The following is a 57,671-nucleotide window of genomic DNA, read 5'->3' as shown; positions in this document are numbered from 1 at the left end:
TATCTTATAACGCTTCTCACCACGCCAATGAATGGATTACTAGCTTAGTACTCATGAAGTTTGTCGAGGACTTTGCTAAAGCCTATTCTGTAGGCGGAAGTATTCGAGGATATAGCATTCCAAGAATATGGGACTATAGCAGTATCTATATCGTTCCGATGGTGAATCCGGACGGAGTCAACCTCGTGGTAAAAGGCATACAACCGGGTAATCCCTATTATGAGCAGGTGGCACAGCTAAATGGGACAGGGCAACCTTTAGAGCGTGTATGGAAAGCCAACATCCGGGGAGTCGATTTGAACCTCAATTATCCTGCCGGATGGGAGGAAGAAAAACAAATTGAACTCTCTTTAGGAATTACCGGTCCTGCTCCGAGCGATTATGCCGGTCCATCACCGTTGTCAGAGCCTGAAACCGTCGCCATGGTTAACTTTACGACGCAGAATAACTTCCGGCTAGTCCTAGCATATCACTCCCAAGGTGAAGTGATTTACTATCAATATGCGGACTTAGCTCCCCCCGAGGCTTTGCAGATCGCTCAGCTATTCTCTCAGGTCAGTGGATATGCGATATCCGAAAATCCTGAGGAAGCCTCTTATGCCGGTTATAAGGATTGGTTTATCCAGGAGTACCGGAGACCGGGGTATACGATTGAAGTCGGCAGAGGTGAAAACCCCTTACCCCTGTATCAATTTCCTGAAATTTATGAGGCCAATGTAGAGATGCTGTTGTTAGCGGCCTTAGTTTGATCTGCCGCTTAGTCTGAGGGGTCCCATGGTTCAGCAGGTACGAGTATAAACTGTAATTCCGGGACAATATAATCAAGCACAAGCGCTCATCTGAACTGAGATCCCAAATTAACCGTTGTCGGGAGAGCAGTAAGGATGAGTGTTTGCTTTACGAAACTCAAAAAGCAATGGGTATGATTATAGTTAATGCCCTATATGCTTAATATGCATTTTACTCATAGCGACGCATAAATTATAATGAGTCCATGAACCGAAAAGGAATTACTATCAACCATCGGAAAAGAGCTCTCTAACCAAGTGCCCATGTGATCAGCTAACTTCTAACCTCCGTTACCATATATATAAATCAAGCCGTGGCAAGGGTTTTCTAGCCACGGTTTCTTTTTTTTACGCTTTTATATAGAGGTTCAAAGGTTGGTTACCTCGAGAGTGTTTATGTAACTCAAGGGCTAACCGCTTCTTTTAGGAAGATGCATACATGATGGGTTTATACGTGATATTCTATCTCGTCAATCGTCGATTCTAAAATGGATATGGTCTTGCGGATTTTCTGGCCTCTTTCATTATCCTTGTTTGCGTCATCACTATTTTTTAATTCAGCCACCATCGCCTTGAGTTGCTTCACCACTTGTAACATAAAAGGCCTCCTTACGTAGTTATTATTACAATTCGTTTGCTCGATTATTTCTAATGAGTTTCATCGCTAAGGTTTACGAATCTGTTCCCCCTGCCATCATAACATATAGCTGAGTTTGTATCGATTTTTAGTTTCACTGACTGAAGGAGTAGTTTTAGAATTGTCGAAACTAGACTAAGCACCATAAATCACAAACCATCCTATTTGAATAGACGCATTAGAAAAACAAAGCCATGCCGTATTATACAACACTTAATACACATAACTGGAGGTAATTATGCACAAAGGAATCGCAGCGTCATCGGGGATTGCCATCGGAATCGTACATGTCCTTCAAGATGAGCCGATAGCGGTAAATACGTCGCTGGTTCATGAAAACGATGTCAACAAAGAGCTGGAACGACTGGAACAGTCCTTACACCTCTCCAAAAAGCAACTAAAAGAGCTCCACGAAAAAACGGCAAATGAATCAGGGGAAGAGAACGCACGCATCTTTGAGGCCCATCTCATGATCTTGGACGATGATATGCTTCTAGATGAGATCAAAAATAAGATTTGTAGTGAACGTTTCCATGCTGAATATGCCCTGTCCCAGGTGGCCGAAGTTTACATGAAGATGTTCAGTGAAATGGAAGATGACTACCTAAAAGAACGTGCCGCCGATATCAAAGACATCAGCACTAGAGTGATCAAAAACCTGCAGGGCCGATCCGTCGATGCGCTTGCTAATATAGCTCAGGAAGTCGTCATCGTGGCCAAAGATCTGTCTCCTTCTGATACCGCCCAGATGGATAAAGACAAGGTTAAAGCGTTTCTCACCGATATCGGTGGTAAGACATCCCATACGGCGATCATGGCGAGATCTATGGAGATCCCGGCAGTGCTCGGCCTTGGTGATATTACCGTTCAGGCAAATAAGGGAGATCCGGTGATTGTCGACGGAAATAAGGGTATCGTCTACCTGAACCCAGATCAGGAAACGGAAGAGCGGTATAGGATTTTAATGAAGGAATACGGTCAGTACCTTCAGGAGCTAAAAGCAGTAAAAGAACTTCCTGCAGAGACTCGAGATGGGCGGCGTAAAGTAGAACTGGCTGCGAATATTGGAACGCCAAAAGATTGCAAGGGCGCTTTGGAGAACGGCGCTGAAGGGGTTGGTCTATTCCGAACGGAGTTTTTGTACATGGATCGTGCCAGCTTGCCCTCCGAAGAAGAACAATTTCAAGCTTATCGAGAAGCAGCAGAAAAAATGGCGCCCTACCCCGTCATCATTCGGACGCTGGACGTTGGCGGGGACAAGCAACTGCCCGCCTTGGAGATGCCCGATGAGATGAATCCCTTTCTCGGATGGCGAGCTATTCGACTGTGCCTCGATCGTACAGATATCTTTAAGACCCAACTGCGGGCGATACTTCGGGCCAGCTACTACGGAAAAGTGCGCATCATGTACCCCATGATCTCCGGCGTCAAGCAAGTCCGTCAGGCCAACCAAATACTGGACTCAGTGAAAACCGAACTAAAAGGGGAGGGAATTCCTTTCGATCACCAGGTTGAAGTCGGCATCATGATCGAAATCCCCTCAGCCGCCCTCATCGCAGACTTGCTAGCGAAGGAAGTAGACTTTTTCAGCATCGGTACAAACGATTTGATTCAGTATTCTATCGCCGTCGATCGCATGAATGAACGGATCGCTCACCTCTATGACCCTCTTCACCCGGCAGTTCTTCGCCTGATCAAAAATGTCATCGATGAATCTCATAAAGTGGGTATCTGGACGGGCATGTGCGGGGAAATGGCTGGTGATGAAAAGGCAGTGCCGATTCTTCTCGGACTTGGGCTTGATGAATTCTCCATGAGTGCTGCTTCGATACTGCCGGTGAAAAAAGTGATCCGCTCGCTCTCATACCAAGAAGCCGTAGAGATCGCCGACCAAGCGATGGAAATGGCCGATTCGGAGAGCATTAAAGCGATGATTCAACAGCGCTTATCTCCGAATGGAACTTGCCGTACTGAAAGTAACCACGATTAACCGGCTACAGATATTGACTTATCTCGTCGACCACATTATCGAGATGCTTCATGCTGGAATTGATATCTTTAATTTTTCGAGCCAGCTCCTCAATATTAGCGAGTACTTCCTGTACAGAAGCGGTAGTTTCCTGGGTAGAGCCCGAAACGGAGGTTACATCTCGCACAATAGATTCATATGCCTGCTGTAATTGCTCGACCACGGCGTCCCACTTGCCGGCGTTTTCTGCGGCTTGCGCCGTATTGCTGGATATCTCATCGAAGACCGATTTAACGCGATTTTTTGCTTGATGACTCAATTGAAAGGCCTCTTGACCCGAATGGACGTGCTCAGAAACTTTTTGGATATGTAAAGCGATCTCATCGATGATGGTGGTCACCATTTCGGTAGACTTTCGGGAGTCGTCAGCCAATTTACGAATCTCTTCGGCGACGACAGCAAAGCCTTTGCCGAACTCTCCGGCTCGAGCCGCTTCGATCGCGGCGTTCAACGAAAGAAGATTGGTCTGATTCGAGATATTATGGATGGCTGTCAGGATGGTGCCGACTTGTCGACTCCGGTCATTCAATTCGTTCATCGAAGCGACAGTACCGTTGATGATATCTTTTACCGTGTCCATTTCCTCTGTCAGCGATCCGATCAACTCATTTCCCTTTTTGGTTAAGATGTCTGTACCATCTAGAATATCGTGTAAAGAAGTCGTCGCAGCGGCTACGGTTTGAACATGGTTGTTGCTTAGCTGAATGTTGGTATGTATATCGCTGACACTACGAGTTTGAGCCTCTAAGGTGTGAGCGATCTCTGTATAGGCATTGGTCACCTCTGTGGAATGCCCTTCCGTCACCGCTGCAATCACGTTTAAATCTTTCCGAAAGCGATCCAGGACGACAATCGAGTCTTTGATACTTTCTAAAATTAATTCGGTATTTTTCTTCGCTTCCTCAGCCTTGCGGTGATTTTCAGCAGACTCTTGCCGCAGCTTTTCGCTAAAGTTTCCTTGGAAGACCGTTAGGATGACAGATAACAGGAACATAAAGATTAACGCTGTCAAGCCGCGGATTCCATCCAAACCGGAATGGAGCAGTAGGTCAATTTGATCACTATAATACGCAGTAATCCCTGCTGTAATTAATCCAAAAGCGATGGTAGATCGATAGTCGTTATATAGGGCAATAATGGCAAGGGATACGTAAACGACGATATATCCCGTAATCAATTGCGTGGAAGACAGTACGATAGATATGGTAGTGCAAAGACCGAGAACAACGATGTAACGGGTATGCATGATCAAGACGCGCTTATAAACGAGGATGGATAGGATTACTGCGAAAAGGCCGCCGTTGATCGCAAGGGTATAGATCGAATCCCCTAAGAGCCCATTTGCCAGACCTTGCAGGATCCCCAAAATGAGTGCAGACCAATAGAGTTTGACGACAAACCGGTTACGCTGGTGGGTCAGCTCTAACAGTTCTTTCATCGTCGGAACCTCTCCTCTTCGGAACATCTCGAAAACAAATCATACCAAGAATAAATTTACCAACAAACATGTCTTCTCTAGTAAAAAGGAATCCCCTGCTGTGAACTTTAGGATATTTTGTCGAATGTTTTTTTGTGAGAAAAATGGGGAACAATCCTATGAGTAAGCATTCCTTTTGGGGGCGGACCTGTGTCGATAGAAATATCCATTCAAATCGCTTCAATCATTATCGTCGGCATCCTATTGATCTTGTTTGTACCTCGAGATAAGGTGCGCCATGCCCATGTCATCTTCTTCTTCAAACAACTGCTTACCTGGTTTTTAGGTCTCCTAGTGGCTGAATATGGCCTGATCGAATATCCATTACGTTTTTTCCAGAACGCTACTAAAGCAAGCTTTACCTTTGAATTCTTTGTATATCCCGGCATATGTGTGTTATTCAACTTATTCTACCCCGAAAAAAAGAGCTTTTATAAAAAAGTGGTTCACTATGTATTATATACGACCGGGATTACCCTCTTCGAATCAATATTGGAAATTTATACAAACGCAATAAACTACATTCATTGGACTTGGTACTGGACGTGGATCACCGTCTGTCTTACTTTTGTGGCTTCTCGCTGGTATTACCGGTGGTACCGAGGCGATTTTTCGAAGCCGCCGCGAGTTCACTATGAATAAGTTGATGGGTTTCATCAAAAAAAGCGTGCCTCCCTTTCAGCGGGAGGCACGCTTAAACTTTATTTAAAATTATAGTTTTGAGTAGCTAGAGACCCAGTCCAAGGACTCAAAAAACACTTTGGGCACAATGTCCTCAGCCAGGGAAAGTCGTTGACAGTTCCGAGAAAACTTGTCCCATTCGCCATCGCGATAAGTTGCGACGAGATCTAAAAGCCAACGAAAGCGGTTCGGTTCCCCGCAAAGGGCTTGCTTCACATCTTGGGAAATAGGGAGGTCAGCCAATATTTCCGCAAAAGGCTTGCCGAATAAAATATCAAGGACAGAAAATAAGCCAAGCAGGAAAAGGTCTGACGATCTTCCTTTTAGTCCTACATAGGGTGCGAGCGTTTCACAGCATTTCGCCGTGATGAGGCTCGTATTGACGAGTTCCGGAAAGGCAATATCGCACATGTTTCGGAAGGTGATCAAGGTGACCCAGCGGGTAACCTCTTTTTTACCTAGTAGAACGATGGCGTGCCGGATCGATTCAATACGAGTCGAGAAGCCGAACAAGGAGGAGTTAATAAACTTAAGCAGCTTGTACGACAAGGATACATCTCGTTTAATGATTTCCTCTAACTTGTCGATCTCCAAATCGCCTTGAGACAGTTCTTTGATGACGGTCAAGGAATTTAAATTGCAATGAGGTAAATCACGGCTGGTGATCACTTCCGGTTTGCTAAAGAAATAGCCTTGAAACAAACTATAGCCCAAATCCAAGCCCTCTTGGAAGTCTTTTAATCCTTCGACTCTTTCGGCAAGAAACTTGATATTTGGGCGCTTTGAACAGGTTTTAATCAAACGGGCCCGTTCGCTTGGTTTGGTTGTCAAGAAATCAACCTTGATGATATCGGCTAGCTCGATGAGAGGAAGATATTTTTCGTGAAATACAAAATCGTCTAAAGCGATCTTATAACCGGACATTTTTAAACGGATACAGGCGTCGATGATATCCTTGTCAGGTTCTACATCCTCTAAAATCTCTAATACAACCAAGTCCTTAGGCAATAGAAAGGCCACATCTTCCAAAAGCAGATTACGGGTAAAATTAATGAAAGCCGGCTTCCCGTTGGTCATTTGCTGTATCCCGATCAATGAGAAGGTGTCCGTAATGACACCTTTGGTAGCATAGTCTCCGTCGGTATTTTTATAGTAGTTCTCCAGGCCGGAACGAAAGAGTAATTCATATGCGACAATGTTGTATTGAGTATCATAAATGGGTTGTCTTCCTACAAATATTTCCATGCCTATCCACCTGCTTTGGTGTTTCTCTTCCGGTCAAAACACTTTTTAATGAGAATACTTCTCCTAAGAGGTCATATATTCCTCTTACTTTTTCATTGAAAATCGGATAATTTTCACAATACAAACAAGCTAATAGCTTTTTATAAGTAAATGAGGGTGGACCAGGGCGGAAAAGGGTGGAATATAACGGCAGCGTTAGGGGAACCTAAGAAAAATTCTCGCAGGGGTATTTCATGCTCAAAAAATGGAAGCAAATAATCAAAAATATCTTTACCGTAGCTCCCCCGACTATGGACAAGACCTTTTCCTTGAGTCCCAATCGGGGATTGTACAATGTGAAGCTGGCTCGGCAGTTAAAACAAGCACAGGCGCGGCTTCCTGTTACGCCGCTGCCTGATCAGCGGTCAGAGTTGGAAGGGTTATTAAAAGACACCTTCCACGGGCGGCGCAATCCCGATTTTACCTATCGAGTTTTTGATTTTCCTTGGGGCAACCTGTTCATCGCTTTCTACGATAGTCTCATCGACGCGAAGATGGTTCAAGAGTCCATTATCAATCCCTTATTGAACACCTCACCGGTTGATACTAACGTAGAAATTACAGATTTACTGGGGATGTTAACAGACTGTCACGTAGTCCAGAATGTAGATACAGTGGAGTCGTTGGTGCAATATATCACCAAAGGCTATCTCTTTATTTTCTTGGACGGGCATTCGCAAGGTCTGGTGTTGGAGGTTGCTGCCGACAAAGGCCGGGCAGTGGAAACCACACAAACCGAGTCGGTTGTGACGGGGCCCTATGAGGGGTTTGTCGAAAACGTCCACAAAAATCTCTACCTGCTTCGCCGAAGGTTGGCCTCCGCAGACTTTATCGCCGAGAAATTGCCAGCCGGCCGCCGTGAACGGGGACCGATGTATCTCTTATATTTTAAAGGGATTACTAATCCCAAACTGGTCCGTGAGATGCGGCGAAGACTGAAATCGTTAGACGTCGACGCTTTTTATAATTTGTATAGAGTGGAACAATACATTCAAGACAACCCAAGATCCCTTTTTTCTCAGATGACATTAACGGAACGACCGGATCGGACGGCAGCTTTCTTGTTGGAAGGTTCAGTCGCTGTACTCATGGAAGGAAGCCCGTTGGCATTAATCGCCCCCGTAACGTTCTGGTCGCAACTCCATTCACCGGAAGACAGTTACTTTCGCTGGCCTGTGGCCTCTTTCGTCCGGATAATCCGGGTTTTTGGGATGATCGTCACCATATTCTTGCCGGGGTTGTATGTAGCATTCGTTAACTTTCATCCCGAGATGATTCCTACAGAATTGCTGATGTCAATTGCATCGTCCCGGGAGCGAATCCCACTTCCTGCGGCTCTGTCCCTGCTTTTTTTGGAAATCGCCTTTGAGTTTATTCGTGAAGCGGCTCAACGTGTTCCCAAATCGATCGGTCCTACGATTGGCATTGTTGGAGCGATCATTATCGGGCAAGCTGTCGTGGAAGCCGGCGTCGTGTCCCCGCTGTCAATCATCGTTATGGCCATGACGGCGTTGGCTGGTTTTTCCCTGCCCCAATTTCAAGTTACCTACACCTTGCGGATCATTCGCTTGGGGATGTTAGCGGCAGGTTCCATCTTTGGCATTTACGGAATCTTGTTGACCATGATTGTTCTCATCTGTCATCTGGTTAGAATCAGATCATTCGGGATTCCCTTTCTAAGTCCATCGAGCCCACTCTTCGCCAAAGAGGAAGACGTGCTATGGCGACCACCTCCGTTTTACGATGAAAAGCGCCCTTCACTTTTGCGACCGCTAAATCTGAAAAACCAAGCTACGGTCACAAGGCCATGGTCGCCTCAAACCCCGATAGAGCTGTCTTTATTGCGGAAAGAACAATTCCACAAACGGAAAGGGTAATCAACCTTGACGAAGTTGTTCAAGCAGGATGGTCATGTTGGTGTGATTGAGACCTTCGGCAGTATGGTGATGTTCATATTTTTAGATATCATGATGGTCTATCCGAGATCGGTAACGGCTGCAGCATCAACAGCTGCTTGGCAAGTACCGATCGTTACCCTCTTTTATACGATACCCTTTTTCTACGTTCTAGATCGTTTACTATCCGCGCATCCGGGGAAATCGTTCCTTGGTGTAGTTAGACATTTTTGGGGGAAGGGAATAGGAACCGGGATTGGACTTCTTTCTTTTATTTTGCTGATAAGTTTTGTGGGGTATCAAGTTCGGGTATTCGGTGAATTTATTATCACTACGATTTTACCGAACACACCGATAGCGGCCATCATCATTGCCTTAATTTTAGTCATGTGTGCCCTCGCTTACTATGGAATAGAAACGATTACACGAATCTCTTGGAATGTATTCCCTTGGATTATCGTTGTTTACTTGAGTGCCTTAGCCTTAGTAATACCCTTTGGAAATACCTATAACTTAGCGCCTATTTGGGGAAACGGGATTTTAGCTACGATGGAGACGGGAGTTCTACAAATTGGGACCTACAAAGAAATTTTCATGCTGGGATATATTGCGCCGCTTTTTCGACAACACCGTTCTTTTCGGCAAGTCGGATACGGTGTGCTGTTGTTTACCACGTTTCTCTACGTGATCTCTGAAGTGAGTTTCATTATGGTTTTTCCACCGCCGACGAGTGACCGGATTGGGTTTCCTCTTTATTCACTTCTCAGGGTAATTTCTTACGGCGGATTGTGGCAGCGGTTAGATCCTCTGTTCATCTTTGTTTGGGCTACGATGACCGCGATCGGACTCGCAGCAGGCTTGTATTTCTGCGCCTTAATTTTTGCTCAAACTTCTCGTGCTTCCGATTACCGGCCCTATGTGTTCCCCTTAGCGGTTCTCCTCATTTCAGTCGCCTTTATTCCACGCTCAGCGCTGGAAGCTGTCCGTCATTATGAGGTGATCTCCAATTCAGTGGCTGTTCCTTTTTTCGTTCTACCCTTGCTATTGTGGATATGGATGAAAATCACAGCCCTCTTGAGGCGGAATCCATGATTAAGTTCAGTGCTGTCGTAATTATACTTTGCGCCATGATATGTTTGACGGGATGTTGGGATAATCGTGAAGTGGAGACTCGGGCCTTTGTCATGACGATGGGCGTCGATCGCAGTAATGATGGGAATTTGGACGTCATTTTTCGAATCGCTGTACCGGGAAATATCTCACAAAAGGGAGGTCAAGGTGCTCAGGATGGTATCCCGGAAGTGACCAAACCAGTAACGGTAACGGCTCGATCCATCGCCGAAGCGATTGGTATTGCCAGCGCCAATGTGGAACGGAGGTTAGATTTTCGTCATCTACGACTGGTTGTCTTTGGTGAAAAACTGGCCAAAGAAGGATTAGGACCGCATTTGGATGTACTGGTTCGAACACCGCAATTTCGACGAACCGTTTATTTATGGGTGGCTAAAGAGGGACAGGCAAGAGATATCTTTCTCGACAACGTACCACTACTGGAAAAGAGCATCTCTCGCTGGGTGGAAGGAATCGAGCGAACGGTAGTCGATCAAGGATTTAGCCGAATACCGACGCTGCATGAGTTTTTGATCGAAACGGAATCGAAGAATGTATCGGCAACATTGCCCATCGTGGGGATCAACCAGTTGGTTAAGTCGGAAAAAGAAGGCGAAAAAGTGGTTCCCGTTCCAACAGACAAGTATCATGATAAGATATCTCCCTTAACGAAAGAACCCCCGGCGAAAACGACGGAAGATGTACCCCGTTCCGGTGGAAATCCACTCGAGTTTTTAGGAATAGCCATTTTGCACAGCGGAAAGATGGTAGAAAAGTGGTCTGGGTGGGATGCACGTATCTTTGATTTGCTCCGAGACCGCTATCGAAGAGGATTTTGGACGTTTACTGACCCCAGTGATCCGACAAAAACCTTTACGGTAGAGTTAAATCGCTCACGACCGCCGCATGTTTCCATCGAATGGAACGGCGATCAGCCTGATATTTTTATCGAAGTCAACTTGGAAGGGAATATAAGAGAGATTGAATCATACGAGCCTTATGTAACGACGGAGAACATTCACCTCCTCGAAGAAGAGATGGAGCAAAAGATCTCGCAAGAAATAGTAAATGTAGTCGGAAAAGCGCAAAGAAAAAAGGTAGATCCCTTTTATCTGGCAAGATTCGTTCGGACGAGTATTCCCACAATGCAGGAATACGATAACTTGGATTGGGAACCCCGCTTTTCGACGGCTAGAGTCAGCGCAAGTGCGAACATTATGATTCGCCGTCCCGGGTTACAGATTCAAACGCCGACGCCAAATCCGATGTAGCGGTAAAATCTCGTCTAAGGGCGGGATTTTTTTTGAACTCGAAGATTTTCGTAGATAATTCATAAGCATCCTATATAATGAAATTAAGAATTCTAGATAAACAATAGAAGATCGGAGTAACGTCGTGAAGAAGAAATTAACCATAGTTGGTATCCTAATCAGTCTTTTTTTCATCATGATGTACTTTGGAACATCTGAGTCGGGATATCGCATTGTAAGCCACCTCTTCGCCCAAAATGGATCAGCTCTGGTAGAGGATTTTCGAACCTTGGGCTGGGAAGCTTGGCTTATTTCTTTTTTGATCGTGGTCCTGCAGAATTTTCTTGGATTTTTGCCTAGCATCTTTATGTCGGCTCTTTTAGCAGGTGTTTTTGGAATTGGCCCCGCTTTTTTCATCTCTTGGGGTGGCGAGGTCGTAGGGGCTCTGGTGGCTTTTATCCTGTTCCGGTATTACGGACGATCTTATGCCGCTCAATGGATGCAAAAACGGGAGAAGCTTAGCCGCTTAGATGCCTGGACGGCTCAGCACGGTTTTATGAGCATGTTCCTGATCCGGGTGGCTCCGATGGTTCCTTCTGGAGCGGTTAATTTTGCTGCTGCCCTCAGCTCAATCAGTTTTTCGGCTTTTTTCTGGGGAACTTTTTTTGGAAAGATCCCGAGCATCTTCTTTGAAGTGGTGCTCGGAAATGATATCTGGGATCCGGCAGGCAATGCCGGTAGGATTGTCATCGTGTTGTTGGTACTGGGACTGGTGACGTTGGGGTTGAAATTTTATTTTAATAAAAAAGACAACTCATTTTTGACATAAAGAAAAGCGTGAGCCCAGGATTAGGTCTCACGCTTTTCTCCATAAAAATCATCGAGGTATTGGACGATGGTTCTAGCAAACTGCCGAATATCTTCGAGATTAGTCTCGATGATGTTTTGCAATATGGCCATATTCAATCGCGGGTACGCATGGACGGCGATATTACGAAAACCAACCAAAGATTTCAGCGCCTTTTCAAGACGAGAATGAATGACTCCTTGACGGTGAAGAATTTCAAACATATCTCGACTGGTTTGTGGAATTCCCCAGCCTTTTATGGCGATGACATGAGCAGCTAAATCGATAGCGATTTCACACATTCGTAGAATGTTGAGCAAAACTGTTGTACATGAGAATTAGCTAACTGATATAGGCGTTCCTAGTAAAAGAAAGTATTTGAAGCTCGCACTCACAGAATCTGCGTAAAAGAAAATCCTCGGTGATGTTCAGTTGAACATCACCGAGGATTTTTCTGGTGGTTTTCTATTTAGATTCCTGGTTGATAGTGGTGCGTTTGCGGCTGATTTTATCGCTTTTGGGAAGACGAATCTCCAGGACGCCGCTGCTTTGCAGGTTCGCATCAACGGCTTCAGCACGAATGCTGGTAGGAAGCGCCACAGTCCGGTTGATGACGAGGTTGTTCGTACCCGTCCAAGCGGTACCGGAGATGGTGAGCGAGTTGTCGGTCACGTTGAGGCTCAGGTTGTTGAGGGGAACGTTGGAAACGTAGGCGGTAACTACGACATCGCTGGAAGTCTCCGAAATATCGACACTCGGTTGGGCGATGACATTACCGGAGATCGCCACGGGGGCAAAGTTGGTCATACCGGTCCAGCCGCTACCCAGTTGATTGAATTGACCGGCAGAGATTACGGGAGTCGTAGAGATGACAGGGCTCGTCGAGAAGTTAATGGATGGCTGGGAAAACTGGCTCGCCGAAATCATGGGATTCCAGGAAGATTGGATACCCGTCACCATCGGGGTGGTCATCGTGGCGAAAGTCCCTAGATTTCCGGACGATTGAATCCAGTTGCCCGATACGGGGATGCTGCTTTGCATGGCATTGATCGTAGAGGTCGGAATCAGGCTGTAATTGACGGTCGTACCCATATTGGAAATGCTCGACGAGACAGGGATGAAGCTCGCATTTGTACTTGCCATCTGCTGGTTAGTGATCATGAAAGACCCTCCTAAAAATATCATCGTCGTTGGTCGAATGTCCTCTACAAAGGCAGAATATATGAACGAATAAGCTTTCGACCGTAATTAGTTTGGCTTTGCCCTAAGGGCACTATGCGAAAAGGCGGGGAATAATTGAACAGTGGATGTGAAAAATAGTTGTAAGGAAAAATCTGAGACCGGGGGTTAAGGATGCCACAGAATCGCAGAGAACTCATTCAGACCATTTCAGAGATGCGCAAATCGAGCGTCATCTGTTATATCGGCGGTGACCGTCAAAACGTCAGCACCCGGGTCGCTCCGGATATTATTCCTGTGATTTATAAGCACCTGGAAGAGATGGATAACCTCGAAAAAATCGATTTATTTTTATTTACCAAAGGGGGGGACGTGCATACCCCTCTCCGGCTGGTAGAACTGATCCGGGAGTATACGGAACATTTCTCGGTCCTTGTTCCTTATAAAGCCTATAGCGCCGGTACGCTGATCTGTTTAGGTGCCACAGAACTCGTCATGACGAAAATGGGAGAACTGAGCCCTGTCGACCCGAATGTCGTGAGCATGTTCAATCCACCGGATAAGGAAAATCCTGCCGCTAAACTACCGATCAACGTGGAGGATGTTTACTCCTTTTTTACATTAGCTCGCGAAGCGGCAGGAATCCCTGACGAGTCTATGGATGACATTTTTTGTACTTTAGTGGAGAACGTTCATCCGCTGGCCATCGGCAGCGTGCAGCGAACCTATTCGCTGATTCGATCGATCGCCAAAAAGCTGCTCCTTTGCCATATGGATGCCGGACAGGAAGACGTAATCGATGAGATCATCAGCAATTTAACCGAGAAAATGTTTTCTCACAGCTATATGATCTCCCGGCGGGAGGCCGCCTTATCACTAAAACTCCCCGTTTCTTATTGCAGCCCTGAACTCGAAAAAGTGATGTGGTCCCTATTCACCAAGTACAGCCATGACTTGCTCCTCGATGTTCCCTTTATCCCCGAGCGGGCTGCAAACATGTCTGGCGAATTTTCCGTCTGCTCTGGAATTATTGAAACTGTCAAACGAACGGACGGTTATTTCTTTGAAGGGGTCATTCAGAAGCTGAATGAAAATCAAAATAATATCTGTATCTCCAATCAGGGGTGGGAAGAAATCGAGGAGGAGTAAAAGGTGACCAAAAAATATGTGCGCATCGGTTCTGGGTCAGGCTCTACGACGGCGGAGTATCAGATAGACCGGGATGGAGCCGAATACGTGGTGGTTCGAGAACACAACGAGATCAGTGGACAGTTTAAGACGAATGGACGAAACGATAAATAAGCAGGAAAAAGTCGGCTACTGCTCCGAAAAGATGCAGAGCTCGACTTTTTTGTTTTTATCTACTATGTGCTACAATAACTTTTCGAAGGGAGAATCTCATGAGACTCTATTTTGATTGTGTCCCCTGTACGGTACAGCAGCTTACGAATGCGGTGCAAAGATTCATCACCGATGAACAGGAACAATACCGGATTCTCGGCGACGCGATGAACGGGTTCCACGGTCAGATCCATAAAAATACCTGCTCGCCCATCTTGACGGCAGGATTTTATGAAAAGATCAAAGCAGCCACAGGCACTGACGACTTGTACGCGGCTGAGAAAGAGCTCTTTAATCGGGAAATGCTGCATTTAGAAGAGGACTTTCGCCGATTAATTGAGGATAGCGACGACCCCGTCAAAAAGGCAGTTTGCCTGAGCGCCGCCGCAAATATTATTGATTTTGGCATTTTAGGTGATGTGAATAAGCAGATGGCGAGAAAAGTCATCTTGGAAAAGGCAAACACCAACCGGGAATACCCCGACTTAGAACGGTTAAAAGGGGAACTGGCTGCGGCAAAGACGTTGCTCTATATCGGAGACAACTGCGGAGAAATCGTCCTGGACAAGCTGGTGTTGGAAACGATTCGACGGTATTACCCACAAGTGGAGATCACTTTCGCTGTGCGCAGCGCACCCATCTTAAATGATGTGACGGAAAAGGAAGCCTACGAAGTCGGGATTGGCCAGTATGCGAAAATCATCTCCAGCGGTTCTACGATTCCAGGTACGGTGTTGTCTCAGTGCACCCCTGAATTTAACCAACGCTACAGGGATAGCGATGTGATCATCCTCAAGGGCATGGGGAACATAGAGACGGCTGCCGAAGATGAAAGGAAAGCCTATTTTATCTTTATGGTAAAGTGTGACTTCATGAGCCGCCATTTGAAAGCGGATCTACAGGACATCTTCATCACGAAGGGGAACTATTTGTACAGGAAGAACAGAATTAGGGACTAAAAAGAAAGTGCTCGCCGCTAGGCGGGCTTTTTCTTTTAGCATTTCAGATACGTCGATTACTGAATGTGTAGATTTCATATCCAGATCATCCACTATTTGAAGGTTTCATCATGTGAATACATGCGCTAATATAGACAAGTACAAGCTGAGGGGTTTTAACCTACTTTGCAAAACTTATATAAATGAGGTGAGCCAATGACGTGGCAAGTAGTCTTGACATTGCTGAACATTGTTTTTATCAACCTTCTCCTTAGCGGAGATAATGCCGTTGTCATTGCCATGGCAACGATGGGCTTACCTGAGGCTATTCGCAAAAAAGCGATTTTCTGGGGGACAAGCGGATATTTTGTTCTCCTCGTGCTGTTAACCTCGGTAGCAGCTATTTTGATCCAAATTCCCTTATTCCAATTTGTTGGCGGCGTCTTATTGGCTTGGATCGCCGTCAAGCTGCTCATCAATGAAGAGGAGAATGCCGAGAATCAAGAGTCTTCTGCCGATCTGAAAAAAGCGATTGGTACAATTATTTGGGCTGCCCTTCTCATGAGCACCGATAACGTCCTGGCGATTGCAGGAGCTGCTAAAGGTGATTTGGTCTTATTGTTCATTGGACTTGGTATCAGCATTCCGATCGTTATGGCAGGAAGCACCCTCCTCGCCACGGTCATGCGTAAATACCCCTGGCTGGTTTTCGTCGGTTCCGGTATTCTCGCTTGGACATCGGGAACGATGATTGTGGAAGACAAGTATATTGCTTCGATTTTGCATGGTCTTCAGGCAACCGTACAGATTCCCGAATTTGTCATCCCGGCAGTACTCACCGTCATGGTCATCCTGATTGGGAAAAAGTATCGTGATGCCGTTGGTGCCTTGTCCAAGTAAGCCCTGATAAGGGAGTCTACTGATACTGTTCAGTTGACTCCCTTTCCTATGTGAATTGATATACACAACAAGATTAAAATCCACAGTGGGTCAACCACTGTGGATTTTTTTTGATCCAGCTGTTTTTCGTAAATAATAGTCTCATCGTACATCGCGAAGCCAAGAACGTCCGGAACATCCAAGGAATCAACAGGAGGAAAAATGCCAAAGCTCAACCATTGGCTGATTATCGGGCTCGTCATTTCGGTAGAACTGAACGTCTATTTCTGGTCCGAGAGCCATAACCAAAGTAAGCGTTTAACAGAGGCACTGTCCGATAACGCCGTACAGACGAGAATTTATCTCGATCGTGGTCGAGAAGATATTCAAAGAATTTTTTCGGAACCGCCCAGCCTCTTCTCCTTAAGCCTGATCAGTCGTGATCTGCAAACGACGGGAGCGCTTTTGGAAAGTCGCTCCCGTCTTGATGGAACAAACCAGTCTACCTGGCGATATTTAAACTATTCCTTTCAGGATTGTTCCTTTCGCATCGCACGAATCATCAATGAAGTGAGCACAACGTCCTCGTTGACGACAGAGCAATCGGACCAACTTCACAAAATACAGGCCCTGATCGCAGAGGTTTCCAATACTTTTTGGTCAGCTAATCCTGAAAATGGAACGATACCGGAATCGGCGGTGGAGGACGCCCGAAAAGCGGCTGATGCTTATGGCAGAAAATAAAGGGCCTAAATCTCAGCGTAAATTCCTTTTCCAGTCAGCCCAACGGCAATGAGGGCACCGAATAATCCCTCCCTGCTCAGTAAGACCTTCCTGACCGCATTCGGGGCAGACAGAAGATACAGTCGGGGAAAAGCGAACTCCAAGAAAACGCGATGTGTATGGCGATAGGCTGTGACTGACCACCAACGTGACCGGATCTTGACGGAGACGATACTGGCCGTTGATACTTCGAACAAAGAAGAAACGGGCCAATAAGCCTTGAAGGAAGACGATCAGGTAGCACTTGATGAAATTGCGCATAAAAATGAGGTTCTCTGGGTCTTCTAGTTCGAAGTCAAAGTCAAGAAGCTCTAAAAAATCCATGAATTCCTCAAAAAACCAAATATCCAGAACGCTCGGAATATATCGAAAAACAACTAAGGGAATGAGAACAGCACTGCATAAAGCACTCAGAAAAAAGGAAAGGCCTAATAAACGAAAAGAAAAATGCTTCCATAAAATCTTCCGGATCAATGATGGATCCCGCACTTCGATTAGAGGTTTTTGTTCGTGAACCGCTGTCCAAAAATCTCCTACGTTAGTTACGTTCATCGCCGAATCCTCCTTTCACCCGTTAAAGACAACAAAAGACCTTTGCTCTAATGAAATATCAGAACAAAGGTCTTGCTCAGCGAAGGGCTCCGAATGACCAGTTCTCACGAACGGTTGTTGATCATCGGTTTCGAGCTACTCCCCTTTTGATACATGTTACCACAAATCTTAAACACCGTCAAAAAGCTTCGGCCAGCTTGTTCAACAAGGGCGGTTAAATCTATTGACGGAATCTTCGCTCGGAGGGAAAGAGAGGATAGATATTGAAAAAGTATTCACAAAAATATAGATGCGCGAAGTCCTGCAAGGGGCGTAATTCAATGAAAGAGGTACAGTATGAGTTTTGATCTACCGACGATGGCGGTTATTCTTTCCGCAGTTTCCTTCGTGGCAGGTTTCATAGACAGTATCGCCGGCGGTGGTGGCCTCTTGCTTCTTCCCGCACTCTTGTTTACCGGACTTCCTCCTCAGACGGTGCTGGGGACCAACAAGTTTGCCTCCACTTTCGGTACAAGTTTCGCCCTCGTTAATTTCGTACGGAGCAAGAAAGTGGACTGGCGAATCGTCGCAGTGGGAATCGCGTTTACTTTGCTAGGAGCGTTTCTAGGCACCAAAGCGATCCTCTATTTCCCGAACGATCAAGTAGGGCGAATTATCGTCTTTCTTTTGCCCTTCGCCATGGCCATCACGTTAATTCCCCGAAAGGTACGGAGCGAACAAAAAGAGCTTACCACTCAGGAACTATGGAAGAAGGTTCCATTGATTTGCTTTACGATTGGATTCTATGACGGATTTTTAGGACCTGGTACTGGCAGCTTTTTGATCATGGCCTTTTACATATGGCTTGGATTAGACCTCGTCATGGCTTCGGGTACGGCAAAAGTATTCAATTTAGGGTCGAACATTGGGGCTTTGGTTGTTTTTCTAATGGAAGGGAAGGTATTGTATCTTCTCGGTCTACCGATGGCGCTCGCGAACATAGCGGGAAATCTGCTGGGCAGCACTCTAGCTATAAGAAAAGGAACGAATCTAGTCAGAGCTTTTCTCATGACCTCTTTTGGACTATTGTTTATCACTCTAGTTTGGAAATATTTCTTCTAGAAGGCCTTTGGATTAACCACGATCTTACAGTCGATCCAACGTTGTGATGACTTCTTGAAATTGTTTCTCCATCTCATGGAATAAGGTCCCAACATTGTTTAAATCATGCTTGCGTCCAAGTTGTTCCATCTTTGCACAGAGCTTTGAAAAAGCGGTCGCGCCGATACTGGCGCTGCTGGATTTTAGGGCATGTCCGGATTTTTCGATGGCCTCCGGATTCAAGCGGTGAACGGCATCACGCAGGTTTTGCATCAGAGTTGCCGATTCTTTTTTATAGGTATCCATGATGGAATGCAGGATACGCTGATCATCGTCAGTCAAATCGAGGATTTCCTTCAAGACATTCAAATCGATGACGGAAGCATGATCATCTGTACCAAGGGAGAGGGAGTCATCTTCCCGGACGCCAGAAGTAAGTGGACGCCCCGCCGCTCTCTGGGCTGGCAGCCAATGATCTAAGCGGGGGATGAGTTGGTCCAAAAGGATCGGCTTGCTGATATAATCGTCCATTCCGGCACGGAGGCATCTCTCCCGATCCCCCTGCATCGCCATAGCGGTCATGGCGATGATCGGCAGATGCCGGCGAGTTTTCGATTCTGTCTCGCGAATGATTCGGGTCGTATCAAAGCCGTCCAGTTCGGGCATTTGGCAATCCATAAAAACCAGCGCGTATTCTCGTTCAGTTATGGCATGGAGCGCTTCCGTTCCATTGTTGGCCACATGGACGATAAAACCGAGTTTATTTAACAAGGTAACCGCTAATTTTTGATTAACTCGATTATCTTCTACGAGCAACAAAGGCTGTTCGATTTCCCAAAGCGGATAGGGCTTCTCTTGAGAAGCCATTTTAGATTCCAGAAACTCATCCATATGGGGAGGAGCTTCCGTTGAAATCGTCCGAAAGGGGATGGAGAACCAGAAAGTGGAACCTTTTCCTGGTACACTTTTGACCCCGATTTCTCCGCCCATGAGTTCGACCAGTTGTTTGGAGATGGCTAAACCGAGCCCAGTACCGCCAAATTTACGGGCCGTAGAAGTGTCCCCTTGGACAAAGGGAGAAAAAAGGCAGTGAACGAGACCTTCTTTAATCCCAATCCCCGTATCAGTCACTTCGAAATGGACGTTCATCCGATGGTCGTCGAGGAATTCGCCGTGAACGGAAATGGTAATTTCACCATGATGGGTAAATTTGACGGCGTTGCCGATCAAGTTGATCAACACTTGACGCAGGCGAACCGGATCGCCTTGAACCGATTTATCTACAGTCGGCGCTATCGACAGGGATAGACGGAGACCTTTTTCCATCGCACTGTTCTCGAAGAGTCTGACCACGCTTTTAATGGTCGAACCTAAATAAAAGTGAATGCACTCCAAATCCATTTTTCCGGCTTCCACTTTGGAATAATCTAAGATGTCATTCAGCACACTAAGTAGGATTTCGGCCGATTCTTGGATTGAATCGGCATATTCCCGCTGTTCCCTGCTTAAGGAAGTACCGAGCATCAAGTTATTCATACCGAGAATGCCGTTCATGGGTGTACGAATTTCGTGACTCATCATAGCGAGAAAATCGCTTTTTGCTTGACTGGCTTCTTCGGCTTTTTTCTTGGCGATTTTAAGTTCTGCTTCCGAACGTTGTTTTTCCGTAATATCGCTCAGTAAAAGCACCTTTCCCACAGGACCTTTTTTGCTCATGATCGGAGACAAGCGAGAGAAATAATAAAGAGTGCCTTGAACGCCGGTGATTTTCATATCCGTGGTCAAAGCCCCCGATTCAATTTGCGCTAGCAGGTCGGGATAGTCGAAAAGCACCTCTTTGATGGGTACGCCGATGGAGGATGAAATTAAGAAGGGAAAAAAAGAAGAAGCGGCAGGATTAAATTCGACAATTCTGTCCATTCTATCTAGGATAATGACACCGTCTTGGACACTTTCGAAAACTTTTTCACGGGCCACAGGGACAAAATCAAAAAATCGAAAGTTCAAAAGCACCACAGAGTGAATTAAGCTTGTAAAACAGATCAGGATTGGTGCGAGATCGAGATCCATAGGGCTGTATCCGGTCAGGTACAGGAAGTCTCCGAAAAGGGGCAAAAGGATGCCGATGATCATCAAGGTGATTTTTCGGCGGTAATGAGTGGCGACTCGCTGCTGCAGCCGAACTAAGAGGAAGATACCGGCTAGGAAACATAGGTACGAATAGGCGATATGAATCCAATACCAAAAACCCTTTCCGGCGCTAAAAACGGGAATAGGGCTTTCGACGTCAAAGGATAAGGTTTTATAAAACCAGTGATGGGCGTCATTGGTGTGAAAAACTAAATATGTAAAAAAAGGCACGGTGAATAACAGGGTGAGGGTTTTCCTGTTTAAATACCGTTCCAGTCTGCAATAATATAAAATCATCAAAAACCATAATACGGGGATCAAGGGTATCGCTATATATTCGATCTTCAGCCAGAAGATTATATCGGCAAGGGTCGGGCTCGATAACTCAAAGGCATAACCAAAGGAATAGATACTCGCGGCAAAGGTTAACCCCACGTAGGCTTTGACGCCAGGGTTATTTTGCGAGGAGATGTACGCGTAAAGTCCCAGTAGCAACATGCTAATGCTGGATATCAAAGCAATGACTTCGAAAAAACGAATCGAAAACATATCCATCGCTATTGCCACCTCAATTACATATATCATACATAGTTCGAACACTTTGCAAGAAATTCCTTTACTCCACCGAAAGGGAATGGAGGTTTTTCTGTTTATGGACGGTCAAAAATGGGAACGGATAAGATAAAGCGAACAAAAGGGGGAGGCTCCCGTTGCCTGAGACCGAAATAGATATCGAACGACTCTATTACCAAGACCTCCGTGAAAAGAAAACGACCGCCACCGGTGTCCGTGGACGGGCATCGCGTCTAGGACGAGTCGGCAGCATGGTGATGCCGTCAGACAGACTTTCCGGGAGAGAGAAGCGCGATTACCGGCGGCCCGGACCGTTGATCACTTATTCCCTTTACGAGGATTTAGTCTCTTTCGAAGTGTTCGATCAGATGCCCTATCGTCAACAAGTTCAACTGCTGTCAAGATGGCGTCAGAAGTATTCTGACGATGCTATCTGTCAGCAATGGGGTCTGTCCAGGTACGGTCTAGAGGTTATCGTGGAGGTCTTGGGTGTATAAAAGGCATCCCGCAGGAGTAAACCATGAAGGGTAAGTATATCGACAAACACCTAGGCAATGCCATCGTGTTCACCGGATTTGGCCTCATCGCCATTATCTTACGATTTTTGACTCAACTTTGGTTCGCCCACTCAAAACCGACCTTAGTAGCGATTAACGGGTATACGATGGGTATATTTATGTTACTCATCGCTGCCGTGAACTTTTGGATCTACTATAAGCAAACAAAGCAAAATAAAAAGCCCGCCGGCTAAGGCGAGCTTTCGCTTTTATATAAGGTTTGTATCAGACGTTGCCATCGGATGCTTGGATCTCATCCAGGGATACGATGGTGTACCCTTTTGCTTTTATGGAAGCGATGATGTCATCGAAGGAATCTACGACGGCTTTAGAGTTGCCATGTAAAAGAATGATCGCTCCCGGATGGAGTTGGTTCAAGATATCGTCTTTTACCTTTTTCGAAGTCGCCATAGGGGACCAATCGTTGGTGGCGATACTCCAAAAGACCGATTGAAAGCCGAGATTTTTCGTCGCATCTAAGCTGGTACGGCTAAATTCGCCTTTGGGCGGACGAAGGTACTTGGCCTTGTAGTTACAACCGGAAGCCTGCTCAATATCCTTATTCAGAACCATGATCTCTTTCGTTAACTTATCTTTGGAGATGTCAGGCAAGCTCGGGTGGTTCCAAGTATGGTTGCCGACGGTATGCCCTTCCGAGATAAGGCGCTTCAAAAGATCGGGCTGCGTTTTGACCCAATGGCCGCATAAAAAGAATGTTCCTTTCACATTATGCTTCGCCATGACATCTAAAATGCGAGGTGTAGCTCCTTCGAGTTCAAAGCCCATATCGAACGTAAGAGCCACTGATTTTCGACGGCTGTCCCCCATATAGATAGCTCCGTATTCTTTCAACAGTCCTTGCAACCATGGAGGGACGAAGGGAGGCTCTTCATTTTTGGGCTTGAGAACTCCCCAACCGTATTTTTTGTTGGGGTCTGTGCTCTCCACAGACTTAGATACGTCCTCCAAGGACCAATCATAGTGCTCCAACTGTTCCATAGCGAAAGAGAAACCGGCGTAACCGATGAATGCGAGCAAAACAATCAAGAGGCTGCTTTGAAGTAATTTTTTCTTTAATATATAAATCTTCAAATGAATCCTCCGTTCCCAGCATACTCTTTCAAAAAGTAATATGCAGGTAGGAAGAGAATTCGAACAGCCATAGATTGGTATTAGCTTTACGGTGATCAAAGTGGTTGTTGTAGATGATTCATTTTCCTTGAGCGAAGATGTAACTTTTCGACCGTTGACTTCGTCTCTATTTGATGGACTTGCTTTAGCGTCAAAAAAGAAAAGGTTTACTGAGCCCTTTCTCTTAACGTTCCGTTCATTTTTGCTAGTACATCGACGGTTTTCGACAAATCATCTAGGCTTAATGAACGCAGTTGTGTGCTAATTCGTTCAAAGCGTCGATGATTCACCCTTTCGATTAGTCTCAACCCTTGCTCCGTCAGGGATAACATGACCACCCGTCGATCAGCGAGGGAACGTTCCCGGGTGAGAAGGTCTAATCCAGCTAGTTTGTCTGTCATTCCGGTCACGGCGCCCGAGGTGATGCCCAACTGCCCGGCAATATAGGTGGATTTACAAGGACCAAACTTCCACAACAGGTAGAGGAGGAAAATTTGTCCTTCCGCTAAGGGAATGTCGGCGCCCACATCCTGGGTGGCTTGTTTTATGTTATAGAAAAACTCATCTAAGAGTGCCTGAATCCTTGCCAAATAGCTCTCTTTGTCCACTGTCTCGCTTGACATTAACGGCCACTTCCCTTACGATTTAAAAGTCTTGGTAGTTAAATATCTTAGTTGCTAAAATAATACTACGGTGGAATGCGGGGGATGTCAATCCTAATAGAGGGGATAGCAGAGACTTTAGACAGCCCCACCCATATCAGATAGCCATTGGAAGACAGGAAAACAGTTAGAAATAAGGAGGAACAAGTTGTGAAAAAAGAAATGGGCGTCGGGCTGCTGGCGCTCGTCTTATTGACGGCAGGAACAGCTTGCGGGAAACAGCCGGAAGCCACGACCGCTGAAGCGCCTGCGCAGACGGTTTCCCTAGCGAAGGTACAGCGGGCGAGCCTGTCGAACCGGTTGACTTTCAACGGTACGCTCGAAGCAAAGGAAGAATTAAAACTCGTGCCCAAGGGGACAGGAAAAGTAGCACAAATTAACGGCGAAGTGGGCCAGATGGTCCGGGCGGGCGACGTGCTTATGGAACTAGACAATAGGGACATTCAAGCCCGGTTGGATTCGGCAAGGGCCGGAGTCGCCGTCAACGAAGCCAGTCTGCAACGAGCCCAAGTCCAATTGGAGATGGACCAAATCGCTCTCGGCGATGCCCAGCGGAATTACGAGCGGCAAAAGGCCCTCTTTGAAGCGGGAGCAGCCCCGAAGACCGAATTTGAAAACAGCAAAAGTGCTTACGATAAGGCGGACAAACAAGTCGCCAATGATCAGGCGAGTATCGCCTCTGCCCAAGCCCAAATGCAGCAAAGTCAAGCTCAAATTCGGCAAATCGAAGTTGAGCTGAATGATACCGTTCTGCGTTCACCGGTGACGGGAATCATTGCCGAGCGAAGTGCCAACACCGGGGAATATGTTTCGAACACCAATCCTGCCTTTACTGTGGTGAACATCGACACTGTGGAAGTCAAAGCCAACCTGACTGAAACAGACATCAACTACGTCAAGACCGGTCAAGAAGTAGAAGTGAAAATCACGGCGGCGAGGACGGAACCGTTCAAAGGCCGCATCACCAAAATCAGTCCCATCGCCGACGAAAAGGCAAAAACATATCCCATCTGGATCAGCATCGATAATCATGATTACATATTGAAACCGGGCATGTTTGCTGAATTCCAACTGAATACCAATCAAAAGACAGACGTGTTGACCGTTCCCACGGAGGCGATCATCGAACGAAACGGTACACCGATGATTTATCTGGCTGTGGACGGCAAAGCTGTTGAAAAGAAAGTCCATCTGGGCATCACCGATGGAAAACTAGTAGAGATTCTCGATGGAATCACCGAAAATGATAAAGTCATCACGTCCGGATTGAAAACGTTGACTGATGGCGTAGCTATCGCCGAGCAGGGCAGCACCGCAACTGCTCCGGCTCCGGCAGAACAGTCTCCACCCGGTGGACAGGCGCAGTAACAGACTCATAACTTACACCAAGAAAGGAGAGCCTGAACCATGCGCCTGACCGAATTTGCTGTCAAGCGGCCTGTCGCCATGACCATGATCGTTCTCATGTTCGTCGTGCTGGGGCTATATAGCTATCGCATGCTTGGCGTAGACTTATATCCAAACGTGAATATCCCCTATGTGACCGTCAGCGTTTCCTACCCCGGCGCAGGCGCCGAGGAAGTGGAAAAGCAGGTCGTCAAACCGATTGAATCATCGGTCGCCTCCATCAGTAAGATCAAGTCGACCATGTCTCAAGCCTCGGAGGGTTTTGGATTTGTCGTCGTTGAGTTTGAACTGTCAGCCAACGCTGATCAGGCAGCCATCGACGTCCAGAAAAAGGTCGATTCGATCAAAGGGCAGTTGCCGGAAGACGCCAAAGATCCTGTCGTCGTCAAGATGGACATGAACTCGGCTCCGGTCATCACCTTATCGGTCGTCAGCCCTCGCCCCATCGAAGAAACCTATGACCTCGTCGACAACATCCTAAAGGACCGGTTGCTGAAAGTCGGCGGTGTGACCGATGTATCTCTCGTTGGCGGGAAGAAGCGGCAACTCCAAGTCCAGATTGACAAGGCTAAGCTCGAAGGATATGGATTGTCCGTCAATACAGTGGTCAACCGCCTCGATAAAGAAAACCTGAACCAACCGAGCGGACGATTAGATCGGCCGGACCTGGAGTACAACGTCCGCGTGATGGGTGAGTTCAAATCGGTCAAGGAAGTGGAAGAGATCCAAATTCCTCTGGCTGACGGTCACAGCATTCCCTTGAAAAACATCGCCGTTGTCAAAGACGACTACGAAGAGATGCGCACCTTCAGTCGTCTCAATGGACAGGACTCGATCGCTGTCGCCATCTTTAAACAGAGCGATGCCAGTATCGTCGATGTCGGTGATGCTGTGAAAAAAGCCTTGCCGGCGATAGAGAAGGATTTGCCGCCTGATGTGGAAGTCCATATCGCTCGAGACTTTTCCCAATATGTTCATTTGTCTTTGAACGGGACCCGCTGGAGTATCCTTGAGGGTATTTTAACGACGGCCTTTGCGCTGTTTATATTTTTGAGGGAATGGCGTTCCATGCTCACCGTCATCATCGCCATCCCTACGTCGCTGATCTCGACCTTGATGGGCATGTATTTCGCCGGATTTACGTTCAACATGATGTCCCTCATGGGTATGGCCCTTTGTATCGGTATCCTCGTTGACGATTCCATTGTCGTCTTGGAGAACATTCACCGGCACCGAGACATGGGTAAAGGAACCGTGGAAGCGGTGTTGGAAGGGCGTTCCGAAATCGGTATGGCCGCTATCGCCATCACCTTATCGGACGTAGTCGTTTTCGCACCGATCGCCTTCATGGGAGGGATGATAGGCCAGTTTTTCCGGCAGTTCGGACTTACCGTCGTCATCGCAACACTTTTCTCCCTCTTCGTTTCCTTTACATTGACACCGATGCTGGCGTCTCGTTTCTATATGGAAGAAGATCCGGAGACGAAGCAGCTAAAAGCGAAAAAGCGGCAGGCTTCGATGTTAGGATGGGTTCTCCGGAAAATCGAACCTCTTTCCAACCGTTTTTGGTCTCTGACGGAACGGGTGGGCGATCGATCCAGTTCCGATTACATGAAGGCCCTCGCCTGGGCGTTGAAGCATCGCAAAACAGTCATCGCTGCCGCCCTCGCCGCCGTGATAGCTAGTTTCACCTTGATTCCCCTCGGCCTTGTTGGCTTCGAATTTATGCCGAAATCGGACCAAGGCGAACTGACCATCAACTTGGAAATGGCGAACGGGACGCCTGTGGCGACGACCGATCAGGCCGTCAAAGAAATCGAAGCGTACTTAAAAACAATCCCGGAAATCAAATACTTCCAGAGCAGTATCGGAACCAGCGGCGGCGGAGCTTCTGCCGTGGGCTCCAACAAAGCGAATATCGGTATTCAACTTTATCCCAAGGCGGAACGCTCTCGAACAATGTGGCAAATTGGGGATGAGCTTCGCGTTTTTGCCAAGAAATTTACCAAGGGAGACATTCGGGTTCTCGAATCGGAATCGGGCGGCGGTCCGCCAGGGACAGCGATCCAGTTGGAAGTATCCGGTCCCGATTATGACCGGCTGTTGACCCTGGCCGATCAGGTAAAAACGATCGCCAAAGAGACACCGGGAGCTATCGAGGTCGATTCTAACTTCCGTTTTGGACAGCCGGAGGTACAGATTACTATCGACCGTGCTCGAGCTTCTACCTACGGACTTACGGTCGATGACATCTCCCGAACGCTCCGGGCCTCCTTAAACGGTGACGTAGCCACTGCGTACCGGACCGGTGATGATGATGTGGACGTACTCGTCCGCCTGAATGGTGTCAATAAGGCTTCTGTGGACGAACTTAAACGCATCACCGTGACGACTTCATCGGGCCAACTGGTCCCGATCGGGTTGATTGCCGACGTGAAAAAAGGCAGCGGCCCTACGGAGATTCACCGCATCGATCGGCAGCGGACGATCACCATATCAGGAAACCTGAAAAAAGGAACGGCACAAAGCGCCTTTAACAGCGAACTTAACAAGCGTCTCGAACAACTGAAACTTCCTCCCGGCTATTCCATCAAACAAGCCGGCTCCACGCAAGATATGGAAGAGACGGGTGTACAATTAATCTCGGCCTTCCTACTTTCGATCACCTTGGTCTACATGGTGCTAGCCATTCTCTATGAAAGTTACGTAACACCCATGATCCGGATGATGTCTCTTCCCTTAGGTCTGATCGGAGCGTTGATCGCTCTGGCCGTAACCGGGAAGACGATTAACCTGTTCTCAGGCATCGGTATCATCATGATGGACGGCTTGGTGGCGAAAAACGGCACCTTGCTCATCGACTACACCAATACGCTCGTCGAGCGGGGGAAACCGCTCCGGGAGGCTTTGGTGGAAGCCGGAAAAACTCGTCTGCGCCCGATCATGATGACAACCTTCACCATGATCTTCGGTATGCTCCCGGTCGCGGCGGCCGTGACGGAAGGAACGGAAGTCCGTTCCGGTATGGCTGTCGTCCTCATCGGCGGTTTGATCACATCAACCGTGTTTACGCTCGTCGTTATCCCTGTGTTCTACACGCTCATCGATGATTTTATCAACTGGCGTAAACGGAAGAAGATGGAGCGGCTGAGAAAACAAGTGGCACGAATTGAGGCGAAAGCCGGCTTTAATGCCTAAGAAGCTGTAATTTCTGTAATAGGTATTCTTGACTCAAAATTACCGTTTATGAAAATGTAGATAGAAAGTAAAAGGACGACGTCTTATTTAGAATTAGACGCCGTCCCTTTTTATTCAAGGTAGTATTTCAAGGTAGCCCTGGTTGCACATGATGGGCTAACACGGTCGCGGAGGTTCATTAACTATGGTATCCCGGTAGTTACCGATAAGTCTCCGACGTGACGATAGTCATCAACCGGTTCTTCAGTTCCTGTTCCATCCGGGCCAATTCATTTTCCGCTTCTTGCCGTTTCGTCCGGCCTTCTTGCTGGATTTTTAGTGTCTCTTCCAACGTGTAAATCAAGTTTTCCTGAGTTTTTTTCAAGGTTTCCACGTCGACGATGGCTCGCTCGTTTTCTCGGGCCACACCGATGCTGTTCGTTTTGAGCATCTCTGAGTTTCGCAACAGCAGGTCATTCGTCGTATCGGTCACTTGTTTTTGCATGGCTAAGGCGCTCTGCTGGCGATGAAGGGACAAGGTGAGGACGACTTGGTTTTTCCAGAGGGGAATGGTAGTTAGGATGGACGATTGAATTTTTTCGACGAGCACATGGTCATTGTTTTGGATTAACCGGATCTGAGGCGCTGTCTGGAGCGTGACTGTACGGCTGATGAGCAGGTCGTGGATCTTTTTCTCGAGACGGTCGGCAAACTGGATATAGTCGTTCAATTCTTGCACGACGGCAGCGTTGTCACTGAGGGCTGCTTTTTGCTGCAGCAGTGGGATAGACCGGGTACGCAGTTCTTCCAGTTTGAATCGGCCCGCAGCGATGTAGATATTCAGTTCCTCGAAGTATTCGCGGTTTTTTATGAACAAGGTCTCCAAGAGGGTCACATCCCGCAATAACTGCAGGCGGGTCTTGTCCAACTGCTGGCTGATCTGATCGATTTCATAGCCCAGCGTTTGATAACGGGCGAGGAGCTTCTCAGTGGAACGTTTAGCTGAACCGAAAAGTTTGTTAAAGAAGCCCCCTTTCGATTCGTTCAGTTCTTCGGGGTCCACTTCTTTTAATTTAATCATCAGGTTTCCCAGAATTTCACCGACAGGACCGGAATCCTTGGCTCGCACGTGATCGAGGATCGTGTCGGCGAAACGAGACAGTTCTGTCTGCACGGGCATGCCGAACTGTAACAAGGTGCGGCTATCGTCGGGGGTAAGCTGCTGGGCCAGTGCCTGTGCTTTGCGTTGTTGCTCCGGCGGCAAGGAAGACAATTGGGTTTCCGGCGGCAGCGAACTGGCCGGGTTGGGAACTGAGGGTATCGTTGTCGAAGGAAAAGAGGCAAGGGAATCTTGAGTTTCAAAAGGGCCGGGGATCGAAAAAGGATCGGAAGAGGACTTCATGGTCACTTTTTCACTCCTTTTAGATCGGTCTTCAAAGGCTCTAAAGGTTTTGAGGAGATGCTTTTCGCGTCTAAAGTCTGCTTTAGCACATTGATTTCCACGTCTAAATCGAGAACGTCATTGGACAAGACTTGTCGAAGTTCCGTTTCGTAGGCGTCGCGAAGGTCATTCAAGACGGCTTCTGTTTTTTCCACGGCTTCACGAATTTCATGATTGGTGATGGGTTGGTTCGCGAGCAGGCTGTATTTCTCTAAAATGGTGATTGTAGCGTCCAGGTAGTGGTTGAAAAAAGCTTGTGCTTTTTTGATGCGTTTGGGGTCTTTGGTGGTGATGGCGAGGATCTGTTCAGCGATTTTATACAGCCGGGATACCTTCAGCCAAATGGGGATAGAACGGACCTTAAAGCGCAAGCGACCGATCGTTTCAACTTTTTGCCGGCCTTCTTTAAGGGTCTTCTCGATGAAGCTCCCTTCCGAAGCGTCTCCAAGCCATCCTTGCGAGAGGGCGGGCGAGAAGCGACGCTTTATGGCGTAAGAAGAGATGAAATAGGCAGCACCTCCGGTGATGAGGGCCGGTAGTAGATCAAAGCCGTTAAACAAATAGATGAGAACGAAAGTGGTGACGCCGAGAGTACCGGAAAGTAATATCCGCAGAAGGGTAATAGCAATTTCTTTCACGATGCTCCGCTCCTGTAAAAATTTTTCATTTTACGACATCTTACGATTATTATAACAAGAGGCAAAGGCGTTAAAAAGTATTATAGGCAAAAGTGGGTCCCTATAAAAAAAGAACCGCACATTATATGGAACCATTTCTTTGTCACATGGAGGAATAAGGTACTCCTTTGCAGAATTATGAGGTGTACCGGAGATATATTAGTCATTCATGAAATAGCTTGCTAACAAGGAAATAGTGGGGCAGTAAGCACTTGTAAAGGGGGAAGTAGAAACATGCAGATACTTCGGAAAGTCCCGTTACGAACGATTCTCATTATTCCCTTTATCTTACAACTGCTTATTGCCGCTGGTCTCATCAGTTGGTTGTCCCTTAAAAACAGCGAACAGGCTGTCTATGAGGTGACGACGCAACTGCGCACAGAGACAACCAATCGGATTTTTGAACATTTGAAAAGCCATATGGAAATTCCCATGATCGTCAACCGGCTAAATGCGAATGCCATTGAAACGGGCCTCTTGGATATCCACAATAAGCCCGAACGGGAACGATATTTTTATAAACAGCAACAGACGTTTCCCGATATTGCCATGAACTTTATCGGTACCCCGCAAGGGGAGTTTATGGGTGCACGCCGGAGCGTTACCGGGGAAATACAACTCGTTTTGGCTAGTGATGCCACAGGAAACAACTCACACTATTTTTCCGTTACCTCTTACGGGGAAGCAGGTGAGTTAAAAGAAGTATTTCGGAATTTTGATCCCCGAAAACGGCCTTGGTACATTACCGGTGAAAAGCTGGGCCAACCGGCCTGGAGTGACATTTACCGCCATTTTGTTTTTCAGGACTTGGCGATTACAGCGGTGAGGCCTGTTTACGACAGTTCTGGTCGGTTGTTCGGTGTGCTCGGTGTCGATTACATACTGACGGGACTCAATCAGTTTTTACAGAGCTTGCAGATTGGGAAGACGGGCAAGACCTTCATTGTGGAGCGGTCAGGGAATCTAGTGGCCACATCGACATTAGACAAATCGTTTCGCTTTATCGATGGCAAGATGGAGCGCATCCGGGCATCAGAATCGGAGACTCCCCTGATCCGGGAGGCGTCAAGATTTCTAGAAACCCATTATGGTGATTTTCGAAACATCTCTGTCCGGGAACAGCTAGATTTTTTGCTGAAGGGCGAGCGGGAGTACGTACAAGTGACGCCCTTTGAAGAATATGGACTCGATTGGCTGATCGTCGTTGTTGTTCCAGAAAAAGACTTTATGGGCCTCATCGACAAAAATACGCTACAGACGTTAGGTCTCATTGGGGTGGCACTTATGGTGGCCATCGCTGTTGGTGTTTGGACATCTCATTGGGTGGTCGAACCGATCCGGAGGCTGAATCGGGCAGCGGGAGAGTATGCCCAAGGAAACTGGGATCATGATGTGGACTTTGAACGGGATGATGAGGTCGGTACACTGGGTAAATCCTTAACCAGCATGGCTCGACAGCAGGCTGAATTGTTTGGGAGCTTGGAACAAAAGGTTGCCGAGCGAACACGGGAACTGGAAGAAAAAAATCTTGAGCTCATTGAAGCGAATAAGAAAAAAGAACTGGCCGCGAAGGCGAAGTCTGAGTTTCTGGCTAATATGAGCCATGAGATCCGAACGCCGATGAACGCTATTCTCGGGTTTTCAGAAATCTTGGGCGAACATGTTCAGGACGATCAGGGACGGCGGTACCTGGAGTACATTTCTACAAACGGTGAGACCCTGCTTCGGATCATTAACGACATCCTGGACTTATCGAAAATAGAGGCGGGCAAGCTGGAGATTCAATTACGCCCGGCTAGCTTAGAGGCCATTTTTGAAGAGATGAAACGGGCCTTTGCCAGCCAGGTCGAGGGAAAAGGGTTGCAGTTTATCTTGGACATTGCGCCGGAACTTCCCCGACAGGTGAATATCGATGAAGTTCGCTTGCGTCAGATACTTTTTAACCTGATCGGGAACGCCGTAAAGTTTACACACTGTGGATTCATCAAGGTTTCTGTTCATCCGATCGAAGAAATCTCTACTTCGTCAGAGGAAGAAGGGGCTGCAGATCCAGCGAAGTTGAATTTGCAAATCGCCGTTCAAGATTCCGGCATCGGTATTGCAGCAGAACAGCAACAGGCTATATTTGAGGCTTTTGTCCAGCAAAAAGGGCAGGATGCTAACCGGTATGGAGGGACTGGGCTAGGCTTAACGATTACCCGTCGGCTCGTGGAGATGATGGACGGTCAAATTTCACTCTATAGCGAGGCCGGAAAGGGAAGTACTTTCACCGTTCGATTGCCCAATATCGAAGAGGCACCCGTAGTGGGAAAAGAAAAAGTTTCCCAGGATGTTTTGCTGGCTCATAGGCGATTCCCTGATAGTACGGTATTGGTGGCAGACGATGAAGAGGCAAACCGCGCTCTCGTCAAAGAGTTTCTCGAGCCTCATGGAATCACATGCTTTGAGGCGACGAACGGAAGAGAAACGATCGACATGGCGGAGAAAATCCGACCGGATCTAATTATTTTGGATATGAAAATGCCCTTGTTGGACGGTTACGGGGTCTTGCAGATCATGAAGAGCGATGACGAATTATCGGCCATTCCGATCATCGTCCTTACGGCATCTGTGTTGGAGGAAGAAGAAGCTAATGTAAGGCAAGCTGGTTGTGCAGCATTTTTGCGAAAACCGGTCAGCCGACAGCAACTGCTATTGGAAGTCATTCCTTTTCTCCCTTCAGAAAAGGCGGATAAATGACAAACCGGTAAGTTTTCCATAGGGACTCGTGGGAACGAAAATATGACAAGAATCGTAACGTAAAGAGAGAACAGAACCACATAGGTTAACTTGTTGGTAAGCAGACAATAGATTCCGCACTCATCTGTTCTCCAAAGGGCATATGATCGTGAGGAGTCGAAGAGCGATGCGAAAAATCGTCTGTTGGGACGCGGGTCATGGCGGACGCGACCCAGGTGCGGTGGGGCCGAGCGGAATTGAAGAGAAGAATATCACCTTAGCTGTCGCACTACAGGCTGGGGAGTTTTTGCAACCCGTCGCCGATTCGGTATTTACCCGCACGGAAGATGTGGATTTTTGCGGCGAAAGCTATTCTGTAAATGGTGACCTGCAAAATCGGGTGCAAATCGCAAACAAGACCGGTGCCAATTACTTTGTATCGGTTCACTGCAATTCCGCCGACGATGCAAGGGCCAAGGGAACAGAAAGCTTTTGTCTGCAGTTCGGCGGCCAGGGAGAGAAACTGGCAGATGCCTTGCAGAAAAAAATGATCGATACATTGGAACTGGTAAATCGCGGAGTGAAAGAAGCCAATTTTTATGTCCTACGTAATACAGTGATGCCGGCGTCGCTCGTTGAGTTGGCCTTTATCTCTAACCCCTCTGAAGAACAACTGCTGAACGATCCGGAGTGGCAACGTAACGCCGCTTGGTCACTCGCTGCCGGTGTGGCTGAATTTTTAGGGGAATCTATCCCGCCGCTGCCCGAGCCGGGGCCAGATCCGGCTAAACCGACCTTGGTTGTGGCAGGCAAAAAGATTGAGAATGTGGAATTGATCGGAGATACACTCTGGGCCTCGATCCGGGAGATGTCCGATGCCCTGAACCGGTCAGTGACCTGGGACGGTAACACCAATGTGGTAAAGCTCGATTCCACCTTATCGGGCATAGGGAGAGCTGATGCGCCGCTGGCCCTTGTGGAGCAGAGAGCGCTGGTGGGCCGAAACATCCAAGATCGAGTATACGTTCCGGTACGCTCTTTTGCAGAAGCGCTAAACCTTACGATCACCTGGGACCCGGCGACAAAAACGGCGAAGATCGACTAACGATCTTTGCCGTTTGGTTTTTAGTCCGAGACATTCTATTTCCGGATAATTTCATGCCGGTTCACAGGATCTCCTTGCGTGGTATCGCCCGTCTGCCGGTAGGCAAAGTCAGGGTTAAGGGCTTGGACAAACCCGCTGATCCAACGCTGATACAATCGCTTCATCGTCGGAGCATCGACGCCGGCACGGTGCCAATTGGCTTCCTGAAGACAGAGAGCCGACTCCCAAACTACCTTTTCCTCAGTATTGACGGTGATCATATCGGCCTGATCGCAAGGCATACCGTTGAGCAAGAAGTTATTAAGGGCTTTATAGATATGGGAGGCTCCCTCAGCGCTTTCTCCTTGCTCGCGGGCGTTACGGCCGCATTCGGCGCCGTGTTCGGCGAAAGCTTGTTCGACCAGGTCACGGCCACCGTCGCCGCAAAGATCGATCAGGCCCTTAATCAACGCGGCTTCTCTCGTCTCGGCCAGGGTGATCTGCGACTGAAGCCAGCCGTGAATGTTTTCTCCTTCAATCAGCTGGGACAAGTCCACATCCGGGAGAGGTTCACCGTACCGTTCCCATAACTGGTTACGGAGGTTCGTTGCAGCGTCTCCACAAAGGCTCGAGGCTTTTTCGTAGATCAGTTGCTCTCGTTCGACCACTTTGCGAATTTTTTGGTAGAGCCAGTAATGGATAGGTCCGAGGAATGCGCTCATCGTTCTTCTCCTGCTTTCTTTATGGATTGTCCGTATAGTATGAGACTAAAGACATCGGCTTATGGGATAATCTAATTATAACTAAATCACTTATATAAATGTGTGAGCCCTATCACAACGTTTTACTTCTAATCTTATAAAAATCTTAAAGTTTATTCTGTAGAATATAGGGTAAAGAGAAGAAATCGATCGCAATACAGCGGTATGGAGTGATACTGATGGCGATAACTATCCTCGTTGTTGATGACGAGCAGAAAATCCTCGACATGGTGACGACGTATTTAGAGGCGGAAGGCTATCATGTCCTGCAAGCAACGGACGGGCTAAGCGCTCTGCAAGAGGTCAATGAGAAAACGCCCCATCTGGTGTTGCTCGATTGGATGCTTCCAGGGAAGAACGGCCTCGACCTTTGTAAGGACATTCGAGCTCATTCAAAAGTTCCGATCATCATGCTGACAGCCCGGGTCGATGAAAGCGATAAAGTCCTCGGTTTAGAGATGGGGGCTGACGACTATGTGACAAAGCCCTTTGGGCTGCGGGAACTGGTCGCCCGCATTCGTTCGGTACTGCGGAGATACGACATGGGCAACGATGGGACGCTAACAGCGGAGACTCAGGAGTCTCGTATTCTCAAGCGCGGAGATTTAACCATCGATAATGAAAAGTTTGAAGCTTTCTTAAAAGATATGCCTCTCAACCTGACGGCCACCGAGTTCAAAATCCTGCAGACCTTGGCGCAACGCCCCGGTGTCGTCTACAGTCGACTGCAACTGATGCGGATCGTCATGGGGGAAGCCTACGTCAATTATGAGCGGTCTATCGACACGCATGTGAGCAATCTACGCAAAAAAGTCGGCGATACGCCGGGAGAACCTCGGTACATCCTTACCGTCTTTGGCGTCGGTTACAAGTTTTCCGAGCGATTATAGGTGGTGATGAGATGCGGTTGCGGACAAAATTGTTATTAGGGTCTTTTTTGATCATCCTCACCCTATCCGGTGTCTACCTGACTCTCTCCATGATAGCGACCAACACCATCTTCGACCGCTACGAAACCATGGTGCAGAAACAAGTGGCCGACCAAATTCAAAATTCACTAGCGGAGTACTATCTGAATAACGGTGAAAGTTGGAACGGTGTTGATCAATATATACTTCCGTTGATGTCTCAGCACCCACAGCGGGATCGGCGCTTCATGCGGATCACCATGGTGCTCCTCGATGAACATAATGTGCCCATCGCCGCATGGCCTCGCGGTAGTCAAGAACACTGGCAGGATATTGACCTGCAAGAAAAGGGAACGATCACGCCCATCCTTGTCGAAGAGCGGGAGGTGGGAGGGCTTTGGATGCCTTACCACAACCCTACCGGCATCGAAGGCATCCGAGCCAAAGTAACGTCATCGCTCGTGGATACTTTTCTGGTCTCCATCCTGATCAGCTCGATCACAGCCATCATCGTCACTTACCTACTGGCCAGGCGATTGACGAAACCATTATTGCAATTAGCCGCAGCAGCCCAGGAAATAAAAAAACGGCGCTTTGATTTACGTATTCCCCTTTCATCCCAAGACGAAGTGGGAACCGTCGTCAAAGCCTTTAACGAGATGAGTGAAGCGTTGCAACGGGGGGAACAAGTTCGAACTAACCTGGTCGCTGATGTGGCTCATGAGCTGCGAACTCCGCTTACGGTGATCCAAGGTCAGTTGGAATCGATCCAACAGGGCGTTTTGCCGGCAGCGGTAGAGACCGTATTACCTATTCATGATGAGGTGATCCGCCTAAACCGCTTGGTTGACGAACTGCGCCAGCTCACCTTGGCAGAGGCGGGAAAACTGCCGTTACGGCTGCTTCCAACGGATGCGAAAGCCTTATTGCAGCGGGTCGTCGAGATTTTTTCCGTCGAATCAGAACTGCGTAATATTCAGTTGAAAATGAGCTGCCGGGAAGAAAGCCTTTTCATCACAGTGGATCCAGATCGGCTGACACAAATCATCGTCAACATCGTAGGCAATGCTTTGAACTATTCGCCGAGTGGCGGGACGATTCACATCGGCTTGCTAAAAGCGTCGTTACCGGAAGAAATCGATGGCGAATCGGTCCTATCTTTCATCAACATGCATTTGAATGGGGAAAGAGAAGCAGAGTTTGCGCAGAATTACCGCCTTCCGGAAGCGGTGACGTCGAAGAGGGCGGCTTCCCTCAGCTCAAAAAGCATACCTTCGGAAACGGAAGGTATCCTTGTATATGTGGCTGATGAGGGACCGGGGATCGCGCCGGAACATCTGCCCCATGTGTTCGAACGCTTTTTCCGTTGCGACCCATCGAGGGGGCGAGAAACGGGAGGAAGTGGTTTAGGCTTGGCCATCGCCCGGGAATATGTGCTGGCCCATGGAGGCCGGATCGTCGCCGTAAATCGCAGGGATAAGGGAAGTTGTTTTGCCTTTTTCTTACCCCTAAAACCGCCGGAGTCGACGAATAGTGATGAACAATCTTGAAAAAATCTTAACATCTGCCAGAAACGAGCTTGAAACGGACGGGGTATCCTAAAGATGCTAAGGATATATCCTTAGAAAACGAAAAAGTCAGAGGTGTTCATGATGAGTAAAAAATGGACAAAAGGCATGGTATCGGTAGGTTTGATCGGTGCGCTCTTTTGCGGCGGTATCGTAGCCTACGCAGCGACAGATACGACAACCAGCAGTAACGGACAAGGAACTTCTTTCTCCCATCACTTCGGTTTTAAAGGTGAAAAGGGGAATTTTGCAGGGCGCGGCCATGGAGCTTTTCAAGGAGGCCCCTTCGAAAAACATCTCGAAGATCTGGCTACCATTTTCAGCATGGATAAAGATGCCCTGAAAACGGAACTCCAGAGCGGGAAAACGATGCTAGAAATTGCCCAGGCCAAAGGCATCTCCAAGGACGATCTGATCGCTAAGATGGTGACTGACGCTGAGAACCGTATCGACAAAGCGGTCAAGGATGGAAAAGTGACGAGCGATAAAGCAACCCAAATGAAAGCAAACCTGAAAGACCGGATCACCGCCGCTGTGGAAAGAAAAGCCGATCCCTCCAAAGCTAACGGAAAGCGTGGCATGATTGGCAATCATTTTCAAAAAGTGACCGAAATCCTGAACATGCAACCGAATGAACTAAAGGATGAAATGAAAGCCGGAAAAAGCCTCGCTGAAATTGCTCAAAGCCAAGGAATTGCACCGGAAGACCTGAAAGCGAAAATGATCGAAGCGGCCAAACAAAATATTGATTCCCTCGTACAACAAGGCAAAATGACCCAAGAAAAGGCTGACCAAGTGAAGCAAGGCTTGGAAAAACGGATTGACGGGATGATTAACCATAAGCCCGGTATGCACGAAGGTACAAAAACCCAGCTAGCTCAGCCGGTTCAATAGTCTTTAAAACTTTTTCAATGGTTTATAGATTACAAAAGGTCTTGATGAACCAAGACCTTTTCTTTTTTTGCTTATTGCCAACAATCTTATAAATTCCTTAACAACTTTGCCGTATAATCATGCTAGGACATTATGTGAGGTGGAGACATTTGCGGACAAAAGCGGCAGTTCTCGTACTGGCCTTATCAGTTCTAGCCACAACGACGGCCTGTGGAAAAACAGACAGCACCACCAAAGGCGCAGAAGCGCAAGTATCGGCGGTAAGTACAGCTCCCGTGACCCGAGAGACTCTTTCTGTTCCCCTCGTCGTAAGCGGAAAAATTGCTCCGACGCAGGAGATTAACGTGGTTCCCAAGTCCTCCGGCAAGGTGGCCTATGTAAATGGGGAAGTAGGCCAAGAGGTATCGGCAGGCACACTGCTGTTACAACTGGAAAACAACGATATTCAAGCCAAATTAGACTCGGCCCGTGCGTCCCTGGCAGCGAGCCAAGCCAACTTGGAGCGAGCGAAACTCCAGTTGGAAAAGAACCAGATTCAGATTAACGATGCCAAGCGGAACTTAGACCGGAAAAAAACGCTCTATGATTCCGGTGCGACCCCGTTGACCGATTTAGAGACGGCTCAAACGAATTACGATTCCGTGCAAAAAGATTATGACATGAACGTGGCTTCCGTAGCGGCAGCCCAGGCTGCTGTAGAACAAAACCAGGCAGCGATCCGGCAGAACGAAGTCGATTTAGAAAATACGCGCGTCATTACCCCCATCTCCGGTGTCATCTCCGCGAAGAACACCGATATCGGTGAATTCGTATCGACCAGCACAGCCCCATTTGTGGTCATCGATCTACATACGGTGGAAGTCAACGGCAACGTCAACGAAGATGATCTAAAGTATATTCAAAAAGGCATGGATGTAGATGTGATGGTCGCGGCGGTTTCTTCCCAGCCATTTAAGGGGAAAGTCGTCCGTATCAGCCCTGCCGCAGATGCTAAGTCAAAAACATACCCCCTCTGGATATCCATCGACAACCCCGATAGGCAACTCAAAGAAGGAATGTTCGCTGAAGCTCATTTCCAAACGCAGAAACGGGATAACACCCTGGTCGTTCCAACCGATGCGGTCGTGGAACGGGGCGGACAAAAAGTGGTCTATATCGCTGAAGGCGGAAAGGCCGTCGAGAGAAAAGTCACCGTCGGAATTACAGTAGAAAAGAAAACGGAAGTGCTCGACGGTGTGAAGGAAGGCGAACTGGTAATCACCTCCGGCCTGCAAACCATGCGTGATGGCATGCCGATTCGCGGAGACAAAGGTGGAAACGCGGAGGCCGATAAAGCTGGCAATGGAGATCCCGCTGCGCAAGGGAATCCCTCTGGCCGCAATAAAGGAGGCGCTGGGGGAGGACAAGGGGCGCAAGGGAACCGCAGCGGACAGGGTGATCCAAACGCCTCGGGCGATGCGAACGCTGCCGGCCAAGGTAAGCAAGGTTCTTCCGATGGTCAAGGCGCCGGTAAGCCTCAACAACAGCAGTAGGCGGGAAGAGAATGAATATAACCGATTTTTCAATTAAGCGTCCGGCCGGCATCACCATGATCGTGCTCTTTTTCGTGGTTCTCGGCATTTACAGTTTCAACCGAATCGGTGTTGAACTGCTACCGGCCATGAATACCCCCTACGTGACGGTCCAAGTGTCCTACGCGGGCGCCGGAGCCGAAGAAGTGGAGAAGCAGGTCCTGGAGCCGTTAGAAGATGCCGTATCTTCCGTGTCCAAACTGAAAAAAATCTCCTCCACAGCCAACCAGGGGAACGGCTTCATCGTCTTAGAGTTTGACATGACAGCCAATGCCGATCAAGCGGCCCTCGATGTAACCAAAAAAGTGGACTCCGTCAAAGGCCGTCTCCCCGACGGTGCTGACGACCCCATCGTGGTCAAAAGAGATATCAACGCCCAGCCCATTATGAGCCTTGGTGTCACCAGCGAAGGAATGTCTAAGGTAGAAACCTATCACTTGGCTGATGACGTGATTCGCGACCGGTTGCAGCGGGTCAATGGGGTGGCCGATGTAAGCATCTTCGGTGGGCGACAGAAGGAGATTGCTGTCGAGATAGATCCGCAAAAACTCTATAGCTATAACGTATCGCTCAACTCCGTCGTCAATAAGATCAAGTCTGAAAACGCCAACAGCCCCGCCGGGAAACTCTATCGAGATAAAGATTATGATTTGCGCATCCTCGGTGAATACCACAGCGTGAACGAGATCGAAAATCTAGGAATCGCTACGGCAGACGGTGCCATCATTCCGCTCAAGACCGTCGCGACTGTAAAAGAGCAGGTCAAAGAAGTTAAAAACATGACCCGCTTGAACGGTGATGAATCTGTCGGTATTGAGATTCAAAAGCAAAGTGATGCCAGTGTGGCCGATGTCGGTGATGCATTAAAAGTAGAGCTGGAAAAAATCCGTAAGGATTTACCGGGCGTCAACATCTTTATCGCGAATGATGCCTCCGACTATGTCCATAAAGCCTTAAACAATACGCAGATGAGTATCTTCGAAGGGATCTTGACCACCTCTGTAGCGCTCCTCTTCTTCTTGAAAGAGTGGAGGTCCATGGGGACGGTCTTACTCGCTATCCCCACATCGCTCATCGCCACCATTTTTGTCATGTACATGGCCAATTTCTCCTTCAACATGATGTCCTTAATGGGGATGGCCCTCTGTATAGGTATTCTGGTGGACGACTCCATTGTGGTTTTGGAAAACATCCACCGGCACTTGACGATGGGAAAAGATGCCGAAACAGCGGCCCGGGAAGGGCGGATGGAGATCGGTATGGCCGCTATCGCCATCACCCTTTGTGACGTCGTCGTCTTTCTGCCTATCGCCTTCATGCAAGGTATGGTGGGCCAATTCTTCCGTCAGTTCGGACTAACTATCGTTTTTGCCACGCTTTTTTCCCTCTTTGTCTCCTTCACTATTACACCGATGCTGTCGTCGAGACTCTTCAAGCGGGGATACCAGGAGAGCCATCACCCTTTCTGGCAGCGAGTCGATCGGTTCGGCTTGGCCTTTAAGGGACGTTACGAAAAAATCCTGGATTGGTCCTTACGAAACAAGAAAAAAGTGTTGGCTGGCGCCCTGGTCATTTTTCTAGCCTCAATCAGCCTCATCCCTCTGAAATTAGTGGGTGCAGAATTCTTACCGAATAACGACGAAGGCAGTTTTACCGTATCGATAGAATTACCTATCGGCACCCCCTTTGAGGAAACGGATAAGGCGATTGCGAAAGCAGAAGCTTATCTGCGAACGATCCCAGAAGCGACCATGGTCCAATCCCGCTTCAGCGCAAACTCCGGTTCCGTCCAGGTAATGCTGCAGAATAAAAAAGAAAGAAAGCGGACAGTCTGGCAAATCGGTGACGAAGTGCGCCAGTGGACCCGGAAGAATTACGCCCCCGGTGTAGCACGAGTCAATGAGACGAGCTCTTCCATCGCTGGTATGCCCGGCGGAGGGCGCGGCCCCGGAGGCGGCGGCGGAAACGTATCAATCGAAATTTTAGGCTCCGATAATGACAAGTTGATGCAGATCTCCGATGCCGTCATGGCGATCCTGAAAGACACTACGGGATCAAAAGACGTCAACAGCAGCTGGCGGGTAGGACAACCGGAAATTGAGACTGTGATCAACCGGGAACGCGTCAAATATTACGGTGCCTCGATCAGCGATATTTCCAGAGCTTTGCAGACCGGTATCAGCGGCAGCACGGCGGGAACCTTTACCGAGAAGGGTGACGATATCGACATCAATGTCCGTTTTAAAGACGGCGACAAAATGGATATTCAGAAACTCAAAAACGTTCCCGTCACTGTGGGGAGCCAGAATATCCCTCTCGGCAACCTGGTAGACTTCAAAGAAGGCACAGGTCCACTGACGATCCGTCGCGTCGATAAACAGCGCAGTATTACGATCACCTGCAATTTGACGGATCGTCCCTTACAAGACTTTGTCAGTGAAGTACAAGGCAAAATCAAGGCGCAAAATTTTGATCCGGCCTATACGGTTCGTTTTGCCGGTTCGGCCCAGAGCATGAACGACACCTTTAGCCAGATGATCAGTGCCTTGGGATTATCTCTCATCTTGGTCTATATGGTGCTGGTCGTATTGTATGAATCGTTCCTTACGCCCTTCATCCGGATGTTCTCTCTGCCCTTAGGCTTTGTCGGCGCCTTAGTCGCCCTAGCGCTGACGAAAAACAGCCTCAACCTCTTCTCGATGATGGGGATTATCATGATGGACGGCTTGGTCGCCAAAAACGGTACCTTGCTGCTCGATTACTCACTCACCTTGGTTACTCGTGGATTACCCCCCCAAGAAGCGGTCATCGAAGCGGCCAAAACAAGGCTACGCCCCATCATCATGACCACGCTGACGATGGTCATCGGTATGCTGCCGACAGCCTTAGCGGTTGCCGAAGGCGCCGAGAACCGGGTGGGTATGGCCTGGGTCCTCATCGGCGGTCTGCTCAGTTCGACCTTCTTCACTTTGGTGATCATCCCGATCATCTTCATCTATTTGTACAACTGGAAAGAACGATTGGGCAACCGGCAGTGGCGCCTTCCCTGGAGCAAAGGAAAGAAGGAAGCCGCAGCAACAAAAGTCTAATCTCCCCTTATAGTAAAAATGAGAAAAGACCAGTCGAAGCGACAAGACTTCACTGGTCTCTTTTTCTTCATAAAAGAGCCTATTAGCCCTATGGATCTCAGTGTTTTTTCGGAACGAAGGTTTCGCAAGCGGTATCATCAGAGATACTGGTCATGTGGTCTTTTACACGGGAGCGGACCTCAATGGTGGAAGCTTGACAAATCTCGCTCTTGTTGTAATGGCATTCTTCGACTCTGCACTTGATTTGAGACATGGGGTCACCTCCTCTCAGTGCTATCGTTCCCAGATTAAATTCGCAGAATGCAACCATCGGCGATTTAGATATTGTTGAAGGAACTCCTTAAGAGGAGAACCACTATTACATCGAGAAAAAGTATTACTCAAATAGTGATTGGAAAAACTCATAGCAAAATTCCATTGGGGAAAAGAGGGAGGAAGAAAAGTTGAACTTATCAGGAAACACCGTAGTGATTACAGGCGGGGCATCGGGCATCGGACTTGCATTGGCGGAGAGATTTATCCACGCGGGAAATCAGGTAATCATTTGCGGCCGTCGCGAAGAAAAACTGGCCGAGGCAAAAGCGAAATTTCCGGAACTTCATACGCGGGTATGCGACCTCTCCGAAGAAAGGGAACGTGAGGCCTTATACCAGTGGGTGAGGGAGAATTTTCCGCAAACGAACCTGTTGATTAACAATGCCGGGATCCAGCAGCGTGTGAGTCTTCTTGAACCGAACCGGGATTGGACTTACTACCAGCAGGAAATCAAGATTAATCTCGAAGCCCCGATTCATTTATCGATGCTTTTCATGCCTCTTTTATCGGCGAATAAAAATGCGACAATCATAAATATATCCTCCGGATTGGCCTTCACACCGGGAGCCTTTGCCCCGATCTACAGTGCAACCAAAGCAGCGTTACATTCCTTTAGCATGAGTCTTCGGCATCAAGTCTCGAAGAGCAATATCGAAGTGATCGAAGTCGCTCCTCCTGCAGTCAATACAGACTTGGGTGGACCGGGGCTGCATACCTTTGGGGTACCCCTGGACGAATTTGCCGATGCCGTATTTCAGGGACTTCGGAATGGAAATCAAGAAATCGGCTATGGTACGTCAGAAAAGGCGCTTCGCATGTCCAGGGACGAGATCGATAAGGCATTTCACCAGATGAACAACCGGAGATAGCCTTACAGCTTTTATGAGCGAGCATCCCTTTTCAGGCTCTCCACTGCGAATCTCTTTATAAAAGTGCACTAAAAATGTGCTTAAAGTATGTGATTAGAGCCAGAAGTTCGTAAAAAAGGCCCGGTGTAAACCGGGTCTTTTTTCATTCCTTTGTTATGGCATAACTTTTTCATCACGTCGCAGATAAATATGGAACAAGGACTCACCAATTGCGACTAGGACTGCTAATGACAGAAGGGAAAAGGTAGTTGTGTAAAAGTCTCTCAAGAGGAAAGTCAGACTGTAGGCCGTAATAGCTGCAAGCAAACCGTCTCCGATCGAAGCGATGAGATTTCCCATGCGAGGTAGAACCATCAGATCGCCGATCAGATAGTTTAAACCCGTAGCTAAGACACTAAAGAGGATAACTCTTCCCCATGAATTACCGGCTAGAAACCCCAATGTAATTCCAGAAGCGATCAAAGTCATCAAGAACTTCATCCCGAGAGCCATACTGGTCCGGTTCAACAGAATACACCTCCGATTCAAGTTTCTCTATTTCCCTTGACGCTTATTCTAAAAAATATAAGAAAAACTTTTTGGTCAGTACTTCGTAAAATGATCTTGATGAGAGGAGGGCTTTTATTGCATTACTCGATTGTAAAAGAAGGGTATTTTGACGATAAGAATTCTCAAGTATGGGAAAGTCAGGTGAAAAGAGAGATTTTAACCGTAGATTCTGAAGCCAAGATGAGTCGCACATTTTTAGCGAGTGATCATGTGAAAATTTACTTCTCTTCAGGAAAAACATTAGAAGACTTTCAACAGAGACTTAGCAAATTAGGGACCTGTAATCGTATTTAAGAAGCATTGGCTAACAAATAAAAAAAGAACCGCAGGATATAGTACCAGCGGTCGATGAGACTATTAATTCTTATGGTTATTTTATTTTTAGGAGGTTCGTGAACCCTATGTAGAATTTAACCATAAAGTTGGTTAATATAGGGCAGCGGCTGTTGCCGTATGTAGCTAAAGTGTGCTTTTCGTAGTGCTTGTTGAGAATTTTCCGAGCATAGGACGATCAAGTTATTTTCTGTATATAGACCGCAACGAATGTAATCGTTTCGGGTTCTTCGTACATCTAATTCCATATCGCTGAAGTCAATGATTTTAAATCCTTGCGACTCTCCCGGTACGCGAACCATTAACCAAAACATAACATGTGTAGACAGAATTCTCGCTCCCTTCCGGTTGTTTTCTGTAAATTTATACGAATATGCTAGCAGAAAAATTAAATACTTTTAGTTAAAAACAAGTAAAATCTGTGTAAATGTGAAAAAGTTATGAAAAAAGAAGCCGCAATTCTATCCGGCAGAAATGTATCCCTTTTCCTACGAAAAACTATGATAAACAGAGATATGGTAAGATTGGAAGGCAAAAACTTCGTTGGTGACCAACCAGGTCTGTGTACCGATGAATTTCTAATGAATCCTGCTTTTGCATAATGATTCATACAGGTCTATACTTCATCTCAATTAAATATTGTAAGCCGAGTTTCGACGTTGTCGAAAGCGGGGGAACCGTTTCTTTGGGGCTAATCTCTCTGGCGAAGAGAGAGGGATGATCTCACCGTCCTGCCCGTCAGCTAACCTCGTAGGCTGTTGAGACTGGGGAAGGTTATTTCCATTAATAACCTTCATGAAGGCAGCCTCTACATTGGTCTGTCTTTTTTATTTTTGGTAAAACTACCACCACTATGTACTTGGTCGGGAGGAAGCCTCAAGTGGTTCAGCGATCAATCAAGAGGTTACTATTCGGTAAACCTTTACACAACCGCGAATTGTCCCATGAAAAGTTACCGAACTGGAAGGCATTACCTATCTTTTCCTCTGATGCGCTTTCGTCGATTGCTTACGGACCGGAGCAAGTGATCCTCGCCTTAACGGCAGCGAGTGCCCTTGCCTACGGTTTTGTTCCCTATGTATCGTTGGGAATCCTGCTTTTGTTGGCTGTTGTAACCTTGTCCTATGTTCAAGTGGCCCGTGCAAACCCCGGCGGCGGAGGTTCCTATTCGGTGGCCAGGGGGAATCTAGGGGAACTTCCGGCCCTAATCGCTGCAGGTTCTCTCGTCGCTGACTATTGTTTAACCGTCGCCGTTTCTATTTCATCTGGTACCGATGCACTAGTGTCCGCCTTTCCTCAATTGAATCCCATCCGACTGGGTATCGATTTGTTTGTACTTTTTGGCATTCTGATGGTCATCAACTTGCGAGGCGTTCGCGAGTCGGCAAATGCTTTCGTCTATCCCACGTACGCCTTTATCTTTGGGATCGCTGCGCTGATCGCAACAGGCATCTATCAGACGCTTACAGGAATTCAACCAGTCCTGCCTGCGGCGTCCCTGGAAAAGCAGTGGACCGCTGGAATGATCTTCGTCCTGTTGAGGGCTTTCTCCAACGGTTGTAGTTCCATGACCGGTATCGAAGCGATTTCCAATGGTGTGCCGAACTTCAATGAACCTTCGGCAGAAAATGCCCGAATCACGACCTATTCGATGTCCCTCGTACTTGGAACTATGTTCGCAGGAATCTCCTTTCTGATGATGCATTTTCACATCTTGCCGATGGAAAACGTGACAGGTTTATCACAGATCGCCGAAGCTACCCTCGGAAGAAATTGGGCCTACTATTACATCCAATTCACTACGATGATCATTCTTTACCTGGCAGCCAATACGGCCTATAATGGGCTTCCACCTTTGTTGTCCATTCTAGCGACAGACGGCTATATGCCGAGATATCTCTCGGCAAGGGGGGACAGACTGGCTTTTACAAACGGGATCCTATTCCTTACTTTCGCCGCTGCCTTCCTGATCGTTGTCTATCATGGAAATACGGAACACTTGATCTCGCTCTATGCCATCGGTGTTTTTCTCTCCTTTACCATCGCTCAAACAGGGATGGTCATTCACTGGAGAAAAGAAGGCGGTGCTGGAGCAAAAAGCAGGGCATTTGTAAACGGGATCGGTGCGGTGATCACCGGGATCGTCGTTGTCGTTATCGTGATTTCCAAGTTCGTTCATGGGGCTTGGATGATACTCGTCTTTATTCCGGCGGCCATATTCGTGTTCAAAAAGGTTAAAACCCATTATCTTGCCGTGAGCGACCAACTGGGTGTGAACTGGAATGAAGTGGGTCAACCTGGACCGGAACGGAAACATATCGTCATTGTACCGATCGCAGGCGTCAACAGGGTGGTTCAAAATACGATCGATTACGCAAAGGTTCTGGGAGGAGAGGTGCACGCCGTCTATATCTCTACCGACCCGGAGCAAACCGGTAAAGTTCTAGAACGATGGAATCGTTGGAAGCCGAGCATTGATTTGAAGATCATTGAGTCTCCCTATCGAACGATCATCGCTCCGCTCGTCAGTTATATCGATCGGATTGATAAAAAGAATAGCCCTGACGATTTTATCACCGTATTAATTCCTGAGTTCGAGACCAAAAAGTGGTGGCACCGCTTGCTTCACAACCAGACAGGGTGGATGTTGAGAACGATCCTGCTGCTTTACCGGGATGTAGTCGTCACGGTGGTACCTTTTAAGCTGGTCAAATAATCATCAAAAAAGCGCGTGACCCCAAAAAGCCAGGGTCTACGCGCTTTTTTGATTTATTTTTGAAACAATCTCTCCTTAAATTCTTCCGTAGATAGTCCGCGCTCAGAGGAAAGTTCTTTTAATGATTTCGCATCGTTCGTATCGACGGGCAAGGTCAGACGCGCTTTTACTTCACTGACAGGTATGTTCATCGCTTCGGATACTTGTTTTAAGGTCATCCATCCTCGGATATCTTCGGTGACGGTGGCTGTCGTGGGGATGTTTTGCCTTGTGGCCCAGAGATTTAGAGACATTGCTCCGCCAATGACAGAGAGGAAGATGAACAAAACGGTTAAGCCGTACTGTATCTTACCGAATCGCATATAATACCTCCTTTCATCAGTGACGATGGTTTGTGGAATGAGGTATAGGAGGTGAGGGGGCCTTTCCTGCCTCTAAAATCAAAGCCTCTGGTTTCGGACAATTTTCCATACATTGAAGACAGCGAATACAGTCTCCGCCAGTATTTTCGGCATGAGCCACGTCGATACCCATAGGACAGGATTTGTTACAAACATTACAACCGATGCAGTGAGAGGATTGTCTTTTTAACTGTATGAAACTTCGTGGACTGAGCAGGGAGAACAATGCGCCTAACGGGCATAGGTATTTGCAAAAGAATCTTTCGATAAAAATGGATAGGAGCGATAACAGAACGAGTATGACGAAACCGGGAGATAATTCAAACTCGAATCCAAAGAACGCTTTGAAGGGATCGTGGAACTCAAACCATAGTTTATTGGTGGATATGGTCATGTAAAGGATGAGGGCTAAGATGACGAAGCGTAGATATCGTAGAGGCTTATCGACGTGTATTGGCAGAGTGAATTGTTTTCCGAAGAGCCTTTTCCCGATAGCGCTTATCCATTCTTGCAAGGCGCCAAATGGGCAAATCCAACCGCAAAAACTTGCTCCTGTGAGTAGCGTTACCAATACAGCAGCCGTGAACAGCACCAAGTTAGAAAGGTTCGTTTTTTGTAGAAACTGCCCTTTCGTTACGTAACTCCACACTGTTTCGACTCCGCCGAAAACACAATAGCTATCGAGGGGAGGACTTCCCTGCGGTCCCCCTCCGACGATTTGGTGACGGATACCGAAATACTCCATCAACATGACGAATCCGATGAGTGATGCATTTCTAAGTAATGAGATTCGTCGCGTTGGGTGGAAGATGCTATGCTTATTCATAACACCGCCTCCTTCAAAAACTGGCTATCGTCCTGCATCTAGGGTAACTCAACGAAGTGACGATCTGATGACGGTCACGTTACAGTTATGTGACAGTTAAAGAAAGCGATTTTTCAAGGACAAGAGATCCGAAGAACCATAGCGAAACATAAAACCCTCTAACCTTTCGTAAAGGCAGAGGGTTCAATAGGAAACTATGAAGCAGCCATTGATTCTAATCATGGATTTTCCGGTTGAATTCGTTGGTATCATTCTTCACGTCTACATAGAGGGTCCCGTCAGTTTGTAAGCTGGCATAAAATACATCTTCAACCTGGTTTATCCCTTTTTCACGCAGTCGTTTGTACAGCCAGGAAAAACTCAGGTTATTTTGACGAAGGTTTTGTTCCAGGACATCTCCGTCTTTAATAATTTCGGAAGCTAGGCCCATATAGGATGTTGGCTTTCGTAAATCTTTCATGGTAACCGACTGGTATTGTGACTTTTTTAATACGCTTAGATGACCGTGCGGTTCTAGAATGGCAAACTCGACTTCAGTCAGGTTAAAGACTCCCTTTTCGCGAAGTTGCATCTCTAAGTCATTGAGGTTGTATCTTACCTTTGCCATATTTTCTTCTAAAATCTTTCCGTTTTGTATGATTACGACCGGGTTTCCTTCCAGAATTTTTCTCATACGTAGACTCTTGAGGGTCAACTTATCGGTGGCTATCGTAAAAATGATGATCAAAATAGGGGCTAATAATACCCACCAACCGTGCAACTCACGAGAAATAAACTGAGCCGAAATAGCGCCGATGACGATTGACGTTGCAAAGTCAAAATAGGTCATCTGGGAAAGCATTTTTTTGCCTGCAATCCTTGTTAATAGCATCAGAAAGAGAAATATAACTATAGAACGAATCAATACAAACGAGAATGTTCCCATGTTTTTTACCTCCTCAGAGTAATAGTTTGTTGTATGCGTGATCAATTTATTCAAAGCTTACTTACTCTGGGAGAGAAGCTGACAAAGAAAAGAGCGTGAGCCCCAAAGGGCCCACGCCTTTTTCGCATTTATTGAATTAATAAGCACCAAAGCCGAGTCCAAAACCAGTGCCGAGGATGGCGATGATGATGATCAAGATGGCCAAAGCGACAATGCTATTGCCGATATAGCCACCTCCGGTTGTTACGCATGCCCCCATGTTTTCTGCCTCCTTTCATGAACAACAGGAATTACTCACATTAATGGAGATTACCGAAATTAACAGGGATTACCGACGTAGCCAATACCGATAATCGCAGGGTAAAATGCGCCAATGATGATAAGCGCGATCACAAGACCGACTACAGTTGGGAACCCCACATAACCCCCAGCAACAGCAGCACCCATAGTACTTCCTCCTTTCAAACTTGACTGGGATTTACCTACAATCCCAATTTATGGCTAATGACTTCAAATGGTTACAATTCATATCCGTTAAGAAAACATCACCTAGCAGCTTAATCAGGTCCCGATTACCGAGATAGATGGCAGAATGGGTCAAGTTATTTCCGGCATACCTATAGGTTAAGATTTTTAGGGAGGGATTTGTTCCATGGTTAAGGAATGCCAAAGTTCTATCAAGCCACAGGACGTTCCAGTATGCTTACATCCGATCGTTCAACCGGCTTACGTAAATCAAATGCCTGCTTTGTGTACACCGATACATACGGTTCCGGTGGTGCCACAACCGAATCAATATGTAACCATAATCGAACCCGTTTTTATCGATCATATCAGCCGGCATAGCGGTGAACAGATGGTTGTGATGACGACAGCGGGTAAAGTAGAAGGGGTGTTGACCGGTGTGGCAACCGATCATATTCAACTGAATATCGGAAACGATAGAGCCATCCACCTTCGGATCGATCAGATCGTGTATTTTGAAGGTCTCCCCATTTCATATCGCCCCTAAAAAAATTAGCGTGATCCAAGATTATGGATCACGCTAATTTCGTTTATGAATTAGTGTAATTAGGAAGTAACAGACTAAAGCTAACCAATGAATACCTTATTACACGGCCCCTTCTGTGGCTCGCATGGCTGTTTGATACTCTAAATATTCGTCAAAGGTCATCAGTTTATCGACAAGCCCGTCCGGTGTAATCTCGATGATCCGGTTGGCAACGGTTTGGGTGAATTGATGGTCCTGAGAGACAAAGAGAAGAGTGCCGTCAAAGCTCATCAGACCGTTGTTCAGCGCGGTGATGGATTCGAGGTCTAAGTGGTTCGTCGGTTCGTCCATGAGCAGGACGTTGGCGCCGCTGAGCATCATCCGGGAAAGCATGCAGCGGACCTTCTCACCACCGGAGAGGACAGAAGCTTTTTTCAGAGATTCTTCACCGGAGAAAAGCATCCGGCCGAGGAAGCCCCGGACAAATCCTTCTTCCTGGTCTTTGGAGAACTGGCGAAGCCAGTCGATGAGGTTGAGGTCGCAGTTTTCAAAGTAAGCCGAGTTGTCTTTCGGGAAGTAGGCTTGGGAAGTGGTGATTCCCCATTTGAACTCACCGCTGTCCGCTTCCATTTCACCCATGAGGATTTGGAAGAGGGTCGTCTTGGCGAGACCGTTGGGGCCAACGAGGGCGATTTTATCGCCTTTGTTGACGGTGAAGGAGATGTTATTCAGGACCTTTTCCCCGTCAATGGTTTTGCACAGATCGGTCACTGTAAGCAGGTCGTTACCGGCTTCCCGATCAGACTTGAAGACAATATAGGGGAATTTACGGTTCGAGGGTTTGATATCGTCAACAGTGATTTTGTCGAGGAGTTTTTTCCGGGAAGTGGCCTGGCGAGATTTAGAAGCGTTCGCACTGAAGCGGCGGATGAACTGCTCCAGTTCTTTGATTTTTTCTTCCTTCTTCTTGTTGGCGTTCCGGGCCAACTGCAATGCTAACTGGCTGGATTCATACCAGAAATCATAGTTACCCATGTAGAGTTGGATTTTGCCGAAGTCGATGTCGGCGATCTGGGTACAGACCTGATTCAAGAAGTGCCGATCGTGAGAGACGACGATGACGGTACCTTTAAAGTCAGCCAGGAAGTTTTCTAGCCATGAGATGGAATCCAAGTCCAGGTGGTTCGTCGGTTCGTCGAGCAGAAGGATATGGGGGTTGCCAAAGAGGGCCTGGGCGAGCAGGACTCGCAGTTTGGCGTTGGCTTCCAGTTCCTTCATGGTTTTATAGTGCAGCTCGTTGGGGATGCCAAGGCCGGTCAGCAAACCAGCCGCTTCCGATTCAGCGTCCCAGCCGTTGAGTTCGGCGAACTCGCCTTCCAGTTCGGCGACACGCATGCCGTCTTCTTCGGAAAAATCGGGCTTAGCGTAGATGGCGTCCTTTTCCTCCATGACCTGATAGAGGCGGCTGTGACCCATGATGACGGTCTTGATGACTTCAAACTCATCGAACTCAAAATGGTTCTGTTTCAGCACGGCCATGCGCTCGCCGGGAGTGATGACGACCTCGCCGCTGCTCGGTTCGATTTCGCCGGAGAGGATTTTCAGAAAGGTCGATTTGCCGGCACCGTTGGCGCCGATGAGGCCGTAGCAGTTTCCGGGCGTAAACTTGATGTTTACATCTTCAAATAAGGCCCGTTTGCCAAACCGAAGGGTCAGATTCTGGGTTGCGATCAATTGAAATACCTACTTTCCTTTACTTCTTGTCTTACCTACTATCCTATATTCGCTTCTCGTCGCAGATTGACGATTCACAAAAACTCCCCAGGCCTGAAGCCTGGGGAGTGGAAGTGACTATAGCCCAGATGGTGCGAAACCATCAAGAGTCGCACAATATATAGTATAACCCAAAAAAGATAACCTGCAAAGGGTAGATGTATCTGTGACATCGCTATTTCACGATTTGTTCGTTTGCGACGATTTCCAAGATGTCTTGGCGACGTAGGGGACGTTTGAGGATTTGGCTTTTTAGACGAACCTTTTGGATCAAGTGATCCAACATTGTTGGATCCATCTCAAGATTGAGCGTTTGTATGACCTGTACGAGTGATTTTTTCCCGCTGTATTTGCCTAAGGCGATGCGATGCTTGCGGTTGATATACTCGGGAGGCAGGCCTTCGTAGTTTCCTTTATCCTTGCGTAAGCCATCGACATGGATGGCGGAAGCATGGGTGAAAGCATAGCGGCCGACGACCGGTTTCGCCAGCGGAATCGGTCGTCGGGTGATCCGGCTTACCAGTTGGCAAAGGCTCTGCAGTTTTGTCATCTGAATATGAGTATCGGCGTTGCAGCATTGCCGCAACGCCACGGCTACTTCTTCCAATGGTGCGTTCCCGGCTCGTTCTCCAAGACCACAGACGGTGACGCTGGCGGCTTTTGCACCGGCTTGGATCGCCGCAACCGTATTGGCAGTCGCCATGCCTAAATCATTGTGGGCGTGAATTTCCAAGGGGATCGTTAACGATGTGGCCAAGCGGTCAAAGAGCGTAAAGGTTCGGATGGGGTCAAGGACACCGAGCGTATCGGAAACACGCAGACGGTTGGCTTTGAGACGTTGGGCTTCTAAGCCTAAGCGGATGAGAAAGTCTGTATCGGCCCGGCTGGCATCTTCCAAGCCAATGCATACATAAAGACCTTCTTGCTTGGCCCGGTACAGGCATTTTCCCAACGTCTCAAGGACCCACTCGCGGCTTTGTTGAAGCTTCCGCCGAATCTGTTGATCGGAAGAGGGAACGGAGATGGCTACCGCTCGGACCCCAGTCTTCAAACTTGCTTCCAGATCATCGATCACCGCTCGGTTCCAAGTGGTCAAGCGAACAGGGAGGTTCAAAGCGACGAGGCGGGCGATGGTCGCTTGTTCGTCTTCGCCCATGGCCGGAACCCCCGCCTCGATCTCATGAACTCCCGCTTCCACCAGCGCACGGGCGATTGATTCTTTTTCTTCCGGCGAGAAGGCGGCACCGGGGGATTGCTCCCCGTCCCGCAAAGTTGTATCCATCATCCATACCCGTTGGCCCATGGCTATGCCTCCTACTCCTATATGATGCCGATGGCGTCAGCTCGGCATTGGCGACAGTGAGACAGTTGCGGCAAAATCGCTTCTGCCTGCCGCCGGTAGGTGTGCATTTCCTCTGGAGTCGGCGGTTGGACGTCAGCGAAAATTCCCTGGTTGATCAACGGCATCAGGTTGAGAATAGAGGCTCCTCGAGCTCTAACTTCCCAAGCCAGTTCTTCCAGGTGTTTGTCGTTCAGTCCTGGGATGACGACGGTGTTGACCTTGACGGTCATACCTGCTTGTGCAGCCAATTCAATACCAAGCAACTGCTGTTCTAAGAGGATCTGGGCGCCCATTTCTCCGGTCAGCTTTCGGCCCTGCCAGCGAACATACCTGTAGATCTGGGCTCCAACAGCCGGATCCAAGGTATTTAAGGTAACCGTCACATGGGATACACCGCAGCGGAGCAAGTCGGACAACCGCTCAGGCAACAGCAACCCGTTCGAGCTGATGCAGCGGATGAGATGGGGATGATGCTCTTGGATGAGTTCCAATGTGGTATAGGTCGCTGGATTAGCTAGAGGCTCTCCAGGGCCGGCGATGCCGATGACTTGCAGGTAAGGACCGATGTCTGAGGCCAAGGCTTGTTCTACGCGCCAGAGGGCCTGTTCGGGAGTGATCACTCGGCTGGTAACGCCAGGCCGTGACTCATTGGCACAATCGAATTTACGCACACAATAACCACAGGCGATGTTACATCCAGGAGCGACAGGCAGATGAATCCTTCCTGATTTTCCGTGGCCATGAGGTGAAAAACAGGGGTGCTTGGATACGTCTTTCGTTGAATTTCCTCCGCAAGAACCAGTGCAACCCATGTTGCCACCTCCTCATTTTTATGACATATTTTCAAAGCTTTTTAACGTAATTTTTTAATTCTCAATAACTACATATTTGAAGCTGTATCGTTCTTACGTAAATCTGCTATGTTCTTCTTTGATACTTGTTTTGTGAATGAATTTTGTACGGGCTGATTATCGTCGCAGGTATTAGAGCTTCTTCGGTTCTAAGGAGATACAGCGCTTGGCGCAAGTGCGGGAACAAGCTTGGCAGCCGATACAGCGATCTTTATTGGCGATCTCAGCGACCATCCGCAGCATATCGTCTTCATCTTCAAACTCAGCCAGTCCGAGAACTTGTTGAGCGCAAACTTTGATGCAACGTCCACAACCCATGCATTTCGCGGGATCGATGGAATGAATAAACTGAGGTGTCCATTCTTGTCCTCCAAAAGTTAAACCAGTTACGAATGCCATATTATTTTCCTCCTAATTATTTTTTTCTTGTTGTAACCGTTTCCGCAGCCAAGGCGGGGGGGAACCGGCCAGCAGAGTTTGCAACCGATTCAGTTCGTCTTCGATGGGCGTTCCTTCAGAGACTTTCAAGGGATGAATATTCGATTGGACCAACCGGGCTGCCGCCGGTCCACCGATGGCGGTACAGTAGACGACGGCACAATCGGAAATGATCTGCAGGCGGCCTTCAATCTTGTCTTCATCGGGAGTGAACTCTTTGGGGCAGTACACCGTTCCTTTGGCGTGAATTTCTTCGGCTGTGACATCATAAACGGAAAAGGCACTGGCGAGCCCGAAGTGAGCATCGACAAATTTCTGACTTTCTGTGGCAAAGGCAACGAGCATGGGGACACCTCCTCGAAATACTAGCAGAACCGTTATCGCCCCCAAAAAGGCGATTAGATGTTCAGGGAAAGGGACCGATTTATTCGGCTATATTTTTGGTTATATATATTTAATGAAGGAATTCGGATTAAGTCCTTATCCCGCCATGGCGTTTAAGCAATCATATAAGAACTGCTGTGTACCGCGATAGCCGATCCATACTTTTTGGGACATCCCGGCCCGGTCAAAGACCGGCAGCCCGGCTCGCAGATGAGGGATTTTTAGAGGAAGCGCTGCTTGACGAGCATTGGAGTTTGCGATGATCAGATGACTACCAGGGGCTCGCTCTTCCAGGTGCTCCAGATCGCCCACTTCAACAGTGTATTGAGATGAGAAGGTGAAGTTGGGGAGGACGTTTTCATGGAGTGCCGTCGCCGCTAGGGCTACTTGAATGACTGCTCCGACTTCGACGAGGCAGTTGGCTAAAGAGATGAGCAGGTCTGATTCTAAGGCGATAGCGATTCGTTTTTGGCCGAGTTGGTCATGATAATCGGCCAAAGTATCTAACAGGCGACTCCGCTGCCGGAGCAACCGCTCCGGAATGGGCCGGCCTGAGAGTTGGCAAAGTTTAAGGTAGAAGGTATCCACCGCTTCGAGACCGGTCAGAGAAGGTACGGCGATATGGGGTACACTGTGCCGCTTTTGCAAGGATTCTCCGACGACGGCCATGCTGGGCCCAAAAGAGAAGGAGGCGATGCACCCGGGAATTCGCCGGATATCTTCCAGCGTAATGCCCCCTTGAACCACCGGTGCCGGTTCTAGCTCAAAATGGCCGTCAAGAGATGTGGAGATGTCGGGAAGGACTAAGGGCGTCAACCCAAACAGAGAAACTGTGTCTTTGAGTTCCTCCACATCGGCCGGAGTAAAATGGGCTCCGGGGAACAAGGCTACCGTATTTGACTCCCTAGGAGAGGGGTCAACCGTAAGCGTATCCAACAAGGCGAGAACCGTGCGCTGGTACCCTTCTTGCAGGGAACCGATGTAGTCGGGGGTTTTAGCCAACACGACCGGTTTTTCGATCAAATCGGGCCGCTCCTGACGCAAGCTGGCCAAGGCGCTGACCATGTCGTCGCCGAAGGTTTCCGTTAAGCCGGAACTCATGACACCGATGATGCGTGGCTGAAATTTATCAGCCGCTTTGGCGATACCTTTTTTCAAGTGTTCCCAGCCTCCGAAGATGGCTGTATCTTCGAGAAGGGCTGTCGAGTTTAAGGGAATGGGCTCCTTGAAGTGTCGCGAGAGCTGTAAACGGATAAAGGTGGAGCAACCTTGTGATCCGTGCAAAAGGGCTAAGAGACCATCGACGCCCATGTAGGCGATGGTGGCACCTAAGGCAGGGCTGTTTTTCTGAGGGTTGCCGGTGTAGCTGCGAGGTTCAGCTACCGGACCAGTCATCGTTGAATGACCGTTGGTGCTGCCATATAGGTTGATTGCGTTACTCATTGACCGTCACCTCCGGCGGAAAAGCTACCCTCATTTTTTCCCAGACGGGGCTGAATACAGTACGGGCAACGGCGTTGGCAAAGGTGATCATCCCGGCGTAGCCGGCATAGGGAAGGCTGCGTCCGTGGTTGATATCCAGAAAAGGAGTCCGAGTCTTATGGGCCAGGTACTTCGTTTTGCCTCCGGCCACGATGAGGTCGGGGCTTTTTTCTTTGATCAGGGTTAGAAATCCGGCGGCACTGGTATCTTCGATGATATGAGCCGTCGGGTCCATCAAGGCTTTCATCCGCAAGAAGTCATCCGGTGTGGAGTTCTGCGTACCACCAGCCAGTACGTCGATCCCTAATTCCCGCAGGGTCGTGACCATGGACCAGGTTTTCACGCCACCCGTGAAGAGGACGGCTCTCTTGCCGCTGA

The 57,671-nt window shown here is 47.9% G+C and carries 54 protein-coding genes and 1 riboswitch (2 of these 55 cut by a window edge); of the genes, 28 read left to right on the top strand and 26 right to left on the bottom strand.

What is annotated here, in order from left to right; genetic code table 11:
* A protein-coding gene (locus H1S01_RS11850; RefSeq protein WP_188040697.1) for a M14 family metallopeptidase crosses the window boundary here: on the top strand, positions 1–749 show its 3' portion. Its footprint begins 523 nt before the window's first position; 749 of the gene's 1,272 nt are visible here — the last part of the coding sequence; its start codon lies beyond the left edge, outside the window; its stop codon occupies positions 747–749.
* A gap of 487 nt (positions 750–1,236) precedes the next feature.
* Here H1S01_RS11850 and H1S01_RS11845 read toward each other — a convergent pair whose 3' ends face one another.
* Positions 1,237–1,386: a hypothetical protein gene (locus H1S01_RS11845; RefSeq protein WP_188040696.1), complete on the bottom strand. Its 150-nt coding sequence runs from the start codon at positions 1,384–1,386 to the stop codon at positions 1,237–1,239.
* A gap of 277 nt (positions 1,387–1,663) precedes the next feature.
* Here H1S01_RS11845 and ptsP point away from each other — a divergent pair, with 277 nt between their 5' ends.
* Entirely contained in the window at positions 1,664–3,415 is a 1,752-nt protein-coding gene (ptsP, locus tag H1S01_RS11840; RefSeq protein ID WP_188040695.1) for a phosphoenolpyruvate--protein phosphotransferase, read from the top strand.
* Positions 3,416–3,419: 4 nt separating this feature from the next.
* On the opposite strand, the gene H1S01_RS11835 is transcribed toward ptsP, so the two are convergent.
* Positions 3,420–4,892 (bottom strand): methyl-accepting chemotaxis protein, encoded by a 1,473-nt coding sequence (locus H1S01_RS11835; RefSeq protein WP_188040694.1) that lies wholly within the window; start codon positions 4,890–4,892, stop codon positions 3,420–3,422.
* A 189-nt stretch (positions 4,893–5,081) separates the two neighbouring features.
* Between H1S01_RS11835 and H1S01_RS11830 the strand changes: the two genes are divergently transcribed.
* Positions 5,082–5,573: a CBO0543 family protein gene (locus H1S01_RS11830; RefSeq protein ID WP_188040693.1), complete on the top strand. Its 492-nt coding sequence runs from the start codon at positions 5,082–5,084 to the stop codon at positions 5,571–5,573.
* A gap of 69 nt (positions 5,574–5,642) precedes the next feature.
* On the opposite strand, the gene H1S01_RS11825 is transcribed toward H1S01_RS11830, so the two are convergent.
* On the bottom strand, positions 5,643–6,857 hold the full coding sequence (locus H1S01_RS11825) for an EAL and HDOD domain-containing protein (protein WP_188040692.1): 1,215 nt from the start codon (positions 6,855–6,857) through the stop codon (positions 5,643–5,645).
* 233 nt (positions 6,858–7,090) lie between these two features.
* Between H1S01_RS11825 and H1S01_RS11820 the strand changes: the two genes are divergently transcribed.
* The 4 genes from H1S01_RS11820 to H1S01_RS11805 all read left to right on the top strand — a co-directional run bounded on the left by H1S01_RS11820 (position 7,091) and on the right by H1S01_RS11805 (position 11,980).
* Positions 7,091–8,773, top strand: coding sequence for a spore germination protein (locus H1S01_RS11820; protein WP_188040691.1), 1,683 nt, complete (start codon positions 7,091–7,093; stop codon positions 8,771–8,773).
* A gap of 6 nt (positions 8,774–8,779) precedes the next feature.
* Positions 8,780–9,883 carry a GerAB/ArcD/ProY family transporter gene (locus tag H1S01_RS11815; protein ID WP_188040690.1) on the top strand — a complete coding sequence of 368 codons (1,104 nt, stop codon included), beginning with the start codon at positions 8,780–8,782 and terminating at the stop codon, positions 9,881–9,883.
* A complete protein-coding gene (locus H1S01_RS11810; protein WP_188040689.1) occupies positions 9,880–11,172 on the top strand; it encodes a Ger(x)C family spore germination protein in 1,293 nt (430 codons plus the stop codon). Before H1S01_RS11815 ends, H1S01_RS11810 begins: the two co-directional genes overlap by 4 nt.
* A 124-nt stretch (positions 11,173–11,296) precedes the next feature.
* Positions 11,297–11,980, top strand: coding sequence for a VTT domain-containing protein (locus tag H1S01_RS11805; protein WP_188040688.1), 684 nt, complete (start codon positions 11,297–11,299; stop codon positions 11,978–11,980).
* A 20-nt stretch (positions 11,981–12,000) separates the two neighbouring features.
* Here H1S01_RS11805 and hepT read toward each other — a convergent pair whose 3' ends face one another.
* Positions 12,001–12,318: a type VII toxin-antitoxin system HepT family RNase toxin gene (gene hepT / locus H1S01_RS11800; protein ID WP_279286999.1), complete on the bottom strand. Its 318-nt coding sequence runs from the start codon at positions 12,316–12,318 to the stop codon at positions 12,001–12,003.
* A 145-nt stretch (positions 12,319–12,463) separates the two neighbouring features.
* Positions 12,464–13,159, bottom strand: a complete 696-nt coding sequence (locus tag H1S01_RS11795; RefSeq protein WP_243237257.1) for an Hsp20/alpha crystallin family protein — start codon at positions 13,157–13,159, stop codon at positions 12,464–12,466.
* 192 nt (positions 13,160–13,351) lie between these two features.
* Between H1S01_RS11795 and H1S01_RS11790 the strand changes: the two genes are divergently transcribed.
* The 5 genes from H1S01_RS11790 to H1S01_RS11770 all read left to right on the top strand — a co-directional run bounded on the left by H1S01_RS11790 (position 13,352) and on the right by H1S01_RS11770 (position 17,079).
* On the top strand, positions 13,352–14,326 hold the full coding sequence (locus H1S01_RS11790; protein WP_188040686.1) for an SDH family Clp fold serine proteinase: 975 nt from the start codon (positions 13,352–13,354) through the stop codon (positions 14,324–14,326).
* A gap of 3 nt (positions 14,327–14,329) precedes the next feature.
* Positions 14,330–14,479, top strand: coding sequence for a hypothetical protein (locus H1S01_RS11785; RefSeq protein ID WP_188040685.1), 150 nt, complete (start codon positions 14,330–14,332; stop codon positions 14,477–14,479).
* Between the two features lie 98 nt (positions 14,480–14,577).
* Positions 14,578–15,477 carry a damage-control phosphatase ARMT1 family protein gene (locus H1S01_RS11780; RefSeq protein WP_188040684.1) on the top strand — a complete coding sequence of 300 codons (900 nt, stop codon included), beginning with the start codon at positions 14,578–14,580 and terminating at the stop codon, positions 15,475–15,477.
* 195 nt (positions 15,478–15,672) lie between these two features.
* On the top strand, positions 15,673–16,356 hold the full coding sequence (locus H1S01_RS11775; RefSeq protein WP_188040683.1) for a TerC family protein: 684 nt from the start codon (positions 15,673–15,675) through the stop codon (positions 16,354–16,356).
* Between the two features lie 201 nt (positions 16,357–16,557).
* On the top strand, positions 16,558–17,079 hold the full coding sequence (locus H1S01_RS11770; protein WP_188040682.1) for a hypothetical protein: 522 nt from the start codon (positions 16,558–16,560) through the stop codon (positions 17,077–17,079).
* A 12-nt stretch (positions 17,080–17,091) separates the two neighbouring features.
* On the opposite strand, the gene H1S01_RS11765 is transcribed toward H1S01_RS11770, so the two are convergent.
* Positions 17,092–17,670, bottom strand: coding sequence for a hypothetical protein (locus H1S01_RS11765; protein ID WP_188040681.1), 579 nt, complete (start codon positions 17,668–17,670; stop codon positions 17,092–17,094).
* Positions 17,671–18,006: 336 nt separating this feature from the next.
* On the opposite strand from H1S01_RS11765, the gene H1S01_RS11760 reads away from it, so the two are divergent.
* On the top strand, positions 18,007–18,771 hold the full coding sequence (locus tag H1S01_RS11760) for a sulfite exporter TauE/SafE family protein (protein ID WP_188040680.1): 765 nt from the start codon (positions 18,007–18,009) through the stop codon (positions 18,769–18,771).
* 24 nt (positions 18,772–18,795) lie between these two features.
* Here H1S01_RS11760 and H1S01_RS11755 read toward each other — a convergent pair whose 3' ends face one another.
* On the bottom strand, positions 18,796–21,435 hold the full coding sequence (locus H1S01_RS11755; RefSeq protein ID WP_188040679.1) for a histidine kinase N-terminal 7TM domain-containing protein: 2,640 nt from the start codon (positions 21,433–21,435) through the stop codon (positions 18,796–18,798).
* A 155-nt stretch (positions 21,436–21,590) separates the two neighbouring features.
* On the opposite strand from H1S01_RS11755, the gene H1S01_RS11750 reads away from it, so the two are divergent.
* Together H1S01_RS11750 and H1S01_RS11745 are read left to right on the top strand one after the other, a co-directional pair.
* Positions 21,591–21,950, top strand: coding sequence for a hypothetical protein (locus H1S01_RS11750; RefSeq protein WP_188040678.1), 360 nt, complete (start codon positions 21,591–21,593; stop codon positions 21,948–21,950).
* A 23-nt stretch (positions 21,951–21,973) separates the two neighbouring features.
* Positions 21,974–22,204, top strand: coding sequence for a hypothetical protein (locus H1S01_RS11745; RefSeq protein WP_188040677.1), 231 nt, complete (start codon positions 21,974–21,976; stop codon positions 22,202–22,204).
* Positions 22,205–22,235: 31 nt separating this feature from the next.
* Here the strand turns inward: H1S01_RS11745 and H1S01_RS11740 are convergent, their stop codons facing one another.
* Together H1S01_RS11740 and H1S01_RS11735 are read right to left on the bottom strand one after the other, a co-directional pair.
* On the bottom strand, positions 22,236–23,102 hold the full coding sequence (locus tag H1S01_RS11740) for a polysaccharide deacetylase family protein (protein WP_188040676.1): 867 nt from the start codon (positions 23,100–23,102) through the stop codon (positions 22,236–22,238).
* A gap of 206 nt (positions 23,103–23,308) precedes the next feature.
* On the bottom strand, positions 23,309–23,764 hold the full coding sequence (locus tag H1S01_RS11735) for a MarR family winged helix-turn-helix transcriptional regulator (RefSeq protein WP_188040675.1): 456 nt from the start codon (positions 23,762–23,764) through the stop codon (positions 23,309–23,311).
* A 189-nt stretch (positions 23,765–23,953) separates the two neighbouring features.
* On the opposite strand from H1S01_RS11735, the gene H1S01_RS11730 reads away from it, so the two are divergent.
* Both H1S01_RS11730 and H1S01_RS11725 read left to right on the top strand, forming a co-directional pair.
* Positions 23,954–25,171 carry an efflux RND transporter periplasmic adaptor subunit gene (locus tag H1S01_RS11730; protein ID WP_188040674.1) on the top strand — a complete coding sequence of 406 codons (1,218 nt, stop codon included), beginning with the start codon at positions 23,954–23,956 and terminating at the stop codon, positions 25,169–25,171.
* A 39-nt stretch (positions 25,172–25,210) separates the two neighbouring features.
* Positions 25,211–28,408, top strand: a complete 3,198-nt coding sequence (locus tag H1S01_RS11725; RefSeq protein ID WP_188040673.1) for an efflux RND transporter permease subunit — start codon at positions 25,211–25,213, stop codon at positions 28,406–28,408.
* A gap of 199 nt (positions 28,409–28,607) precedes the next feature.
* Here the strand turns inward: H1S01_RS11725 and H1S01_RS11720 are convergent, their stop codons facing one another.
* Both H1S01_RS11720 and H1S01_RS11715 read right to left on the bottom strand, forming a co-directional pair.
* Positions 28,608–29,789, bottom strand: coding sequence for a toxic anion resistance protein (locus H1S01_RS11720; RefSeq protein WP_207732306.1), 1,182 nt, complete (start codon positions 29,787–29,789; stop codon positions 28,608–28,610).
* Between the two features lie 2 nt (positions 29,790–29,791).
* Complete coding sequence (locus tag H1S01_RS11715) at positions 29,792–30,466, bottom strand: 5-bromo-4-chloroindolyl phosphate hydrolysis family protein (protein ID WP_188040671.1); 675 nt, start codon at positions 30,464–30,466, stop codon at positions 29,792–29,794.
* 273 nt (positions 30,467–30,739) lie between these two features.
* Between H1S01_RS11715 and H1S01_RS11710 the strand changes: the two genes are divergently transcribed.
* Positions 30,740–33,244: a hybrid sensor histidine kinase/response regulator gene (locus tag H1S01_RS11710; RefSeq protein WP_188040670.1), complete on the top strand. Its 2,505-nt coding sequence runs from the start codon at positions 30,740–30,742 to the stop codon at positions 33,242–33,244.
* A gap of 166 nt (positions 33,245–33,410) precedes the next feature.
* On the top strand, positions 33,411–34,328 hold the full coding sequence (locus tag H1S01_RS11705) for an N-acetylmuramoyl-L-alanine amidase (protein ID WP_188040669.1): 918 nt from the start codon (positions 33,411–33,413) through the stop codon (positions 34,326–34,328).
* 35 nt (positions 34,329–34,363) lie between these two features.
* On the opposite strand, the gene H1S01_RS11700 is transcribed toward H1S01_RS11705, so the two are convergent.
* Positions 34,364–35,029, bottom strand: coding sequence for a hypothetical protein (locus H1S01_RS11700; protein WP_188040668.1), 666 nt, complete (start codon positions 35,027–35,029; stop codon positions 34,364–34,366).
* A 218-nt stretch (positions 35,030–35,247) separates the two neighbouring features.
* On the opposite strand from H1S01_RS11700, the gene H1S01_RS11695 reads away from it, so the two are divergent.
* The 5 genes from H1S01_RS11695 to H1S01_RS11675 all read left to right on the top strand — a co-directional run bounded on the left by H1S01_RS11695 (position 35,248) and on the right by H1S01_RS11675 (position 43,098).
* The gene (locus H1S01_RS11695; RefSeq protein WP_188040667.1) at positions 35,248–35,958 is read left to right on the top strand and encodes a response regulator transcription factor; all 711 of its coding nucleotides are present in this window, start codon (positions 35,248–35,250) and stop codon (positions 35,956–35,958) included.
* A gap of 11 nt (positions 35,959–35,969) precedes the next feature.
* Entirely contained in the window at positions 35,970–37,526 is a 1,557-nt protein-coding gene (locus H1S01_RS11690; RefSeq protein ID WP_188040666.1) for a sensor histidine kinase, read from the top strand.
* Between the two features lie 102 nt (positions 37,527–37,628).
* A complete protein-coding gene (locus H1S01_RS11685) occupies positions 37,629–38,438 on the top strand; it encodes a DUF2680 domain-containing protein (protein WP_188040665.1) in 810 nt (269 codons plus the stop codon).
* A gap of 149 nt (positions 38,439–38,587) precedes the next feature.
* Entirely contained in the window at positions 38,588–39,970 is a 1,383-nt protein-coding gene (locus tag H1S01_RS11680) for an efflux RND transporter periplasmic adaptor subunit (RefSeq protein ID WP_188040664.1), read from the top strand.
* 11 nt (positions 39,971–39,981) lie between these two features.
* Positions 39,982–43,098 (top strand): efflux RND transporter permease subunit, encoded by a 3,117-nt coding sequence (locus H1S01_RS11675; protein ID WP_188040663.1) that lies wholly within the window; start codon positions 39,982–39,984, stop codon positions 43,096–43,098.
* A 97-nt stretch (positions 43,099–43,195) separates the two neighbouring features.
* Here H1S01_RS11675 and H1S01_RS11670 read toward each other — a convergent pair whose 3' ends face one another.
* Positions 43,196–43,351, bottom strand: coding sequence for a DUF1540 domain-containing protein (locus H1S01_RS11670; RefSeq protein ID WP_188040662.1), 156 nt, complete (start codon positions 43,349–43,351; stop codon positions 43,196–43,198).
* A 190-nt stretch (positions 43,352–43,541) separates the two neighbouring features.
* Between H1S01_RS11670 and H1S01_RS11665 the strand changes: the two genes are divergently transcribed.
* A complete protein-coding gene (locus tag H1S01_RS11665; protein ID WP_188040661.1) occupies positions 43,542–44,282 on the top strand; it encodes an SDR family oxidoreductase in 741 nt (246 codons plus the stop codon).
* Between the two features lie 153 nt (positions 44,283–44,435).
* Here H1S01_RS11665 and H1S01_RS11660 read toward each other — a convergent pair whose 3' ends face one another.
* The gene (locus tag H1S01_RS11660) at positions 44,436–44,789 is read right to left on the bottom strand and encodes a DUF2512 family protein (protein ID WP_188040660.1); all 354 of its coding nucleotides are present in this window, start codon (positions 44,787–44,789) and stop codon (positions 44,436–44,438) included.
* 117 nt (positions 44,790–44,906) lie between these two features.
* Here H1S01_RS11660 and H1S01_RS11655 point away from each other — a divergent pair, with 117 nt between their 5' ends.
* On the top strand, positions 44,907–45,125 hold the full coding sequence (locus H1S01_RS11655) for a hypothetical protein (protein WP_188040659.1): 219 nt from the start codon (positions 44,907–44,909) through the stop codon (positions 45,123–45,125).
* 673 nt (positions 45,126–45,798) lie between these two features.
* A riboswitch (cyclic di-AMP (ydaO/yuaA leader) is annotated at positions 45,799–45,936 on the top strand.
* Positions 45,937–46,044: 108 nt separating this feature from the next.
* Positions 46,045–47,880 carry an APC family permease gene (locus H1S01_RS11650; RefSeq protein ID WP_341479090.1) on the top strand — a complete coding sequence of 612 codons (1,836 nt, stop codon included), beginning with the start codon at positions 46,045–46,047 and terminating at the stop codon, positions 47,878–47,880.
* Positions 47,881–47,933: 53 nt separating this feature from the next.
* On the opposite strand, the gene H1S01_RS11645 is transcribed toward H1S01_RS11650, so the two are convergent.
* The 5 genes from H1S01_RS11645 to H1S01_RS21980 form a co-directional block, all read right to left on the bottom strand.
* Entirely contained in the window at positions 47,934–48,242 is a 309-nt protein-coding gene (locus H1S01_RS11645) for a hypothetical protein (RefSeq protein ID WP_188040657.1), read from the bottom strand.
* 16 nt (positions 48,243–48,258) lie between these two features.
* Entirely contained in the window at positions 48,259–49,107 is an 849-nt protein-coding gene (locus tag H1S01_RS11640) for a 4Fe-4S binding protein (RefSeq protein ID WP_188040656.1), read from the bottom strand.
* Between the two features lie 214 nt (positions 49,108–49,321).
* Positions 49,322–50,032 (bottom strand): YetF domain-containing protein, encoded by a 711-nt coding sequence (locus tag H1S01_RS11635; RefSeq protein WP_207732303.1) that lies wholly within the window; start codon positions 50,030–50,032, stop codon positions 49,322–49,324.
* Positions 50,033–50,168: 136 nt separating this feature from the next.
* Positions 50,169–50,291 carry a hypothetical protein gene (locus H1S01_RS21985; protein ID WP_268892124.1) on the bottom strand — a complete coding sequence of 41 codons (123 nt, stop codon included), beginning with the start codon at positions 50,289–50,291 and terminating at the stop codon, positions 50,169–50,171.
* Positions 50,292–50,350: 59 nt separating this feature from the next.
* Positions 50,351–50,479, bottom strand: a complete 129-nt coding sequence (locus H1S01_RS21980; protein ID WP_279286998.1) for a hypothetical protein — start codon at positions 50,477–50,479, stop codon at positions 50,351–50,353.
* Between the two features lie 205 nt (positions 50,480–50,684).
* Between H1S01_RS21980 and H1S01_RS11630 the strand changes: the two genes are divergently transcribed.
* On the top strand, positions 50,685–51,044 hold the full coding sequence (locus tag H1S01_RS11630) for a DUF2642 domain-containing protein (protein ID WP_188040655.1): 360 nt from the start codon (positions 50,685–50,687) through the stop codon (positions 51,042–51,044).
* A 99-nt stretch (positions 51,045–51,143) separates the two neighbouring features.
* Here H1S01_RS11630 and H1S01_RS11625 read toward each other — a convergent pair whose 3' ends face one another.
* From H1S01_RS11625 to nifE, 7 genes are all read right to left on the bottom strand, one after another.
* Positions 51,144–52,757: an ABC-F family ATP-binding cassette domain-containing protein gene (locus tag H1S01_RS11625; protein WP_188040654.1), complete on the bottom strand. Its 1,614-nt coding sequence runs from the start codon at positions 52,755–52,757 to the stop codon at positions 51,144–51,146.
* 214 nt (positions 52,758–52,971) lie between these two features.
* A complete protein-coding gene (gene nifV / locus H1S01_RS11620; protein ID WP_188040653.1) occupies positions 52,972–54,099 on the bottom strand; it encodes a homocitrate synthase in 1,128 nt (375 codons plus the stop codon).
* A gap of 17 nt (positions 54,100–54,116) precedes the next feature.
* On the bottom strand, positions 54,117–54,950 hold the full coding sequence (locus tag H1S01_RS11615) for a radical SAM protein (protein WP_188040652.1): 834 nt from the start codon (positions 54,948–54,950) through the stop codon (positions 54,117–54,119).
* Between the two features lie 171 nt (positions 54,951–55,121).
* A complete protein-coding gene (fdxB, locus tag H1S01_RS11610; protein ID WP_188040651.1) occupies positions 55,122–55,388 on the bottom strand; it encodes a ferredoxin III, nif-specific in 267 nt (88 codons plus the stop codon).
* A gap of 12 nt (positions 55,389–55,400) precedes the next feature.
* Positions 55,401–55,772, bottom strand: coding sequence for a nitrogen fixation protein NifX (gene nifX, locus H1S01_RS11605; protein ID WP_188040650.1), 372 nt, complete (start codon positions 55,770–55,772; stop codon positions 55,401–55,403).
* Positions 55,773–55,907: 135 nt separating this feature from the next.
* Complete coding sequence (nifN, locus tag H1S01_RS11600) at positions 55,908–57,206, bottom strand: nitrogenase iron-molybdenum cofactor biosynthesis protein NifN (protein ID WP_188040708.1); 1,299 nt, start codon at positions 57,204–57,206, stop codon at positions 55,908–55,910.
* Positions 57,207–57,246: 40 nt separating this feature from the next.
* A protein-coding gene (gene nifE / locus H1S01_RS11595) for a nitrogenase iron-molybdenum cofactor biosynthesis protein NifE (protein ID WP_188040649.1) crosses the window boundary here: on the bottom strand, positions 57,247–57,671 show its end. Its footprint extends 937 nt past the window's final position; only the last 425 of its 1,362 coding nucleotides appear in the window; its start codon lies off the right edge, out of view; the stop codon is at positions 57,247–57,249.

Source organism: Heliobacterium chlorum (assembly GCF_014502795.1).
GTDB classification, from domain to species: Bacteria; Bacillota; Desulfitobacteriia; order Heliobacteriales; family Heliobacteriaceae; genus Heliobacterium; species Heliobacterium chlorum.
This window is presented reverse-complemented; position numbering and strand designations above follow the sequence as displayed.

Bases quoted from the DNA above. Each gene is read 5' to 3' on its own strand.
- H1S01_RS11835 (WP_188040694.1), bottom strand. From the start codon at position 4,892: ATGAAAGAACTGTTAGAGCTGACCCACCAGCGTAACCGGTTTGTCGTC.
- H1S01_RS11725 (WP_188040673.1), top strand. From the start codon at position 25,211: ATGCGCCTGACCGAATTTGCTGTCAAGCGGCCTGTCGCCATGACCATG.
- H1S01_RS11735 (WP_188040675.1), bottom strand. From the start codon at position 23,764: ATGTCAAGCGAGACAGTGGACAAAGAGAGCTATTTGGCAAGGATTCAG.
- H1S01_RS11630 (WP_188040655.1), top strand. From the start codon at position 50,685: ATGGTTAAGGAATGCCAAAGTTCTATCAAGCCACAGGACGTTCCAGTA.
- H1S01_RS11705 (WP_188040669.1), top strand. From the start codon at position 33,411: ATGCGAAAAATCGTCTGTTGGGACGCGGGTCATGGCGGACGCGACCCA.
- H1S01_RS11760 (WP_188040680.1), top strand. From the start codon at position 18,007: ATGAGTTTTGATCTACCGACGATGGCGGTTATTCTTTCCGCAGTTTCC.
- H1S01_RS11690 (WP_188040666.1), top strand. From the start codon at position 35,970: ATGCGGTTGCGGACAAAATTGTTATTAGGGTCTTTTTTGATCATCCTC.
- H1S01_RS11700 (WP_188040668.1), bottom strand. From the start codon at position 35,029: ATGAGCGCATTCCTCGGACCTATCCATTACTGGCTCTACCAAAAAATT.
- H1S01_RS11640 (WP_188040656.1), bottom strand. From the start codon at position 49,107: ATGAATAAGCATAGCATCTTCCACCCAACGCGACGAATCTCATTACTT.
- H1S01_RS11745 (WP_188040677.1), top strand. From the start codon at position 21,974: ATGAAGGGTAAGTATATCGACAAACACCTAGGCAATGCCATCGTGTTC.
- H1S01_RS11710 (WP_188040670.1), top strand. From the start codon at position 30,740: ATGCAGATACTTCGGAAAGTCCCGTTACGAACGATTCTCATTATTCCC.
- ptsP (WP_188040695.1), top strand. From the start codon at position 1,664: ATGCACAAAGGAATCGCAGCGTCATCGGGGATTGCCATCGGAATCGTA.
- H1S01_RS11720 (WP_207732306.1), bottom strand. From the start codon at position 29,789: ATGAAGTCCTCTTCCGATCCTTTTTCGATCCCCGGCCCTTTTGAAACT.
- H1S01_RS11765 (WP_188040681.1), bottom strand. From the start codon at position 17,670: ATGAACGTAACTAACGTAGGAGATTTTTGGACAGCGGTTCACGAACAA.
- fdxB (WP_188040651.1), bottom strand. From the start codon at position 55,388: ATGGCATTCGTAACTGGTTTAACTTTTGGAGGACAAGAATGGACACCT.
- nifN (WP_188040708.1), bottom strand. From the start codon at position 57,206: ATGACTGGTCCGGTAGCTGAACCTCGCAGCTACACCGGCAACCCTCAG.
- H1S01_RS11635 (WP_207732303.1), bottom strand. From the start codon at position 50,032: ATGGGAACATTCTCGTTTGTATTGATTCGTTCTATAGTTATATTTCTC.
- H1S01_RS11810 (WP_188040689.1), top strand. From the start codon at position 9,880: ATGATTAAGTTCAGTGCTGTCGTAATTATACTTTGCGCCATGATATGT.
- H1S01_RS21985 (WP_268892124.1), bottom strand. From the start codon at position 50,291: ATGGGGGCATGCGTAACAACCGGAGGTGGCTATATCGGCAATAGCATT.
- H1S01_RS11695 (WP_188040667.1), top strand. From the start codon at position 35,248: ATGGCGATAACTATCCTCGTTGTTGATGACGAGCAGAAAATCCTCGAC.
- H1S01_RS11670 (WP_188040662.1), bottom strand. From the start codon at position 43,351: ATGTCTCAAATCAAGTGCAGAGTCGAAGAATGCCATTACAACAAGAGC.
- H1S01_RS11645 (WP_188040657.1), bottom strand. From the start codon at position 48,242: ATGCGATTCGGTAAGATACAGTACGGCTTAACCGTTTTGTTCATCTTC.
- nifV (WP_188040653.1), bottom strand. From the start codon at position 54,099: ATGGGCCAACGGGTATGGATGATGGATACAACTTTGCGGGACGGGGAG.
- H1S01_RS11770 (WP_188040682.1), top strand. From the start codon at position 16,558: ATGCCAAAGCTCAACCATTGGCTGATTATCGGGCTCGTCATTTCGGTA.
- H1S01_RS11675 (WP_188040663.1), top strand. From the start codon at position 39,982: ATGAATATAACCGATTTTTCAATTAAGCGTCCGGCCGGCATCACCATG.
- H1S01_RS11825 (WP_188040692.1), bottom strand. From the start codon at position 6,857: ATGGAAATATTTGTAGGAAGACAACCCATTTATGATACTCAATACAAC.
- H1S01_RS11845 (WP_188040696.1), bottom strand. From the start codon at position 1,386: ATGTTACAAGTGGTGAAGCAACTCAAGGCGATGGTGGCTGAATTAAAA.
- nifX (WP_188040650.1), bottom strand. From the start codon at position 55,772: ATGCTCGTTGCCTTTGCCACAGAAAGTCAGAAATTTGTCGATGCTCAC.
- H1S01_RS11775 (WP_188040683.1), top strand. From the start codon at position 15,673: ATGACGTGGCAAGTAGTCTTGACATTGCTGAACATTGTTTTTATCAAC.
- H1S01_RS11820 (WP_188040691.1), top strand. From the start codon at position 7,091: ATGCTCAAAAAATGGAAGCAAATAATCAAAAATATCTTTACCGTAGCT.
- H1S01_RS11790 (WP_188040686.1), top strand. From the start codon at position 13,352: ATGCCACAGAATCGCAGAGAACTCATTCAGACCATTTCAGAGATGCGC.
- H1S01_RS11755 (WP_188040679.1), bottom strand. From the start codon at position 21,435: ATGGATATGTTTTCGATTCGTTTTTTCGAAGTCATTGCTTTGATATCC.
- H1S01_RS11685 (WP_188040665.1), top strand. From the start codon at position 37,629: ATGAGTAAAAAATGGACAAAAGGCATGGTATCGGTAGGTTTGATCGGT.
- H1S01_RS11780 (WP_188040684.1), top strand. From the start codon at position 14,578: ATGAGACTCTATTTTGATTGTGTCCCCTGTACGGTACAGCAGCTTACG.
- H1S01_RS11615 (WP_188040652.1), bottom strand. From the start codon at position 54,950: ATGGGTTGCACTGGTTCTTGCGGAGGAAATTCAACGAAAGACGTATCC.
- H1S01_RS21980 (WP_279286998.1), bottom strand. From the start codon at position 50,479: ATGGGTGCTGCTGTTGCTGGGGGTTATGTGGGGTTCCCAACTGTAGTC.
- H1S01_RS11795 (WP_243237257.1), bottom strand. From the start codon at position 13,159: ATGATCACTAACCAGCAGATGGCAAGTACAAATGCGAGCTTCATCCCT.